Origin of the sequence: Neolewinella aurantiaca, assembly GCF_008014675.1 — a bacterium.
GTDB lineage: Bacteria > Bacteroidota > Bacteroidia > Chitinophagales > Saprospiraceae > Neolewinella > Neolewinella aurantiaca.
In genome coordinates, this window is record NZ_VOXD01000017.1 from 57,672 (window position 1) to 115,342 (window position 57,671).

Here is a 57,671-nt window from a genome sequence, read left to right on the forward strand (position 1 = left end):
ACCGCGGAGGCCTTTCTGGACCCCATTTCCGGCTCAGTGATCTATTTCCGGCTTACAGGAGCGGGGATCTTCAGCGGCGAAGCGCTCCTCGCCAGCGAACAGTACCGGATCGGGGGCGCTAAGTTGCTGAGGGGATTTGACGAACAATCTGTTTTTGCACGTGATTACGCCGTGCTCACTACCGAATTCCGGCTGTTGCTGGGGGGGAATGCTTTCCTGTACGGTTTCCTGGACGCCGCCCGCGTCAACCCCCGCGACAAAAGTCGCCCGGAACTCGACATCGACTATCCTATCGGTTTCGGGGCGGGTATCAACGTAGATACCAGAGCGGGAGTATTCGGATTAAGTCTTGCGTTAGGGAAGAGTAATGGTATTCCGCTGCAGCTCGATGCACCTAAGGTTCATCTGGGGTACGTGAGCGTCTTTTAGTGGCCTCTTGTGGCCTTTCGGGGCGCCCTTATACCGACAGTTTGTTATCTATGGTTTCCTGAGCGTTACTTCCCTGATTATCTGCTGCAGCAGTTGCCGACACACTGCGTACGGCAGCGGCCAACTCCGGCAACCAGTTCACGTCTTTCTCCAGCGCGTTGCCTACCACCACCATATCGGCTCCCGCGGTCAGCGATTCGGCGGCGCGGGCTGCGGTACGAATTCCTCCGCCAACAACGATGGGCAGGTCCACTTCACGCCGGACGGCCTTAATTACTTTCCCGGAAACGGGGTTAAGCGCTCCGCTGCCGGCGTCCATATAGATCATTTTCATCCCGAGCTGTTCTCCGGCCAGGGCCGTGGCTGCGGCAATCGGGGGTTTATCCGCCGGAATCGGCGTTGTGTTGCTCATGTAAGACACCGACGTTGGCCGGCCTCCATCAATGAGCATATATCCTGTAGCAATCGTTTCCAGGCCCATCCGCTTAACCTTTACGGCTACCTGAACGTGGCGCCCGATGAGCATGTCGGGGTTACGCCCTGAAATCAGGGACAGCAGGAACAGAGCATCAGCCTGTTCATCCAGCTGGTTTACGGATCCGGGAAAAAGGATGACCGGCGTAGACTTGGCGTTGTCTTTGAGAAGCTTCAGAAAATACTCTGCCTGCAATGCATTCACCAGGCTTCCTCCCCAAAGGAAAACATCGACTTCACCTTTGTTGGCGTGTGCGGCCAACTCTAACAGGTTTTCCCGACGGGCTTTATCCGGGTCAATTAGCACGGCCAGTAATTTCTTGCCGGCGGCCCGGGCTTCGGAGAGTAGGGAGTATACCATAAGTGGCGGGTAAAATCTGCTTTGGCGCAAGGTACGGACAAATTCGGGCATCGAATTGGCCTGAAACAACAAAGACTCCGTACCGGGTGGTACGAAGTCTCTGATGAATGTGCCCAGAACAGGAGTCGAACCTGCACGTCCGCAATGGACACCAGCCCCTCAAGCTGGCGTGTCTACCAATTCCACCATCTGGGCGGGGTATGAAGAGTGTTCCATGTTTACCTTTCGAAGCGAGCTTCTATTTGGGTGAAAAACATGAATCATTCTCCCGGAGCGAGCGCAAAAGTAATACGCCAAAACAATGTGAGCAAGTTTTCTGAAGAAAATAGTTCATTTTTTTATTTCATGCCGAAAACAAAAGCGGTTAGCTACGCATTTGATGTATGTACATCAAATATTAATTCATGCATTCTGTACTACATAAAGCGGGCAGCAGAGGCCTGGCCGACCATGGTTGGCTCACAAGTTATCATTCGTTCAGTTTTGCTCAATACTATAATCCTGAACGAATGCACTTTGGTGCACTCCGGGTACTGAACGATGATTTGGTAGCCCCCGGCCGTGGTTTCGGGAAACATCCACACGACAATATGGAGATCATCTCCATCCCGTTGTCCGGAGACCTGAGGCATGAAGACTCAATGGGTAATACGACGATCATCCGCGAGGGCGACGTGCAGGCGATGAGCGCAGGAACCGGAGTAGCGCACAGTGAGAAGAACGACTCCACCATTGCTCCCGTCGAGTTTCTGCAAATATGGGTCTTTCCCAAACAGCGCAACATTGCCCCGGCCTACAGTCAGATCACCCTTACTCCGGAAGACACTTCGGGCCAGCTTAGCCAGATCGTTTCACCCAGTGCGGATGAGGCCGGCGTGACCATAAATCAGGATGCCTGGTTTCACTTGGGCAACCTCTCTGCGGGAACAACACAGGACTACCACCTCAGGAAAGCTGGTAACGGTGTTTATGCCTTTCTGCTCGAAGGCGACGCTACCGTTGCCGGTCAGGAACTGAACAAGCGTGATGGCCTTGGCTTATGGGAAACCGACTCGGTTTCCATCGCCGCGACTACCGACGTAAGGATATTACTCATGGAAGTGCCTATGGAGATTCCTCGCTAAGAAACAAAACTGACTGCCATAAAGAACCGGCGCGAACGCAGGTGCTGTAACGGTTGCGACCAGCAAAGGCTTAAGGAAGGCTCTTGCCAGCCTGCTTATCCTTGCTCATTCAACCAACGCCCTGCACCTGCGGCCCCGCCCACCATAAACTTCCGGGTTTCACATCCGGATTCTACTCAACCCCAATCTCAACTTACAATGTCTAACCTCATCTCAGCGCTCGAATGGCGCTACGCCACCAAAAAATTCGACAGCAACCACCCCGCCTCGGATGCCGACATCGAATCGCTGAAAAAAGCGACCAACCTCAGTGCCAGTAGTTTTGGTCTTCAGCCGTACCGCATCGTTGTTGTTACTGATCCTGCCGTCAAACAGCAGTTACGGGCGGCAGCTTTCGATCAGGACCAGGTGACCTCTGCGAGCCACATTTTCGTGTTTGCCGCCAAGGAGGAAGTCAGCCCCGAGTACGTCAACGCGTTCATGCGTTTGACCGCCGACACCCGCGGTGTCCCTTTTGAAGCACTGAAGGGTTACGCCGATTACATCAACGGAAGCCTGGCCGGTAAAGACACCGCAGCCATCCTGGACTGGACCCGCCGGCAGAGCTACATCGCCCTCGGAACCCTCCTCGCCGCAGCCGGAGAACTTAAGCTGGACGCCTGCCCCATGGAAGGCTTTGACCCCGCACAATTCGACGAAATTCTCGGCCTGCCGCAGCAGGGCCTGAGGTCTGTGGTGATCGCCGCCGTCGGGCACCGCTCCGAAGCCGACGACACCCAACATCATGCAAAAGTGCGTTTCCCCGTAGAGGAGATGTTTATTTAGTCAGCACCCCGGCTGAACCCGCTTAGTGCTTCTTTTCCAGCCAGGAAGAGAAGTAGTAAGCGGGTTCTTTTATTTCATGTATTCCCAGGCCGTTTGGTACAGGCCGTTCTTTTCCACGTACTCCAGAAAGCCGGCGAAGAAAGGATCGTTACCGATGGTTGCGCTGTCGCCGATTACGACGAGGTATTTCTTTGCGCGGGTAATGGCTACGTTCATACGGCGGTAATCGGCCAGGAAACCGATTTCCTGGCGTTCATTCGAGCGAACCAGCGACAGATACACCACGTCCCGCTCCCGTCCCTGAAAGCCATCGACGGTATTGACCGTCAGGTTGAAATCATTCAGGCGTGGTTCTCCTTCGAAAAGATCCTCGGCCTGGACCACCTGCTGGCGGTAGGGAGTGATGACGGCGATGGTAGGTAAAACGTCTTCGGGCGGTACGGAGCTCCGCAGATCAAGGAGGTGCTCCAGCAGGATGTTAAGTTCCCCGTCGTTGTACCGGCTTTTGAAGCGGGGGTGCAGCTTTTCCTCGAAGCCCGTTCCGGCCGTATCGATGAAGACCAAAGACTCGGTTAGTGGAACGCCCGGGAGGCTGCGCTGGGCGACGAGGTCTGCGGCCTTCAGCCGGCCCTCGTAGAAATAGTCGTTGCTGTAGCCCATGATCGGTTCGTTCATGCGGTACTGCACCTCCAGCAGGTTGCCTTGCGCCGGCAGGAGTTTTCCTGGCAGGGGGGCTTTCATTTCGCTGACAGCGGGGTTTTCTTTTTGCAGGCATTTCTCGAGCAGGGTTTCTGAGAAACCCTTTTTTTCGGCAGCCCGGTTCTTGACCGTAGGCGGCAACTGGTAGGGATCTCCGGCGAGCACGACCCGGTTGGCCTTGAGAATAGGAATCCAGGTTGCTGGTTCCAGGGCCTGCGCCGCCTCGTCAATGATGCACGTTCTGAACTCGTGCTTGTTCAAAATATTGGCTGCAGCGCCGATCAGGGTACAAACAACAACCTGAGTGGTTTCCAACACGTGGTCCAGCGTGCGGTCTTCGAGCTGCCGGGCCCAGTTGGCAAGGCGGCCGGCGTCACGAAACCCCATTCCTTTTTCGCGTCCTTTTTTCTTACTCGCTTTTTTGCGGAGTTCTGCGGCTTCGCGGCGCAGTTTTTTCACCTGCGCCGTGTCGGGGTGATCAGCGATCTGGATATCGAGGGTATGGCGAAGTACTTCTTCCTCAACCCTGCTGATGTTACCGGTGCGAACTACGTCAAGCCCCATTTCTGCAAGACGCATCGTTACGAGGTCTGCAGCGGAGTTGGACGGCGTGCAGAATAGCACGCGTCCTTCGGTTTTGACGAGCTCCCCTACTGCGGCGACCAGGGTTGTCGTTTTTCCGGTTCCGGGAGGTCCGTGGATGAGGCTGAGGTGACTGGCGCCAAGGATAGCCTGTACGGCAGCCCGTTGGCTTTCGTTGAGGTGGCCAAGGTGATCGACCGCTGATGCAGGAACCGGGCGTTCTTCGCCAGCCCTGACGCCCATGATTACGTCGCGCACTTCTGCGATTCTGCCTCCTTCCACCGATTCGAGTACCTGGAGGGCGCGGTCCATCTCAACGTACGTCCGCTCGTCAAACATCAGGTCTACGCCAACACCGCCAGACTGGAGCCAGTCGGGGAGGTCTTCTCCGCCCAGCACGATCTTCATCCGGTTTTTCTTGATGTAGTGGATCACCCCGGCTCTTTGGGGCCCGTTAGCCATTGGCTGGGTGGTGAACAGGTTGACGGAAGTGCCCGACCTGAACTGGTGGGCTTCTTCGCCTTCGCGTACCACCGTTACGGTTGGCCGCCCGCCAATTCCGTAGCCGGTCTCGGTTACCTGCAGCGGGTACCAACTGTAGCCCTTAGCAACCCTTTTGACGAGGGGCATCGCCTGAATTACTTCAAGGTGCAGGCGTCGTTCTTCTTCACGTTCGAGTTGAACGAGTTGGCGTTGGTGGGTGAGGTAAGCTTTTTGTTGGTCGGTCAAGGGGGAGGAAGTTCTTGTTTCGGTCGGGAAGGTAACTATGTACGAGCTTTGCTGTTCAAATACCACTAAAACTTTCCTAATTACCGGTCCATGACGAGAACATTCGTACTCCTGTCCCTGATTTCAGTTGCCTTTACGGCTTGCGAGAAAGATCCACCTGCGCCCCTACCCCGCTTTGGAACGGCCAACGAGCCAATCACCTACACCGATTTTGAAGACATCGCCGGCCTGTTTACGCAGCAGTCTGACACCACCTACCTGATCAACTTCTGGGCTACCTGGTGCAAGCCGTGCCGGGAAGAACTCCCCCTCCTGAATCAGCTCGCCCGGGAGGAGCAAGACAAAAAGCTCAAGGTGGTGCTTGTCAGCCTCGATACCGAAGAAAATGCTATCGGTCGGATTCCGGCCTTCCTGCGGGAAACCGCTCCCGATCTTGCATCAATAATCCTAACCGACGAAGACCAGTCGTGGGGAAAAACCATCGACCGGGTGTGGAGTGGTTCTCTACCCACCACGATCATCTATCGGGCCGATCTCCGGTACGTTTACCGCCGGGGGTTCAATACTTACCCGGATGTAAGGAGGGCACTCGAGCCTTTGATCGGAAAATGACACCGGTCAACTGCCGCTTTTTTACATCTTCCCCACCTTTTCAGCTCTTGATCAAGAACCACTTACGGCTTTTGCGTATTTTAACCGTTGCAAACGGTAGACACATGAGGCATTTTTTATCACTTTTTATCATCCTTGGCCTTTCAATTTCTCTTCAGGCCGAATCTCTGCGCGGTTTCCTGCTGACAAAAGACAACTATCAGCTCACGGGATATTTCAACGTTCTGAGCTACAGCCCAACGGGGAACATGATCACCTTCACCAACGATTTCGGTGATGTGTATTCCATTCATCCAATGCTGGTAAAAGGCTTTGGTTTCAGCAAAGACGGCACCAGTTTTCGGTTCGTGAGTCGCTTTCACGAAGGACAGTGGTTCTTTTTGCACGAGGAAGTGACGGGCCGCGCGCTCTCGCTGTTCCGGCTCCCCGACGGCTCCAACAACTGGGTAGACGACAGCATGTTGCGGCTGTTCCAGACTCCTCCGCCTACTTATTACTTTTATTACGGTAACCGCAACCTTGTCGCAATTCCCCGCTCCGGTTTCAAACGCACCCTCAAAAAATTCTTCGAGCGGTCCAGTCCGGAACTGTCCGCAAAAATCGGAAAAAGAGGCTACCGGTACCGGAACCTCGCAGAAATAGTGGTCGAATTTAATGAGCTCAAAGGCCGTGCCCGCCGGCGTTTGTAAGCAGTTGTAAAACCAGCCTGATTCAGTAACAGTTATTTGCCTTCGGGGCGTCGTACGCGCTGTCTTTTGCGCATTTCAGCCTTACGTTCGTCTTTGATGGCGTTGAACTTTTCGCGCTGCTCATCGTCCAGCATATCAAAAATTTCACGTTCCCGGGCGGCACGCAGTTTTCCTCCTTCGGCGAGCACTTTTTCACGGTCTGTACCAGCGTTTCGGCGCAGGTCTTTGAGTTCTTTGTTGTACCGGCTATTTATTTCCCGGTAGGTTGCAGCCTGATCTTCAGAGAGGCCCAGTGCCTTAATTTCGGCATCAAGTTCGGCTTGCTTATTCCCGCGATTCTGGCGATTTTCGGCGGCAGACTCGGTGGTTTTGGCGACATTCTGTGCGGTACCGCAACCGGTACTAAGGAGGGCACAAGCGAACAAGGTTAGAAAGATAAATCGTTGCATAACAGTAGGTTTCCGACATCCGTTTTACGCGAATGTTCCATGATGAGACGGAACAAAGTTACGGAGGTCAACTGTTGGCAGCCTTATTTACCAATCATAAGTAATTCTTAACGTGAGATTCCGCCCGGTGGCATCGGTAAAATAGCGTTGCCGGTCGAGGTAATCGCGGTACCGGGTATTGAAGACATTCTGGGCGGCGGCGCGCAGGTTCAGGGTGCGGTTTCCGGGCAAGGTTATCTCCCTGCTTACACTTAGATCCAGGAGCGAGTACCCGTCTGGCGGAGCCAAAAAATCCTGGTCTTCATCGAGGCGAGTTTGGCGGGCGACGAACAGCGCGTTTGCTGAAACCGTCCAGTTTTCAACCGGGGTATGGCTGACACCAAGGCGCAGGTTATCGGCAGGCATATAGATCAGCGGCTTGTCTTCGGTGTGGTTTTGTCCACGTACGATCGCCAACCTTCCGTCCAGCTCCCACCTGGGGTGTGGTACGTAGAAAGTTCTCAGATTGGCTCCGTAGAGCAAGGCATTTCCACCCCGGTAAAGAAAGACCGGGAATGCCCCCCGGATGGTTAGCCTGAATTCTGATTGCGGCTCCAGAAAGATGTAATTCCTGATGGGCTGAACGAACAGCCCACCGTTGAGGGTAAGCCGGTCTCCGGCGTAGAGCACCCCGGCTTTGACTTTCAGAGACAACTCCGGCTCCAGCGCGGGGTCGCCCTCCTCGATTCCGCTGACGCCCTGATGCAGGCCATTGCTGTACAATTCATTGATCTGCGGCGCCCGCTCCCGCAGGGTAAACCCGGCCTGAATGCTGGTCTGGTCATTAAACTTCCGGCGCAACTCAAAACTGGCCCCTACCGTCGAAAAAGTGTGCTTGAAGCGCTCTATGCGCCGGGGCAGATCGCGGCTGATGGTGATTGCTTCGTAAAACTGATGGTCGAAACGCAGGCCCGCATGGTACTGAAAAAACTCACCTTCCTTATGGTAGGCCAGGTAGCCGGATGAACGGTTGGCGTTGTAATCAGGAATGAGCGGCAAGACGCCCGTTCCCGGCTGGTTATCGTTGAGGGTAAATTCGTACTGCAAATTAGCATCGAGGTGACGGTCCGGACCGAGTTCGTGGTGCCACACCGTCTCCAGCAGGTGATTTGTCTGCTGCAGACTCAGGGCCGGAGAGTCATTCAGTTCCCCCCTGCGGACGTCAAACTCCTTCCTGATGTCGAGCTGGCCGCCGTACCGGAAGGTAAAACGGTGATTCTCGTTGGGTCGGAACTCCGTTTCTATTTTAGCCAGGTGGTGGCTTACGACCTGCCTGGGAGAGGTAATCTGATAAGTAAAAGAATCTCTGGTGAAGAAGGGGACTTCGCGGTTTATAGCGAGCTCAAGATCCGTCAAATTGCCTACGTGGGCTCCCCTCAGTATTCCGATGGTGGTATTGAAAACGCTGTAATAGGCGCGGGTTGTCCACTTGGAGTTATGGAAATAAGCCAGTTGGAGAGCAGCGTTTGCCTCTCTGCGTCCGGTATTGGCGAGGAAGTAGTCTGGTGCTCTGTGATCTCCTGAATACTTCCCGCTCAGACTGAGGCGGTAGGCTAAGCGACCGCCTCCGTTGAGGCGCGCATTCAGGGTATGGCCGCGTCCGTTGGATTGGAATCCGTAGGCGATTTTTCCTCCTGCTGCTTCGTTCTCGCGCAGGGGAGCTGGTTCAATAAGTACAGTTGCCGCAACCGTTGGCCCCGCGTACTTCAGGGCTTCTACACCTTCGACGACCCTCACGTAGGCAGCCACCCAGGGGTCAATTTCGGGTGCATGGTCGTTGCCCCATTGCTGGCCACTCTGCGCGATACCATTGTTCTGGATGCTCAGCCTGTTGCCGAAAACACCATCGAAAACCGGCTTCGAAGCCGAAGTACCGGCCCTCAGGCTGGAGACACCGGTGATGCGCTCCAGCGCATCGGTCAACAGTTCGGGAGATCGCTCGTCGAACTCACGTGAATACCCAGTGTTGGCCGTCGCGGAAACGGTTACCGTTTCGGTATAATTGTCGTGATGGTGGAGGTAGACGGTGATCTGGGTGTCCTGGCGAAGGTTCAGCGTAAGGGTTTCACCGTCGCAGCCAACGTGGGTAAACGTAAATGTTTGTTTGCCTTCGCACAGGTCCGTAAAAACGAAACTTCCCGTGCTGTCGGCCTGGATGCCCCGCCCGGCCTCCTGCCCGTAGATGGTAGCATACCCGAGGGGTTCATCGTCGTGCTCAGACAGAAGGCGGCCGGAGAGGGTGATCGTACAATCCGGAGGAGCGTTACTCAGCGGAGGCGGGGTTGAAAACCCCGCGTTTAACGCGGCAGAAGGTAAATGCCCTACGTGCCGGTAATCGGTAGGAATTAATGGTACGAACTCTTGCCTCATGGCTTTGCCTTCCAAAGACGCCTCCCCTGCACCTGCGTCAGCGCCCCATAAAGAAGCATTTCCGGAGGTTTCGGAGTCTGATGCGTAAGCGGAATAAAAGTGGTGAAGATAGAGCTGCAAAAAAGCTGCGGTTTCGACGTCCCTACCCGGACGCGAAACCGCAGATACCCATTGGCTATACAGGGCAAAAATTAAAAACAAGGAAATTCGCATACTTAGTTTTACTGAATAGAAACGTCAAAGGTAACTTCGACATCGGTTTCACCACCGGCAGCATCAGGGTTGTCGATGGTTGCGGCACTGCCTTTAGCGGGCTCGTGGCGCAGGATGACCTGAACAGAACCGGTGGAAGCGTCTCCGGTTGAAACCGAAGTGAGCAGACCGATTGGATTTCCGTCGCTGTCCATGTCTTCGTAAGAGAGAGTAAGGTTCAGGCCAGAAGAAACGGGGTAGAACACCTGGTGCTCTTCGTCTTCCTCCATGATTTCGGGGTCAATTTCTTCGTCTTCGTTAGCGAAAGAAACTACTGCATCGTAGGTAGCATTCGCTGCCATGGTACCAGTGCTGGTGATTACGGGGGCGTTGCCACCGTCGCCGTCGGCATCGACAAAGGAGAACGCTACGGTCTCGTTGGCTGCATCAGTAGGTGTGAGGGTCCAGGTAACCCGGGTGATTACTTCTTCTTCGTTTTCGATGATCGGATCGTCGTCATCGCTACAGCCGTTGGCGAAGATGATGAGAACGAAGGCAAACAGTAGGTAATTAACTTTGTTAGTCATTTTGAATTCTTGGTTGGTGGAGTTGATTGGAACCCGGGGGTTACATAATTAAGTACAAAGCAACGGAGAATTTCTTACTATTGCAACACTGTCGCAACAAAAAATCATGAAACGTAGAAACACACCCTCAAAAACTGCAGTTTTGTCTGCGCTCGAACAAGCTGGCACTGCGCTTAGCCACGACAAAATTCTTGCATCAATTGGTGACTCCATCGACCGGGCTACCGTTTACCGCATTCTTAACCGCTTTTGCGACGACGGCATCACCCACCGCATCGTGGCCGACGACGGCAAGCAGTACTTCGCCCTCTGCGAAGGCTGCAGCCACGAGGCCCACGCCCACAACCATTTCCATTTTCGCTGTCTGGGTTGCGATTCAGTCGAGTGCCTCAGCTCGGAGGTAACGGTAGGATTACCCAAAGGCTACCGGGCGGAGAATTTCAACGGGGTGATTTCTGGCTTTTGTGCGGGGTGCGAGGCTTAAAGCGGGTTTGGTTTTAACGGTAACGGAACTAGTAAAGGCGTCTCAGTAGCTACAAACTGTAGCGGGTTCAAACCGCACCGGTTTTCACAACTCAGCCGCCCAGTAAGTTTGAGGCACGGGTTTCTCCTTCTCTAAAAAAAACGCACCACTAATCTGATGATTAATGGTGCGCCTCAATTGAATTTTTCAGTTCTCGGTTTAGCCTTTGCTATCCGTCAGTTTATAGATAGCGAAATTTGATTGCCATTCGAACAGTTCTTGTCTGCCGGGCGGTATCTTTCCGGTTTTGATCTCTTCTGCAACAGCCATTGCCTTATCCAGAATGTAGCTCCGGTACTCTTCATTCTTGCTTTCATCAAGTACATCAGCAGACGTCAGGTAAAACTCGGTGAGCAGGTGCAAATCGACCGGTTCGGAATAGGTCATCAGATACCCCAGGTATCTTGCAGCGACTTTCGCTTTGTCTTCAGAAGCATTCGTTTTGTTTAGAATAACCCTAGAACTATTTATGAGTTGCTCAAGGTCATACCTCATTGTGCCATCAAGTTGACCGTGGTCTGTAAGCGGAACAATCAGTTCATCGAAAGCTTTTATTGCTACCAAAAACTCGCTGTTCTGATGGTCGGCCCGAACTTTCAACGCAGCCGACATAGCAGGCGTTATAGGATCTGCGACAAGATCGACCGTTGAAGCAATAAACTTCTTCTCTAAGCTGGAATTCAGGTTTGCGGTGAGGAACATTTCAGCTTTTTGAGCAGCTAAGCCATAGTCGACGATGTCCTTTTGACAGCCTGATAAAACGAAGGCTGCGACGATACAAAATAATATGTTTTTCATTAGTGATATTAAGTTTTGGTTTATTTAATGCAGTGATTTGTCTCGCATCCCAGGTCGGCGGGATTCATACCTGACCATGTATCGTCAGTTGTACTTGAAGATGTCACTGTACTTCCATCCGAGTAAACATGCGTTGATTCATAATCAGTTATTAGACCGTTACAATCAACATTATAAGTTATTTCCCAACTGTCACACCCTGAAGAACAATCTCCTTTGCATGAGTAGTCATTTTTTGCCAAAAGCGGGACAGCAAAAAAACACTGAGAAGCAGAAAAACTTTTGGTACCATTAGAACTGGGTTTTGATTAAGAAATAGTTACAGAATAAGACATACCTCAACCAGAGTGGCTTAGGGCTTTGTCATTTGACATCACAGTTTTTTGGCTGTGCTATCATAACTTCTGATCTTAAGATACAGCTGATCAAACACATTCCTTCCTGAATTCCCCGAAATTCCCCGAAATTCCCCGAAATTCCCCGAAATTATTGAGTGGGCAGCAGGTATCCAAATGCAAATAGTCATTTACTAACCAATGTTACCACCCTCGTCCCTGACATTCCTCAGGGCTTCGCAAGCTGCCTCTACGACTCCTTCCGGGTAGCCCAAGCATTCGTATATTTTCTTTCGCAGGGCCGGAGAAAGCATACCTCTGGGGATTATAAGCCGATACTTACGTAATTTATTATAGAGGGTTTTTCGATCCCAACCGTACTCATGTACGATGTCTTTTTTGTACTTGTGTGCAGGCATAAGGCTTTGTCTTTTGGTGTAAACATCAAAGGGTAAAATCCTTTTAGCCCATAAATTATGCCGCGCCAACCATACGTACAGGATCAAAAAACGCTTTCCATGAGCACAAAACACAACTAAAAAACGCCAGCTACAATGCACAAACAACTAACAATCAATTTCTTACAACTTTCAAACCGGGCCGTTTTGTAAGCATGTTAAGAACATTCCACTAATCTCATTTGACGTTCCTTAACGCGCAAGTCCCTCCTACAACTCACTGGTAGAATGAAACTCAACCTCCGGGTGATTGTCCTTCGCCATCTGCAGGGTCCAGGCTGAATCAGCGAGATATACCAGGCGGCCTTCCTTATCGTGGCCGATGTGTTGGCGGCGGCGTTCCTCAAAAGCCTTTAGGGCGGCTTCATCCTCGCAGGTTACCCAAAGCGCTTTGTGCAGGTTGATGGGCTCGTACTGAACGGTAGCACCGTATTCATGCTCCAGACGGTATTGGATCACGTCGAACTGGAGTGCTCCGACGCAGCCGATGATCTGGGCGTTGTCTACCGTGCGGGTAAAGAGCTGGGCGACGCCTTCGTCCATCAACTGATCGATGCCTTTAGCCAATTGTTTAGACTTTAACGGGTCGCCGTTGTACACCCGGCGAAACTGCTCGGGGCTGAAACTCGGGATGCCTTTGAAGTGCAACTCTTCGCCTTCGGTGAGCGTATCGCCGATCTTGAAGTTACCGGAATCGTAAAGGCCCACTACGTCGCCCGCAAACGCTTCGTCTACAATTTCTTTTTTGGCGGCCATGAAGCTGGTTGGGTTGGCAAACTTCATCTTGCGCCCCTGGCGCACGTGCAGGTAGTTGGTGTTGCGTTCAAATGTACCGGAGCAAATCCGGAGGAAAGCGATCCGGTCACGGTGTCGCGGATCCATATTGGCGTGGATTTTGAAGACGAAGCCCGAAAACTTGTCTTCATTGGGCAATACCTGACGTTCTTCAGTTGGTCGGGGGCGCGGCTCAGGCGCGATCTGCACAAAGCAATCAAGCAATTCTTTCACGCCGAAGTTATTGACGGCGGAGCCGAAAAAGACCGGGCTGATTGTTTGGTCGAGGTATTCTTCCCGCTTGAACTCAGGATACACCTCGTTGATCATATCCACTTCTTCCCGCAGTTCGTTGGCGGCGTCTTCACCGACGAGTTTATCCAGTTCCGGGTCATCGAGATCATCGAATTCGATGGTTTCTTCGGGGCGCCCCTGTTTGTTGTCGGGCCGGAAAAGGACGAGGCGTTGCTCGAAGATATTGTACACTCCTTTGAAGCGTTCGCCCATACCGATTGGCCAGCTCAGGGGCGTGCAGGGCAATAAAAGCTTCTGTTCGACCTCATCGAGCAGGTCGAATGCTTCCTTACCAGGCCGGTCCATTTTATTGATAAAAACGATAACCGGAGTTTTTCGCATCCGGCAAACTTCAACAAGTTTTTCGGTTTGTTCCTCCACACCTTTAGCCACGTCAATCACCACGATAACGGAATCGACCGCAGTGAGGGTCCGGTAGGTATCTTCGGCAAAATCTTTGTGCCCCGGAGTATCCAGAATGTTGATTTTCTTCTCGGCGTAGTCGAAAGCCATCACGGAAGTAGCCACCGAGATTCCCCGCTGACGCTCGATCTCCATAAAATCGGAGGTGGTGCTTTTCTTGACTTTATTGCTCTTCACCGCGCCGGCTTCCTGAATTGCTCCACCAAAAAGCAGGAGTTTTTCGGTCAGGGTGGTCTTACCTGCATCCGGGTGAGCGACGATGCCGAACGTACGGCGGCGGGCTATTTCTTGTTTCTGATTACTCATAAGCGGATGCGAAGATAAGTTAAGTACTTAAGCAGTCGTATAATCAGGCACCCAAATAGTCTTCCGGCACGACATTTTTGGGCGCAGCCGCTGGTGCAATATCGGTTGAGAGGCAAAGCTCCGGCATATTTTCAGCGCAGCCAGGTCCAGAAACCGTTTGATCATATTTACGCACTCCTTATATTTGTACCGTACATATCAGCCGTCCTAGCTCAGTTGGTAGAGCAATTCATTCGTAATGAATAGGTCGTCGGTTCGAGTCCGATGGACGGCTCAGAAATAATAACCCCCACTCGACCGAAGTTGAGTGGGGGTTGTTTTTTGTCCTGACAAATCAGGACCAGGCAGTTCGCTTGTGCAGCTTAGCTTTTGCTCCAGGCAAACTTCTGGAACGGCTCATCCACCGGGGTTTCGGCGAGGTGGTTCACATAGTTGCTGATTACTTTCTGAGAGAGGCCCAGAATGATTTCCAGAAGCTGTCTCTCTTCGTAACCCACCGCGAAGAATGCTTCTTTTTCCGCTGGTGTCAGGTGGCCACGACTTCTGACAATCGCCAGGGTTGTGTCGTGCAGTACCTGCAGCTTCTCCGAAGGCAACGCCGTTCCGTTTCTTAAAGCTTCGGTAATTGCTCCGTCTACCTTCATCATGTGAGCGATGGCCGTGTGGGCCGGTACACAGTAATGACATTCGTGCTCTACATTGATTGTTTGCCACACCACGGTGAGTTCATCTTTATCGAAAGAGGAGTCCGCAAAGAGGCCATGCAGACTTTTGTACGCAGCGAGCAAGCCCGGCGCACCAGCCAGTACCGCGTGCAGGTTAGGAATGTAACCAAATGCCTTTTGTGAGGCTTCGAGTTGAGCTTTGCTTTCTTCCGGAGCAGTTGCGACGGTGTGAACGGTCAGATTATTCATTGTTCTAAGTTTTCAGATTTAAAAATCGGATCAAAAACTCTGGGCTTTTGGTCCTTTTTGTTTCTGAAGCAAAGGTCGGGGCAACGAAAAAGTCCGGAATGGAGAAAGAGGTCAACTATATGGAGACTTGGTTCAGGCGAGGTGATTTGAACGAAAAGTACTGGGAGGAACACCCTCGTGCTTCGTGAAAATACGGGTGAAGTACAGCGGGTCATTAAACCCTACCTCGTAGGCGATATCACTGACGGCCAGATCAGACACCATCAGCAGGCTTTTTGCCTTTTTCAATTTCTCCCCGTTGATGTAGCTAGCCGGGCTGTCGTTGAATTGCTTTTTGAATTCCCGCTTAAAAGAAGACAAGCTCATCCCGCTGAGCTTTGCCAGCTCTGCGGTCGTCAGGTTAGAGTACAGGTGGAGCCCCACCACTTCTTTGAGGCTGGAGGCCCGCGGAGAGTAAAGGTCTGAGATCAACTCCATAATGGACCCGATGTTTTTCGTCTGCATCAGCAGCAGAATCAGTTCCTTTATCTTCAACTCCAACAGGTCGTCGTTAACCAACGAAGGGTGTTGGAAGTAAAACTCCAAAGACTCAATGAACCTGGCAATGATCTCGTGGTCGGCAATATGCTTCGTAGGAGCGTTACCCTGGTGCCCTTTTATCAGCCCCGGTAATTCATGGATGTACAGTTTTTTGAGAATCTCGGGGTACAGGTGCACGGCGATAACTTCTACCTCCCGCTCATCGGTCCGTTTAACAATATCCATAAAGTAGGTATCACATTTAAGCAGTACAGCTTCCCTGCCTTCAACGAGTAGGTTGTCTTTCGAGGAGAGCAGCCTCACGCCTACTTCTTTCACGTACAGGAAACAACCTTCGTCCTGAAACACTCTTTCGTGTCTGTACGGAGGCTGAATCACCATCTTTTCAATCAAAACCCTGTCCTGGTATTTAAAACCCTGCTGCTTCGCACTCATTCGAAAAACTAACTTTTGCCTGTGATCTCACTTTAACAATTATTCATCCAGGGAGGTTACGGGTACATGCAAAAAACAGAAACTCCGGCCAATGACAAGGAGGACCAGGTCTGCCCTAATCCTCCTCATCTGTTGGAGCCCGCGCTGTCAAAGGCCTTTGCAAGGCCTCTCCGGTAAATTGTTATTTAGCGGAAGACAGACGAACGGCTCCGTTGGTTCTTACGTAGACAACGGTTTCCTGAGCCGAACCTACCGCAACATCATGAACAGACGCTCCCGTAGACGTGAAGTAACCGCCGATATCCAGGACACTCGCCTTGTCTTCGCCGGGTATTGTATAGTCTACCTCTCCTCCAATAACCACGGCATGGAAGACGGAGCCACTGGTTTCGACCTTACCGGTAAACCCGGCAGGTAATTTCAGGTACATACCGTACAGATCGTCGCCTTCGGGGTTCCCCCACAGGTAAGACCGCTTGAGGCCGTCGCCGGAGCCTTCCACATCCGCCCAAACAATGTTGGACTCATCGATATTCAGCGGCCGTTCTCCTTCGTCGAATGCTTCGTCGGTGGGCTTAACGAGGTAAGGACCGTGATCGATTTCGATGTATGCCATATTCTCAGCGGCGCTCGCCGCCGTAATGTGCGCCTCTCCAGCTGGTTGTGTCCAGAAAGAACCTGCAGGCATCCACATTTTGGCCGCGTCAGGATCATCGTTGTGGATCAAGCCTTTGATGACGGTGCCGCGGTAGGTAACGTTGTGAATGTGTGGCGGTGACGAGAAGCCTTCCTTGAACTTGACGAGAAAACCGGTCGCTACTTCAGCACTACGGTCTCCCCAGATGGTTCCGGCCTGCGGACTGGCGTCGCCACGAGCAGGGTTGAGTGGCGTCCACTCGATTTCGGAGCTAAGTTTTATCCGGTTTGTGGGCTCGACAACCTCTGCGGTGTCGCCTGCATTTGACTTAACTACAGCGTCCTCACAACCAGTAAGGAACGCTACAAACAGTATTAAAATAATTAGATGCTTCATTATTCTTTGATGTTTTTTTTGACATACTCCCCTCGGCCACAGCAACAGGTAACCGAGGGAAATACAGAATTAGTGTTTTATTAATTTCGTCAGTACGGGAAAGAGGCTATTCTTTTGGGCGCAAACCAGATTGTCGCTCCCCCCCTCCCAGCCTCCCCACATCGCTACGCTGGGGAGGAGCAATCGCGACAATTTGGTTTGCGCCTTAGTTGCCTTGGTCATCAAAGGTGAAATTTTGGCGAGGTGATATTATTATCTGGCGATCCGACAAGTTGAAGGCATAGCCGTAACTACGGCAGAACCTGGCGGCAAAGCCAAATGTCAAAAGCGGCCGCCAAAAATCACCTGGGGCGGCCGGGGCAACTATAAAATGTGTTCAGCAGCTGATCGGTCACCTGCATGAGTTCATCAATTGTATCCTGATCATATGCGTCCGGATGTGCACGACTGTAACTACCTCTGTCATTGTCGAAGTAGGCTCCGGTCTTGCTGAGATGCTTATTGTCAGTAACCAGGTCGATCAGAATGTCAGCTCCTTTATCTGCCGGCGCCCAGTGTTTTCCGTAGGCTTCTTTAACCATCTTCGTATTCAGCAGCGAGCCGGGGTTTACTGCGATGAAAACTATGTCGCCGTACTGAGCGGCCATGGCCGAGTTCCAGATGGTGAGCGCCAGCTTACTCTGCGCGTAAGCAGCCTGATCAGCAAGCGCAACGCTGCCCTGCAGGGCAGCTATCGAAACCGGCGACTGTGCCGCTGAACTCAGACTGATCACCCGCGGGGCATCCGCAGCTTTCAGGGCCGGCAAGAGTTTCCGGGTCAGCAGAACAGGAGCCAGAAAATTGACCGTGAAGCGGATGTCCAGTCCATTTTCATCACGTGGTGAATCCGCCAGAAGTACACCTGCGTTGTTTATCAGCGCATCGATCTTCGGGTGATCGGAGATTACGGCTTCAGCCATTTCTCCGACGGCTTTCAGGTCAGAGAGATCAGCTACGTAGCCACTGATGCTGCCTCCCGCAGATTCCTTGCTCACTTCAACTTTCACTGCATCCAGCTTCCGAGCATTACGTCCGTGAAGAATAATATTGAAACCTGCTGCAGCCAGTTTCTTAGCGGCCAGCAGGCCAATACCGTCTGTGCTTCCCGTAATAAAAATAGTCTTTATCATAGCTGTTGTTTTTTATCTGGCCAGGTGAAACTCAGGCAGTACATACTCCGCCAGTTTCGTCAGTGTGCGTTCAATACCGTTCGTTTCGAACCGCAAATTGATGGCCAGGTGATTCACTCCTGCTTCTTTCAGCAGTTGTAGAAACTCATTCAAAAAGTGGAGTCCCGTTCTGAAACCAAGTTGAATTGGCTGTGGCTTGAAGTCGGGATCAGGATGAAGGATAACGTACATTGCCTGCATAAAAGGCTTATCGTGCGTAGCGTACCGGCTCACCAGATCCCGCCATTCGGTAATGGTATTTTTCTGCATAGCAGGATCCCGCAGGTAGTACATCCAGCCGTCTCCGTTTTCGGCGTTCCAGGCAAGGTTCTGCCTGCTGTGTCCGGTAATAAGCATGGGTAATTTGTGTCCCGCTGCTTTAGGCAATACATCCACCCGTCCGTTAAGTGCGCCGAAGTTCCTGGTTTCCAGGGCAGGGAATTCTTCCTGTGCCGCACGTACGTACGCAAAGGCTTCCCGGAACAATTCACCCCGGTTTTCGAAGTTGATTCCCATTGCGGGGTATTCGTCCGGTCGGTCGCCGGAGGCGACCCCCAGAATCAGCCGCCCACCAGACAGCCGATCAACGGTAGAAGCCGCCTTGGCAACGTGTACCGGATGGTGCAACGGAAGTGCGATGCTGGATACGCCCAGCGCAATTTTATCCGTCTGCCCGGCCAGAAACCCCAGGTAGGTGAATGGATCGAATGTTTGCCCCACATCCCCGAATCCGGGAACGTTCAACGGAATATCTCTCGTCCAAACAGCCTTGAAGCCAAGATCTTCGACCAGTTTAACCCGCTCGAGATGATCGGTCATATCCGGGGCAGTACCCACGGCGTAATGCTCGATGGGAACCACAACGCCAAGGCTTAGCTCCCCCGGTACGAATACACTGTTGAATCCCTGGTTTATGCTTTCAAATGGTTTCATTACCGTAGAAAATTCAATTGCTTAATGGTCGGTTGCAGGATATCCTGCGTAATTACTCTGGTCGTTACTCCTGTAATCAGAAGAGGACAACCGTCTTCCCAATGGATTTACCTGACTCCTGAAGCCTGTGCGCTTCCCTCAGGTTTTCGGCAGAAAAGCCACGGATGATTTTCGTGGTGGTAGGCTTTAACACCCCCTCATCGAGCAAGTCTGCCACATGATTGAGAATTTCATGCTGACGGGTGATATCATCGGTACCGAACATTGAACGGGTGTACATAAACTCCCAGGAGAACGTGACGCTCTTCGCCTTCAGGCTGTTGAGGTTCAACGGAGTGCTGCTTTCGGTGATGGATACGATGTGCCCCTGCGGCTTGATGATTTCAGCCATCAACTCCCAGTATCCCTCCAGGTCAACAAAGTCGAGGATATAATCGACTTCGCTGTGGCCAATCTTCTCCAGCTCCTCTTTCAGGTTATGGTGATTCACCACAAAGTCGGCCCCCATCTGTTTACACCACTCCGAAGATGATTCGCGCGACGCTGTAGCGATTACCGTCAGGTTGCCGAGTTTTTTGGCCAACTGGGTTGCAATCGAGCCCACCCCTCCGGCTCCTGCCAGCACGAGCACTGTTTTGCCTTTATCCTTTACGGGATCTACTTTGATCCGGTCGAAGAGCGATTCGTAGGCAGTAAGAGCGGTAAGTGGTATTCCTGCAGACTGGGAAATATTCAGGTTTTTCGGCTTGCGCCCGACGATGCGTTCGTCCACCAGTTGGTATTCAGCGTTGCTTCCGCTGCGGGTAAGATCCCCTGCGTAGTAAACTGAATCACCAACCTCGAACAATGAAGTGTCTCCCCCAACAGCTTCCACAGTACCTACGGCATCCCATCCAATAATCTTTGGGGTGTCAAGAGCAGCATCTTTTGCCGCCGTTTGCCGAATTTTAAAATCTACAGGGTTGACCGAAACAGCCTGAACTTTCACCAGAATATCTTTTCCGGAAGGACGGGGAGTATCGGTTTCAAATTCGATAAAGCTTTCTTCTTCGGTAATTGGGAGTGAGCGTTTGAATCCTATTGCTTTCATGGTATTTCTTATTTTGTATTTTTCCTGCACGAGACGATTTCCGTACCCGGGCAAGACAAAGATGCAGGGACAAAGCGGCCACAGAACTGTATACAAAAAGGATATTAAGGTATATCCGAAGGTTTCCGGGCTAAAAAATCACCAAAAATCGTTTAAACAACCTAGATTAGAGTCTTATTAACATTCAAACCGAGCATAATGCGAGTCGTACAATCAGATAAACCTTTTGAAATACAAGTTCTCAAACTATCGAAATGGCAGGAGCGCCCCCTGCAGAACAACTTTTTCGAGGTAGTCTATATCGCTAGTGGCGAGGGGTCTCAGTGCATCAACTACAACTTGTACGATTATAAGGGAGGCAACATTTTCCTGCTCCCTCCGCTTCGCTGCCATTCTTTTACGATCGACTCTCCTACCGAGTTTGTTTTCCTGAAATTCACGAAGTCTTTCTTCGTCAGCAACGGAGATCACGGATCGGACCATGAGAAGTGGTTCAGAGAAGCCTCGTATATTCTTGCCAATTACCAGCAACAGCCGGGGGAAGTCATCAGCAACGAACACGATCGGAGAAACCTTATCGCGCTGATCGACATAATCCGGTACGAAGCGCAAAACCAAAAGGAAAACGCGACGGAATTGATAAAAAGCCTGATGGTGGGCATGCTGCACATACTCATTCGCAGCATCAAAAAAAACAGTATTGTGGAGTCCGAGCGGCTGAGTTCCGATAGTCGTCTGAACGAGATGACCGCTTACATTCAGGAAAACCTCGGGTCGGCAGACCGGTTGAAGCTGGAAAACCTGGCCAAACAGTTTCATCTGTCGGCCACCTATATCAGTGAGTTTTTCCGAAAAAACATGGGTGTTTCGTTGCGGGAGTATATTGCGCGCTCCAGGCTGAAACTGGTGGAAATTCGCCTTCTGTATTCGGATTACAAACTGGTGGAAATTGCCGAAGAACTCGGCTTTACGGATGCCAGCCATTTATCGCGCACCTTCAAAAAATATTCCGGCCAGACGATACGTGAGTTCAGGCGCAAAGGTGAGTACAACTTATTGAAGGTAGCAAAATGCGAAGTTGCCTAAGCTTCTCTGCGTACCGTTTCAGGCTTCAGGCCTGCCGTTTTCCATAGGTGTGCCATGCAGTGACTTCTTCCGGATAACGGGGCGGGGCCGCAGGGGCAGAGCGATGTTTGGAGGAGCAAAGAGAGAGAAAGAGGTCAATAACCGTATAAATCATTAGTCGATCCGTAATTAGCATAAAAGTGCCGGAGAGAGAAGCTTTCATCTTTGCAACATCAATTTACCGCAAAGAATAAATCATGGCACGCCTCAGCGACAGGACCGAAATTATGCTCAATCTGTTTGGTCCCCAAAGGAGGAAACCAGATTCAGATCACGCTATACCGGAAACGAACCATCCGGGAAGGCCCATCATCTATAGGGAGCAAACCAGATTGTCATGATTGCTCCTCCCCAGCGGCAGCGATGTGGGGAGGTTGGGAGGTCGTTGAGCAACAATCTGGTTTACGCCTCACCTGTACGGGTGGCACGGACGGCATTGGCCGCGTCGCCGTAGACATGCTTACTGAAAGTGGGCATATCTACGAGTAATTTCAGGCAACTGAATTAGCGACTTAAGCGATTTTGCCACCTTATGAAATCTTGCATCGTATGCGATTCAAAATAAAATCTATTCTCAAAAAGACTGCTTATGTTCTGTTTGGCAGCGTCCTTATCGTTGTTCTGATAGCTGCTTTGTTTATGAACCTCAGTCCACAATTTGGAGGGTCAATGTCTGAAGCTGAGAGACAGGACCTCGAAAAACTGGCTCACTTTGAATCCGGCCACTTCCTGAACGAGGAAGTAATCGATATGAGCATCGACTTTCAGAGCATGGTGAGGATTCTAAAAGAGATGGTTACTTCCAGTCCTAATACAGCTCCGGCTAAAAATGTAGATGTCAGGCCCTTTGCTGTTGAACAAATAGGCAAAGACCTCCATGGCAAAGCCAGGGTTACCTGGCTGGGCCATTCTTCGTTTTTGATCGAAATGGACGATCAGGTGATGCTGATTGATCCGATATTCGGCGACTACGCAGCACCCCACAGCTTATTGGGACAGAAACGTTTTAACGAAGAGATGCCGTTTGACGTAACTGATCTGGAAACCCTCGATGCCATCGTTATTTCCCATGACCACTATGATCATCTGGATTACGAGACGATAATTAAGGTAAAAGACAAAGTCAAAAGGGTAATTGCACCGCTAGGTGTTGGCAGACATTTCCGGGAGTGGGGCTTCGACGAGAGCACAATTAAGGAACTCGACTGGTGGGAAGAGACGCAACTCGGTCAACTCAAAATTTCTTTCACTCCCTCACGACACAGTTCAGGCCGGGGAATCTCCGATCAGAACACAACGCTTTGGGGATCATGGTGCTTTTTAGGAGAGAACCAAAAATTGTATTTCAGCGGGGATGGCGGCTACGGGAAGCACTTTCAGCAGATCGGCGAAAAATATGGCCCTTTCGATTTCGCAATGATTGAATGTGGTCAGTACGATGAAAAGTGGGCGGGTGTACACATGATACCCGAAGAGAGCGTACAGGCCGGTATTGACGTTGGTGCCTCCGTCATCATGCCTATTCACTGGGGAGCATTCAGGCTGGCCAACCATACCTGGACAAGCCCGGTAGAGCGGTTCGTAAACGAAGCAAAAAAACTGGAGGCGGAAATTTGTACTCCTGAAATCGGAGAAGCCGTCATCATCAAATCAGAGAACTACCCCCAATCTTCCTGGTGGGAAAATTACAATTAACAATCTATGAAAACTATCATCACAGGAGCAACAGGAATGGTTGGCAAAGGAGCTTTGCTGGAATGCATTGACGACTCAAGAGTAGAAGAGATCCTTCTAATTACCAGAAGCAGCGTAGGTGTCAGTCACCCTAAGGTAAAAGAGGTTCTCCACAAAGACTTTCGGGATTTTACTGGAATTGAATCTCAATTCCATGGATACGACGCTTGCTTTCACTGCATGGGCGTATCATCGGCGGGAATGAGTGAGGAGCAATACACTGAAATCACTTACACTATGACTGAAGCTCTCGTCGCTACTCTACACAGCATCAATTCCGGGATGGTATTCATTTACGTCTCCGGAGACGGAACCGACGAAACGGAAACGTCAAGCACGATGTGGGCACGCGTCAAGGGTAAAACCGAGAACATGGTGTTAGACAGAGGATTTAAGGACGCGTATGCGTTCCGTCCCGGTGCAATCCTGCCAGAACGCGGCATTGAATCGGGTACCAGGCTCTACAACGCCATATACTTCATCACCCGCCCGTTGTTCCCTCTGATGAAACACATAAAGTCGGTTACTACAACTTCCAAATTGGGCAAGGCGATGATCAACGTCTACCACTACCCTCAAACTTTGAAACGTCCCAGGGGTGGTGACATCAATGAGATCGCGGAGGCTGACGCACCCCAGTAAAGTTCTTAGTATTTATGCTGTGGCATATTGGTACTACCCTTCTTACGAAGCATAAACAGTACGACCACAAGAATGAGAATAACAGCCCCGATCCAAATGAAGGGCTGAGCGTACCACACCTCATTATCGGCGACATAGGTGGCGCCACGATTAGGGCTGTCAACGGGCTCCTGCCCCAGCAGGGCATTAGCTGAGAGGAATGCGGATAAGAGGAAAAAAGTGATTCGGTTGGTCATGATTTTTAGCTTTAGATGAACAAAGTCGTGCCCGGAACGAATACGGACACGACTTCAGTTAATATTTATTATGTGTGTCTAGATCTTCCGCGTTGAACCGGTAACAACACTTATTACCAGAAGAATAAGGAAGATAAAGAACAGAACTTTTGCGATTGAGGCCATTCCACCTGCTATACCACCAAAGCCGAGTACACCGGCGATAAGGGCAACAACGAAGAATATAATAGCGTAACGTAACATGCTGAAAAAATTTATGGTTAACTAATGCACAAGCACGTGTTTATCAAATGCTTACACCTCTAAAACGCAGCCATATTTTCTGGTGTTCGGAGTCTCATCAAAATTTTGTTTCAACGGCTCCGCATTTTCTTTCTTCTAATCCTACTCTGCGCACTCCGGCTTAGGTATAATTGGTTTTGCTCCGTTACTCTTGTTCCAACACCCCGGCGTGGCCAGTAAAGCGACAGCCAACACCCACCGTGTGCCTTCTGTTACGAGAATATGACAACCCCAAATGACAACCTCTATTTTCAAAACGTACAGAGCCCTTTAATTCGCGAATGGTTTGCCGAAACCCTCGCCCGGTATCCTGAACTGCACAACCGACCGATTTACCTCCGTAAACTTTCCATGAAGCGCAGTACCATGCGTGCGCAACCAATCATTAACTGGTCGTTTTTCCGGCGCGCCACGCGCCACTACCGGGTCGATTTCAGCGACCACCTCGACGTCACCAAGCATGTGATCGTACAAGACCTCCCCAAAGAGGTAGTTGTAGGTTGGTTCGCTCACGAACTCGGGCACATCATTGATTACCTCAACCGGCCGGTACTGGGTATGATCAGTTTCGGACTTGGTTACGCGCTTTGGTCGCGCTACATGCGCAAAGCCGAACGGATAGCAGATACCATTGCCGTAGAGCATGGTTTCGGAGACGAAGTCAGGGCGACCAAAGCCTATCTGCTTCAGCACGCTACCCTGCCTTTTAACTACAAGCGACGCCTGAACAAATATTACCTCTCGGCCGATGAGCTCGAAGGTCTTATCCTTGCCTGGGAGCAGGAGCAGAACATACCCGAAGTCGTAGACATCGAGGAGTGAACTCTCCCTTCATCCGGCTTCACGAAACAACCTTGCCTTACTGTACTACCAGACCTGGAAAACGCTGCCCAGTTTACCATCTGTGGATTTAACAAAATACATTCCCGGCGTCAACTCGGTCGTCGGCACGTGAACCGTGCGGCTGCTTGCCCGCAGCGCACCGACCACCCTGCCGTGAACATCGACAATTCTTAGCTCCCGACCCTGCGGGTCGGTTGGCAGTTCGAGGGTTATCTCCTGCCCGCGGCGGGCAGGGTTGGGGTAGGTTTTCACCGGAACGGTTACTTCCTCTTCGTTGTATACAGCCGTTAGATTGTCGGCAAAGATGGTTTCCGCGAAGCTGAAAGCGTCTCCCCCCAGCGCCCGACCGATGATCCGGCCGGGTACATCGTCTGCCGGAGGGTGAATACCTCCCCAGATGCGGGAAAGAGAGGTTTGGTCCGAAGCATCGCGGTAAGTAGCCCACTGAAGAACAACATCCACACTCGGGCCCCGCTCAAACACCAGAAAGGAGTCTTTAGGAGCTACAAACTCTCCCATTCCGCCCGGAAAAAAGGCTGAACCCGTAATTTCCTCCATAATGGTGGCAGCGGCGCTGCTGTAAGTCGAGTGGCCGGAGATGTAGCCGGCGAAGTTCGGCGTTACGAAATTGGGGCGCTGGTAGGGCATCCACAGGGCCGGGTTGATCCAGCCAACACCGGCTACGTCGGTTCGGGGATCATCGATGGCGTCGGGGCCAATCCAGGCCTTCACTTTGGTCAGGGCCAGGGTCGAGCTGTTTTGCAGCACGGCAGGATCATTGAGCCGCTCGATGTACCCCGGGTCATAACGCAGGCCGTAAAGTTGGTAGTTGGGGTCGCCGGGCTCCGAAGCCTGTCCGTTTTTAGCCATCCAGCGGATGGCGGTGATGGGGCGAGCGTAGTCGTATTTCCCCTTTATGCTCCAGGCAGCGATGGCTGCGTCGTGCATGGCTCCGCCCAGGGTCAGGTAGGCCTTCACGTCGTACTCCAGTTTACCCATCGGCTCGGTTCCTCCGAAGCTGTATTCGAATTCAGGATGGTCCATAACTTTGTTCAGGATCGAGAACCAGTGTCCGGGCGGAGTTTCGCTTGCCGGGCCGTCGGCCCAGAACTCAGCTAAAACCCTTGTGTAATCTCCACGAGGCACGATATTAGGGGCGTAAGGCTCTCCCGTAGCCGGATTCAAGGGGTGGCCATCGGCACCAAAGGTGCCGCCTTCGTGTAGGCGGTAGAACGCGTCGTAGTCTTCAAAGTCCGTCGGGTAATCACCCTGAAAGTTGCCCCGGGCACCGGGGCTGATATCCCACATCACGCCATCGGTAGGATCCAGGTGGCTGCTCCACTTCAGGACTAGCTCGAATCCCCAACGGTACATATCGAAGCTTTCCGGTTCGCCCGGGGTATACAGAGGCGGCGGTCCCGGATCGTAGTAGACCGGGTTGTTGCCCCGGATGGGGTTTTCGGGTGTAGGGTCTGTCCGTTGCTCTTCGGTAAGTGAAAAAGGAGTTACCTGCCCCCACTCTGCCCCGAGGAAAGGGAGCAATGCGTTACCTAACACCTGCCCGGACTGATCGATGATGGTGCCGGGAAACTGCAGCGTTTGCCAGTGATTAGGGTCTGAAACGCTGAAAATAGAGAAAACATTATTGAAATCCAGCGGGCGGTTTACCGGGTCGGGATACGTCCGGTTGGCATAGTTGAAGGCCTCGTTACTCCCATCCTGCAGTCCGAAAGCAATGATTTGCTCAGCAATGTAATTGCCCAGGTCTGCGGGGTTACCGTTCAGGTAGTCAGTCCCCGCGTACGTAGTGTCATAGCCCATCTCCAGCATGAGCGCGTTGAAGCGCGGCAGGGTTGTTTCGGCGTTCGGTGAAATGCTGTACCGGTGGTGCAATACGCGGTAAGCAGCGTAGCTGATGGCTTCGTTGCTCGCAGCGACGGGGTCGGCATAGTCATTGATCAGCCAGTGATCTACCGGCAGCGAATAGCCTGCCTGTACTGTGCCCATAAGTGCAGGAGAACCTTTCTTATTGACCAAAGCCCAGGCGTCGTACATCGCCGCCGAGGTGTGGTACAGGTTCCGGGCATGGACGACCGGGCGGGCGAAATCGTTGCGGATCGCTTCCAGCATTTCCTCGTTCCATTGCCGGGCCACAGAGTGCTCCTGGGCGCGAACGCAGGTGCAAAGGGAAAGGACAAAAAGCAAGCTTAATAAAAGCCGGTATTTTTCTGAGCTAAAGTTCATTACGCTGTAATTTGGGATTCTGGCCGCAAGATACGAAGGGAAACGAGATGTCGTGTCACGACATTTGGTCCGCCAGGCGGTCATTCTCATTGAAAATAGTAGCATTTAAGCCCCTCCTATACCCTGCAACAATGGTTTCATCCGTATTTCTCCCCCTCAAACCTCCCTTGCACCTGCGGCCCCGCCTGCCTTGCCTCCGTAAATAATGACGTAATCCCGGCATTCTCCGTCGGTTCAGCGGCCTATCTTTGCGCGTCCTTAAATCAACGTTTATGTCCGCTGCTTCTCTTCGCCAGATTTTCTCCGAACGCATTCTTGTACTAGACGGTGCCATGGGTTCCCTCATTCAGGGCTACGGGCTGAAAGAAGAAGATTACCGGACGGGGTACTTTGAAGATCACCCCAGTGACCTGAAGGGTAACCATGACCTGCTGGTTCTGACCCGCCCGGATGTGATCCGCGAAATCCATGAACTTTACCTGGAAGCCGGAGCCGATGTGATTGAGACCAATACGTTCTCCGGCACCACCATTGCCCAGGAAGACTACGGTACCGAGCACATCGTGTACGAGATGAACGTAGCCGCCGCGCGCGTTGCGCGCGAAGCTGCCGACAAATACACGGCCCGCAACCCGGCCAAGCCACGCTTCGTTGCCGGCGCCGTAGGACCAACCAACCGCACCCTTAGCATCAGCCCCGACGTGAACGACCCGGGCTACCGGGCCATCACCTTCACCCAACTGGCCGATGCGTATTACACCCAGATAAAAGGCCTTGCCGATGGTGGTTCTGACCTCATCCTGATCGAAACTATTTTCGATACCCTCAACGCCAAAGCCGCCCTCTTTGCCCTCAACCGCGTCCGGGAGGAACTGGACCGCGAGCTGCCCGTGATGATCTCGGGCACTATTACCGATGCCTCCGGCCGTACGCTATCCGGCCAGACCGTCGAAGCTTTCTACTACAGCATCGCGCATTCCAATCCACTCTGTGTTGGTCTCAACTGCGCCCTCGGGGCGCAGGAAATGCGGGTCCACCTCGCGGCACTCAGCAAAGTTGCCGAGTGCAACGTTCATGCTTACCCCAACGCCGGGCTCCCCAACGAAATGGGAGAATACGACCAGGACGCCGAAGAGATGCAGCAATACATCCGCGATTTCGCCGCCAGTGGCTTTGTGAATCTGATCGGAGGCTGCTGCGGAACGACACCAGATCACATCGGGGCCATGGCCAAAGCTATTGACGGAATGAAGCCCCGCGAAATTCCTACCCTACCGCCCTACTCTACCTATGCCGGGCTGGAACCTCTCGTGGTCAGACCCGAGACCAACTTCATCAACGTAGGGGAGCGGACCAACGTCACCGGTTCCCGGAAATTCAGCCGGCTCATCATGAACGGCAAGTACGACGAAGCCCTGGCCGTTGCCCTTCATCAGGTAGAAGGCGGCGCACAGGTGATCGATGTAAATATGGACGAGGGCCTGCTGGAATCAAAAGAAGCTATGGTAACCTTCCTGAACCTCGTAATGGCCGAGCCGGACATCGCCAAGCTCCCCATCATGATCGACTCCTCGAAGTGGGACGTCATCGAGGCTGGCCTGCAATGCGTACAGGGCAAGTGCATCGTCAACTCTATCTCGATGAAGGAAGGCGAGGAAGAATTTCTCCGCCAGGCAAAACTAGTAAAAGCTTACGGCGCCGCAGCCATCGTAATGGCCTTCGACGAAACAGGCCAGGCCGACACCGAAGACCGTAAAGTTGAAATATGCGCCCGGGCCTACAAGCTGCTGGTCGAGAAAGCTGACTTCAAACCACAGGACATCATCTTCGACCCCAACATTTTTGCCGTCGCCACCGGAATCGAAGAGCACAATAATTATGGCGTAGACTTCATCGAAGCGACGCGCAGAATCAAAGAACTTTGCCCCGGCGCCAAGATCAGCGGAGGAGTTTCAAACGTGAGTTTCTCCTTCCGGGGCAACAACGTCGTCCGCGAAGCGATGCACTCGGCTTTTCTGTACCATGCGATCAAAGCGGGTATGGATATGGGTATCGTCAACGCCGGCATGATCGAGGTCTATCAGGACATCCCCGAAGATCTTCTTGTTCACGTCGAAGACGTCATCCTGAACCGTCGACCGGATGCGACCGAGCGCCTGACCGAGCTCGCTGAAGGTCTCAAGAACGTTGGTGGCCGCTCGGTCGTAAAAGACCTCGCCTGGCGGGAATCCACCGTTGAGGAACGCCTTAAGCACAGCCTCGTACGCGGCATTACCGAATTTATTACCGAAGACACCGAGGAAGCCCGCCTTAAATACCCCCGCCCGCTGCACGTAATCGAAGGCCCGTTGATGGACGGCATGAATGTGGTTGGTGACCTCTTCGGGTCCGGAAAAATGTTCCTGCCTCAGGTAGTTAAATCCGCACGGGTAATGAAGGCCGCAGTAGCCTACCTGAATCCGTTTATTGAGGCGGAGAAGGCGGAAATATCAGCAAGGGAGGCCCTCGCTTCAACTTCCGACAACGGGGGTGCTCGCTCCGCTCGAAACCTCACCCCCGGCCCCTCTCCGAAGGAGAAGGGAGAATACGATGCTCGCTCCGCTCGTGAGCGGGTAGAGACGGTGGTTACTGACAATTACTGGCAGCTACCAGAAAAGACCGCAGGAAAGGTCTTGGAATACGCCCGGGCAATGAGAAAAACAGCTACTAAAGCCGAGCAAATTCTCTGGGATGCTCTTCGCGACCGCAAACAGGAAGAAAAATTTGTTCGTCAGAAGCCGATGGGGCTAAGCATTCCTGATTTTGTCTGCCTAAACAAACGCCTTATTATTGAGGTAGACGGAGGATACCACGACCGACCTGAAATGCTGCTGGCAGATGCTGAGCGCGATCAAAAATTTGCTGACGCCGGCTACCTCATCCTGCGTTTTAAGAACAGCGAAGTAGAGACCAATCTGGATGCAGTGTTGGACCAGATTAAAGCAGAACTTCTTGCTTTACCCGACCGTCCTTATCCCTACCCGACAGAAGCAATCTCGGTCCAAAATCCTGATCAAACTCCCCTCTCCCCCGGAGAGGGGCTGGGGGTGAGGTTACGAGCGGAGCGAGCATCCACGTCTCCCCTATCCCCCAAAGAAGAGTCTGATGTAAAGCTACAAGCGGAGCGAGTTACCTCACCCGCCCCCGAAGAGAGCATTGTAGCCTCCCGCCAGTACAAAGGCACCGTCCTCCTCGCCACCGTAAAAGGAGATGTTCACGACATCGGCAAAAACATCGTTGGCGTTGTTCTGGCCTGTAACAACTACGAGATCATCGACCTGGGGGTGATGGTCCCGGCCAATAAAATTCTGGACGAAGCCCAGCGGGTAAATGCCGACATCATCGGGCTGAGCGGTCTGATTACGCCTTCGCTCGACGAGATGGTCAACGTAGCCGCCGAAATGGAAAGGCGCGGCATGACGACGCCCCTCCTCATTGGCGGAGCCACGACCTCCAAGACACACACCGCGCTTAAGGTGGAACCCGCTTACACCAAAGGAGCCACCATCCATGTGCTCGATGCCAGCCGGGCGGTTACGGTGGCCGGCAGCTTGCTGGACGGCGAAGAAGAAGACCGTATCGCTTATAAAGAAAGCATTACCGCCGAGTATGAGCGCGTGCGGGTTCACCGGGCGAAACAGAAGTCAGAAAAAGCATTCCTGCCCATCGCCAAAGCACGGGAGAACGGCCTGCAACTAGACTGGGAAAACTACACGCCTCCCGTCCCCGGCTTTACCGGCACCAAGATCTTCGCTGACTATGACCTGGCGGAGCTGGTCGACTACATTGACTGGACGCCCTTCTTCAGCAGCTGGGCCCTGGCCGGGAAATTCCCGGACATCCTGACCGATCATATCGTCGGGGAGCAAGCAACCACCCTCTACCGGGAAGCCCGGGAGATGCTGGATCAGATCGTTGCGGAAAAGTGGATCAGCGCAAAAGGCGTAATTGGCTTCTGGCCAGCGTCTGCCGAGGTGGAAACCGACACTATCAACATCATGGCCTCTGCAACATCGCCGTTGTCTACCTTCCACATCCGCCAGCAGAGCAAGAAGGCGAAAGGGCGCCCGAACCAGTCCCTGACCGATTACATTGCACCTGCGTCCGCGCAAAAAGAGGATTACATCGGAGCCTTTGCGGTGACCGCAGGAATCGGTATCGAGCCCCACGTTAAGCGCTTCGAAGACGCCGGCGACGATTACTCGGCCATCATGCTGAAGGCCCTGGCCGACCGCCTGGCCGAAGCATTCGCTGAGCGAATGCACCAACGCGTACGTATGGAATACTGGGGCTACGCCCCCGATGAGTCGGTTTCTAACGACCAGCTCATTGCCGAGCAGTACCAGGGCATTCGCCCTGCCCCCGGCTACCCGGCCTGCCCCGAGCACACCGAAAAAGCCAAAATATGGGAGTTGCTGGACGCCGAGGCGGCCACGGGAATTAAGCTCACGGAAAGCATGGCGATGTACCCGGCCAGTTCGGTCTCAGGCTGGTACTTCTCCCACCCCGAAGCCAAGTACTTTACGGTACGCGGCATCAAACCCGATCAGGAAGCCGATTACGCAACGCGAAAAGGCTGGAGCGAAGAAGAACGGGAACGCTGGCTGGCGGCTGTTAGGAGCTAGGAGTTAGAAACTAGAGGAACTAGGAGCTAGCATAACACTAACTCCTAGTTTCTGATTCCTGATTCCTAGTTTCTAGCTCCTAATTTCTAACTCCTAACTCCTCCCCAATTCTTCCGCCCGCGCCAATGCCGCCTTGGCTCCGTTCTTGATGTCTTCAAAAACTGAGGTTGCCCGGAATGTATTCATGGCTGCTTCGGTGGTTCCGCCCTTACTGCTTACCCTGCTGATCCATTCGGCACAAGTGAGGTCGTTTTTCATTTGCAGTTCAACGGCTCCGCGAAAAGTCTGAGCGACGAGTAGTTCAGCCTGGCTTTCGTCGAAGCCCATTTCGCGGGCAGCCTCGATCATAGCTTCCATGAAATAGAGGACATAAGCCGGGCCGCTTCCTGAAATAGCAGTAGTGGCATCGATGGCGTGCTCGTTGTCTACATAGATGGCTTTACCCGTCGTATTAAGAAGATTTTGAACAAGTACCAGTTCTATTCTCGTTACAGCGTCGGACGCCGTATAGCTGGTCATTCCCAGACCAATCTGCGCAGGCAGATTTGGCATGGCCCGGATGACCTTGTCTACGCCCAGTCCTTTCTGGATAGACTCGATCGTTACGCCGGCCATGATAGACAGGTAAACCTGCTGAGGGTCCGTATTGGGCCGCAGCTTCGCAAAAAGCGTGGCACTGTCCTGAGGTTTTACCGCCAGAATAATGAGGTCGGCAACATCCAGGCATTTAGAAGCATCGGTAAAAACGACACCGATATTCTCGTCTTTCAGTTTTTCCGCTTGCTCGGGGCTGCGCTCCAGCACCATCAGGTCATTAGGTTGAACGAGGTGAGCACGCAGCAGGCTCCGGGCGTAGGTTTTACCCATATTGCCGCCGCCGATTATTAATATTTTCATGAATTGAGGGGTTTATCCAGAAAACGAAGGTAAGTTGATTGGTAGCGGGTTACCTGTTCTATTCAGCGCCTAATTCCGATGTTCAGCAACTTACTACCCACAAGGAGGGTTAATGACAAAAGGTTTTTTCGGGCGCGCACGCAGGTGCAAAGTGAGTTGTGGCAACGCTTTCTGAGCGACTATCGGCCTCCGACTGCTTGACTATCTGACTACTTGACTACCTTTGCCTTTCCCCAAAAGATTAAACTTCAACATGGCCAAATACGAAGCTGATAACTTTATCGAAGAATTCATCGTCGAAGACCTCGAAAATGGTAAACACGGCGGCAGAATCCACACCCGCTTCCCGCCTGAGCCCAACGGCTATTTGCATATTGGCCACGCCAAGGCAATTGTGATCAATTTCGAGATCGGCAAGAAATTCGGAGGCAGCACTAACCTGAGGATGGACGACACCAACCCGTCTACCGAAGAAACCCACTTTGTGAACTCTATTGCCAACGACATCAAGTGGCTCGGTTACGAATGGGAAGGAGATATCCTTTATGCTTCCGATTATTTTGGAGACCTCTACCAATTTGCCCTGAAACTTATCGATAAAGGCCTCGCTTACGTAGACGACTCTACCGCCGAAGAAATTGCCGAACAGAAAGGAGACATCGATCGACCAGGGACCAACTCCCCTTTCCGTGACCGCACTCCGGCTGAAAACCGCGACCTTTTTGAACGGATGAAGGCGGGTGAATTTGCCGACGGAAGTAAGGTGCTCCGTGCAAAGATCGACATGGCTCACCCGAACCTGCTGCTACGCGACCCCGTACTGTACCGTATTAAGAAAGAAACACATCACCGGACCGGAGATGAATGGTGCATCTACCCTCTGTACGACTTCGCTCATGGTCAGTCCGATTCACTGGAGAAAATCACTCACTCGCTTTGCAGTCTGGAGTTTCGGCACCACCGTGACCTTTACAACTGGTTGATCGAAGCGCTGGAAATCTTCCCCAGCCGTCAGATTGAGTTCGCCCGGATGAACGTAGACTACCTCATCACCAGTAAACGTCGCTTGAAAAAGCTGGTCGAAGAAGGTGTTGTGAGCGGTTGGGACGACCCCCGAATGGGAACACTCGCCGGGATGCGCCGCAAAGGATATCCCGCTCAGGCTATCCGTAATTTCTGCATCCGTACCGGAGTAACCAAACGCGACAACCAGCAAGAATTCGACTTTCTGGAACATTGCGTTCGTGAAGTACTCAACGATACCGCTGATCGTTACATGGCCGTTCTGGATCCCGTGAAGCTCGTCATCTCCAACTACCCGGAAACGGGAGAACTCCTTCCCCTCGACAACAACCCGGGAGACGAAACCAGTGGCAGCCGCGAAGTACCCTTCAGCCGTGAGTTGTGGGTAGAGCGCGAAGACTACCGCAAGGAACCACAAAACCGGAAGTACTTCCGGATGGCACCCGAAAAAGACGTTCGCCTCAAAGGAGCTTATATCCTCCATATTGACGGACACGAAGAGGATGCCGACGGCAACGTAACGCAGATCAATGCAACCTACTACCCCGACAGCCGCTCCGGTTCGGACACCTCTGGCGTAAAAGCCAAAGGAACCCTTCATTGGGTAGATGCCGCAACGGCCATCGACATCGAGGTTCGTGATTATGCTAAGCTCTTTACCGACGCCACGCCGATGGACCATGAGGACAAAGACTTCATGGACTTCATCAACCCCGACAGCCTCAAGGTTATTTCGGCCAAGGGAGAACCAGCGCTGACCAACGCGAAACCCGGCGACACCTTCCAGTTTCTCCGTAAGGGTTACTACACTGCAGACGAAGATTCCACCGAAGACAAGATGGTCTTCAACCTAACCTGTGGGTTGAAGTCATCGTGGAAAGGCTAAAAAACTCTTTAGCGCAGGCGCAGTGTTCCCCAAAAACAGACACTGCACCTGCGTAAGCGCCCGGACACTTTGTGTACGATTTAAACCTGCTTGCCACGCAATTTTGCCGGTTGCCTGCAGCTTTCCGTGTGAAAGCCGGATCATCCATTTTGCTTATTTTGTGAAATGGATCTTTATCTTTTTAGTTTTCGGCGATTTTTTGCGCTGGTTCCTCTCCTTTGTATCAGCTCATTCTTCCTTACTGCTCAGCCCATTCCGCGCGAACAGGTGCTCAAAAATCAGTTGGCTACAGCAACGCCTCAGGACAGCTCTACCCTCCTGGTTGGGATCATCAGAAGTTCCCGGGACCTCAGCATGGATTCAGTACGTGTGTACGGGCGAATGCTGATAGACTTTCACCGCCGCCACCGGGATACCACCGGCATCAACATGGGTTACTACCTTACCACCATGATGCTGCAGCAGCGCGGGTACTATCAGGAATCTCTCGACCTCCTGGATGAAGTATGGCCTGTTTTTGAAGCTCCTCCCTTTGACTCTCTCGGGCCGCTATACGGCGCAATGCGCCACCGTCGTGGAGAAGCACTTGCGATGCTGGGTCAAACGGATGCTGCGCTAAAGGATTATTACACCGCCCTGTACCAGTGGCGCAAACAAGATCACCCATTCAAGGCGGGCCTATACCAGAGTGTAGGCAGAATTCACGCAAGCAAAGGAACGTACGATTCGGCAATCCATTACTACCAGCTAAAGGTAGATATCGACCTTCGGCAAAAGCAGGAGTATTCAGCAGCCTCCGGAATGGCCGATATAGCGGATGTGTACCGGACTACCGGTCGCTACGCCGAAGCTCTGGAACTGCAACAACGCGCGCTGAAACTTCAGTATCAGAGCGATGACCCCCTGGCATACATCTACGGCCTGGAGAACATGTGTACGCTACGTTCGGAAATGAATGGCGATTCCGTTCGCTACTACTGTCAGGCAGCAATAAAAGAAGCTGAAACCTATAATACTTACACAACGATAGATAGAGCCGCCACTGCTCTGGCGGATTATTATGTAAGTCGGGGTGGTCAACAAGACAGCATCGGTTATTACTTCAAGAAAGCTTTCTCAGCCGGCAAACAGTTACCGATCGACCTGAATTTCATAAACAAGTCCACCCGGTACGGTAGCTACCTCCTGCAAACCGGAAACCCGGCAGCGGCACACGATATTCTTCATACCACCTTACTCAGCCACCGCGAAAACCCCCAATTGGAATTCCCGAATCAGGGCCAACTCTACCTGGCGCTCGCCCGGTCGGAAGTAGCTACCTCCCGGAATGATTCCGCAGCCGTTCACCTGGCTAAAGGCCTGGCTTTACTCGAAGCGGACTACGAGCGTAAAAGCCAGCTCAGTGTAGCTGAAGCAACCGCCAGTTACCAGGTAGAGGAGGCTCAGTACGCTACCCAGCAGGAAAGGTTCGACCGGGTGCTTGCCGAACGGAAAAACGAAGAACAACAACGAATGATCCTGCTCGGTGGCGGCGGTGGCCTGTTATTGTTGCTTCTGGGAGGAGGCTTTTATCTCCGCCTGAGTCGCGACCGAAAGATGATTGCCCGAAAAAACGAGCAACTGGCCATTGCCCTGAACGAACGTGGAATACTGCTCAAAGAGATCCATCATCGAGTGAAGAACAATCTCCAGATCATCAGTGGCCTGCTCTATAAGCAGGCGCGAATTTCCGTCTCGGAAGATGTACGGGCGACCCTTCAGGGAGGCCAGGACCGGATACACGCTATGGCGTTGGTCCACCAAAGCCTGTACCAACGCGAGGAGCTTACCTACATCAATGCCCGCGACTTTGTCGCGGAACTTACAGGGCAACTAAAAATCAGCCAGGCCAGTACCAGCCAGAAGGTCGTAATGAAAGTTGATGTTGCTGATGAGGAACTGAATATGGACCAGGCCATTCCGATCGGTCTGATCCTCAATGAACTGGTGACCAACGCATATAAGTATGCGTTTAAGCCCAACAAGAGAGATGCGGAATTGAGCATCGAATTTCAGCGGGTCGACATGGGAAAAAACTATGAGCTAAGGGTCGCAGACAACGGGAGTGGCTTGCCGGAAGGTTACGAGCTTCGCAGCCAGAAAGGCCTTGGGCTGAATCTGGTTCGCGGCCTTGCCCGTCAACTGGGAGGTACATGGAGAATCACTAATCTGAAAACCGGTGGAACAGCAGCTACCGTGCGTTTTTCTACAGTTCGTCCCAACATTTAAACCATTCGTCCCAGCGGCCGCACAACATTGAGCTTTAAGGCATTGACCGTCGCTACCTTCCCACTCAAGGAAGACTTTTAGTTATGAGCCAACTTAACTCCCCCCTGCAAATCCTCGTCGTCGAAGATGAATTTGTAACCCTGGACACCCTTTGTGATGCCCTGAATGATATGGGGTACGAAGTTGCCGGCGATGCGATGACCATTGAGGAAGCCAAAGAGGTGTTGGCCAGGCAGGAAGTAGACCTGGCTATTCTTGACATCAACGTCCGCGGTAAAAACAAAGGCATCGAGCTCGGGCATTATATAAACAAGCACTTCGGGATTCCTTTTGTTTACCTGACCGCTTACAGCGACCCCGCAACCATTGCTTCAGCTACAGATTCTGCTCCTTACGGTTACCTGATCAAGCCTTTTAGCCCTGCTGAAATCCATGCTTCGATAAAAGTAGCCATCAACCGGTACCAGGCATCAGCGAAAACAAAAGAGAACTATATCTACCTGAAAGACCAGGGGACCTTCTTCCGTTTGCGGGTCGAGGACATCCATTACGTGGAGGCTTTTCGCAATTATGTTGAAGTGAACACCAACGAGGGAAAAAGAGTGATACGGGGAACGCTAAAGGAAATAACCGAGAAACTTCCCTCCCGCACTTTCTTTCAGCCACACCGGTCTTTTCTCGTCAACGCAGAATGGGTAAGCAGCTACAAAGGAGGATTTCTGACCGTACGAGGTGCATCGGTTCCCGTAAGCCGCTCCGGGCACAAAGTGGTTATGCAGGTGTTTTCCCGGCGTTGATGTTATTCGTCCCACCCAACCTTCGCTTGGTCCCTCCCACCGGTCAAAACCCCAAAAAAGGGCGTTAATCTTCTAAATTTGTCGACATAACATATTCCCTTTGTTTGACTGTTATTATTTAAACAACACTTTGAACAATACATTTTTTCAACAACACTTTATCCTGAGCGTGTTTCTGTAATCCCAATTACCTTAGTTTGAGCTGACTCTTATTTTCACTTGAATTTTTGGAGCTGCCTTTCTCTTTGATAGGGAAAGGCGGTTCCTTTTTACTACTGTTTCAGGGCGGCGGAGCGCAGGTGCAAGGCTCCGGACAAGAGGCACAGACACCTCCCACCAGTACAACAAGGTTCTGGAACAACGATCAGCATTCAGCCTGCCGGTCCCGACAAACTGAATGCTGAATACTGTTTACGATAAAACGATTATGCTACGATCTACCTGTTGGAGCCGTCCCACATGAAGCTTCCACAATCGACCAGCAGGATGGTAAAGTCCATGCGCGCCACGTCAGGGCCACACGGTCCTTCGGGGTCATCACTGATGAAGCGGAAAGAAACCTGACCGGCTTCGCGGTCCAGCGGTCCTGGGATATACTCGGTCGCGCCCGGCACCCGATTTCCGGTAGTGAAGGTTCCGTCACCCGATGTTTGGAACTCACCCGTCAGGTCAGCGGGGCTGATCGAAAGGGCAGCCTGCAGATCAAATCCGGTAATACAGGTAGTTGCTCCGGTCAGTTCCACCGTTGGGGCCTGATCTACGGTAACCGTCAGCGTTGTTTCAGCCGTACACTCACCGTTGAGGGTAAACTGAACGGTGTATACCTGATCGGCCTGCAGATCGGAGATAGTCGGTTCGAAACTCGTTGGATCGTCCAGTCCAATGGAAGGGAGGATCAGGATTTCGAGATCTTCCTGTAATGCTGGCGGAATATTGAAATCAATTTCCTGAGCGCCTTCATTACAAACGGTAGCTTCGTAAGGGCCAAAACTGAATTCCTCTACTGTTTCTACAGGAATATCAATATCAATCGGGCAGGCACCAAAGTTTCCACTCACCTTAAGGGTTGAGCTCAACACACCATCAGCTAAGGTGAAGGATACTGTTCCATCCATATTGTCAACTACCATACCGTCCGTAGCTGGGATAAAGTTGTAATTCAGGTCGGCACAGATGCCTTCCAGCATGCCGGTCTCCCCGGGACAGAGCGCAATAGATTCGCCCAGATCACTCACGAAGTCTGGCAGAATATCCTCTACTGACAGTACGCTTTCACCGCAGGCACAGCCCGCCGCCTGGAGGCGGATCAGAACCGGGCAAACGTCGGCCTGGTCAATGCCACTAAAGGCCCCGCTGATCATTGACGTTTCGCCGGCGGCTACCGTTACGTTGGCCATATTGGCGCTGCCCAGCATCATATCGATGGCCGGATCAACTTCGCCGTTACCGTCTACATCACTGAAGAGGTCTACCGTAACCGGACCACTAAAGTCCTGGCTCAGTGCTGCCACCCCAAAGGTATAATTGATGTCAAAAGTACCCATCGTCGCTCCACAACTGGCGGTCACCTCAGATTCACCACTGATGGTGACGGCTGGAACTACGGTTGCGTTGACAACCGGCCCTTCATTGATTATGCTTTCCACCATACAGAACTCACCGGTAGCCTGGCAAAGCAGTTCTAAGGTTTGCTTAAAGGCGATACCGATAGGGTAATCACCACACTCCAGGTCATCGATGACGACATTGACTGAGAGGCAGAAAGTCCCCCCCACTCCTACGCTTGGCGGCGCGTTAAAGCTGTACATGGTCACACCTCCGCCTAGTGGAGTAGCTGTGATACTATCAGCAGTAATGACATAATCTGCAGGAACTAATACCTCTACATTGTTCTCGTTCAAACTGAATCCACTCGGCAAAGTGAGCATTACGGTAGTTCCACCGGCTGGTGCCTTACCGAGGTTGAGGGCTGTGATGACAATATCCGTGCCGTCTGCACCGCAGCTTACTTCGACATTGTCGGGCAGGTCAAGCTCGAACGATGGGCTTGGTGCGCCAGGGTCACTCACCCGGATGGCAGCGGAAGCCGTTAAATCAGAGCCGAATGGCTCGTTACATTCATTGTTTGCATTAATGGCCGAAGCAATGGAAGAACCGTCAATGAAGTCGCAGGTAGTAGAAGCATTGAAGCTTATCGTGACAATGTCCCTCGGCTCCACGACCATATTGGTCAGGAAAGCGTTGATTTCCGCCTGATCGAAGACGTAAGCCTCGCCATAGACATTATTACTGCCGGGCTGGGCGGCAGGATCAGTCAGGCCAGCCGTCCCCCCCCCCACTAAGGTGATCATAAAGCTACCGGGCGTAAACTCGAAGCCGGAGGGTAGGAAGAGCAATGGCATGAAGTCCTGCAGGTCTCCATTACCCGTATTGCGGTAGGTGACGCTGTAGGTCTGCTCAGTACATAAGCCCGATTGCATAGGCGTATTGAAGGATGTCTCTAGATCAGCATTACCTGCGCGGTATTCGTAGCAGACTCGCAGATCGCCACAATCGAGCATGAACTCAGCCAGTGCAGCAATTTGATTTTCCACCGGCACCTGGCTATCCGCACAGCCCAAAGCCGCATTGAGACAAACAAAGCCCTCGTCGCAAAAGATCAGGTCGGTTTCTATTGTCAGGCTGAAACATTCGTCTATCGCCAGGCCAGCGGGGATTTCTACAGCGTAGAAGGTAGAAGTATCCGTAATCAGCGCCGTATTAAAGACTGTTGCACCTCCACTGATACTGACCAGACTGACACTGTTGGCTACTTCGATAGACAAAGCCCCCGCGGCTAAAGCCTCTCCTGCTTGCGGGCAGAGCATGAAGTCGTTTGTTTCTGTACCCGCACCGTCCGTGAGGTCAGCGTTGGCAATTGTCGTGGTGCCGCTTAGCTCGGCAGGCAGGCCATTTGGAACAACCGGGACAAGCGGGTTGTTGATTTGTCGCTCCAGACTAACGGGATCAGTAGTGCTTCCTACAACCCCCCCCAGGCGTTCAAAAGGCAAATAAGCGTCGGAGCTAGTCCCTTCAGGAAGTGGAATAGGTACGACAGTCTGGCCTTCATTACCCCGGATCATACCATCCCAGAAGTTGTTATTAATAACGTAACCGCGCATTTCCAGATCAGGCAGATGCAGATTTGCCGCATCAAAATCCATGGTCAGTCCGGTGGTCGGAAGCGCACCACAGACCCGGGTCAGCGGGATGCGGAACACTAGTGAATCATCTGCTCCTCCCTGGAAGCCAAGCAGGGGGAAAGTTCCCCCGACGGTGGTGATATCGTCGATCCCCTGAGAGTAGTAGCCTGCGTAACCGTCGGGGCGTACGCCGTCGAGGAATTCTGCATCCCGGAAGTACAGCGTTCCAAAGACTCCATCAGGAATTACCGAGGTCGTTCCTAGTATCGTCGCAGTATCTAATCCACTTGTAGAATCCGGTTCGACGGGCATTGGGGCCAGGCCTCCGGTTTCTACGGTAGCTCCTCCATCGTAGTAGTACGGGAAGGGGATATCTACGCCAAACTGCTCGATACCGGCAACGAGCCGGTATTCGTTGGTAAACCAGGTATCCGGAATATTACCGGCCTCAAACCTGACGACCAATTCCGCTTCGCAATCATCCGTGTATTCTATGCGAGATTCAGCTACAACCTCAGGGCTTTGGTAGAAAGCGCGGGTAGCATTGGATATACATGCTCCTGCACTAATATTTAAGGAGTTGTTTGCAGTCGGATCACCAATAAATTGGAACGCCGTTACGCTACCATCAAAAAATATACTGTTCGTTACCCCGTCCCAGCCCGGGTTATCAACCAAAGGAACAGTTATTTCTATTTCAATCGTGTCCCCAAGTTGCAATGATCCTCCGATGGCATCAAAGAAAGTGCCTACCCCGTTGACACCAGTGCTTAATTGATTTGACAACTGAATACTGAGGTATCTTCCATCGATACCGTCGGAAGAGGAGTTTTGCAGACCAAAAGTGTAGCCTCCGTCGGGAAAGGCTGGCTGACCTCCCTCTCCGCTGAAGAAGGTAAAGTCAGAATTAACACTATTCGAGCCACCCACACCGACGGTCAGCCCGGTATTGTTCAAAATATCCGTTCCTCCGTTTCCGCTGAAAGCTGCAGCAATATCAATTGTCTCGTTCGTACTGGGGCGGATGAGCTGAAACGTTTCCACCTGGGCCAGATAGATGTCCAACATGGCCGGCATTTGGGCAGGAGAATTGTTGCCGGCATCAGACCGCATGAACATCTGAAAGTAGAGGATGTCATCTGCCTCATTCCAGTCGGGTAAACGGTTTCGGTCGATAACTACTTTCTGTCGGACCCTGATGATGTCTCCGGAGACGTATCGTAGCGAGTCATCTCTGCTGACCGTACTGAAATCTACCTCGTCGGTTCTCGTATTGTCCGCAAAACCACGGCTTACCCGTTCTGTTTCATGAAAAACAGAGTAGGTACAGTCGCAATCCAGGCTATCCGGATCAATAATGAGCGTCGTTGAGGAACAGGTTCGTACGGGTGCACAGTCACAACCGGAAGCACATTCCGTGGTCAGATATGCGTCCATAAAAATGAGTTGGGGCGGAGAACATTCCGCCGTGTCACTGGCCATGTCGAAGTTAAAACTGAAGGGGGTGTTAGCAGTGACACTTCCGCCTTCAATAGTAACCGTCGTCATGCCGTCCTCTGAATTGTCGACTGTTACCATACCCGAGGGAGCTCCATCAAACAGTACGTTTTCGTAAGTAAAGTCATTGGTCAGGAATTCACTTCCAGACACCTTGAGCGTCAAAGTTGCGGTACCGACATTTGTAGGACACTGAAACAAATCAGCATCACTCAAAAGGTACTCAAAGTTGAGGTTTTGCCGTCCTTCGACCAAAGTTGGCGTAAGCCCGGTAGTGCCAAAATCGTAGCCCGAAAACGTTGCCCCCCCGTAGTTAAAGGTTCCTGCATTACTGAAAGAAGAGGATGAGGCTGCGGTGAACTCAGTAGCCTCATTAAAAGGAACTACTGTCGAAACTGCTCCGGAGTTACAGGCCCGGCGACCTCTGATACCGATTTCGTTGAACTGACAATCAACCGGTCCGCTGCCACCTGCATTAGGCGCAGTATTACAACCTCCAAGTTCTTCATCAGAGCAGGAAACGGGGAAGATAAAACGGAAGCGAATGGAATTATTTCCGGCTAGGTCGTCGAAATTGCCGTCTCCGTCCAAGTCAATCAGGCCGGCAGCACTCAGATCTACGGCATTTCTCCGCAAGTCCACCCGCACGGTTCCGGCCCGGTTTGCCGTTGGATTATCATCGCTGTCCAGTTCGTCGGTTTGCCGGGTAGTGACCAGGCTTTCGTCTACCGTACCGAGAACAGTACTACCGTCATCCGAAATGAGTTGCACCTCACTGATACTCAAGCCCGGTATTTTACACCGGCGGACATCAAAAAAGACATCCGTCATCTGGTCATCCAGTTCATCCATTCCTCCTGTGCCTATGACGATATCAAAAGAATAAGGATCACCAGCGCATACATCAGGCTGTTGTTCGTTGAGGAATTCGGCAGTGAAGCGGGGGCGTTGGGGAAAATTGGTCACCAAAGTCGAAGCTCGTTCATCCAGCGGACCGGAGCATACTTCCCCTTCGCAAGCATCAATGACTGTATAATTAGGAAAGTAATCAATATTCGGAATACATGCACCGTAGGTATAGCAAATCTCTACGGATGTGGTTTCGTTGAAATCAAGCAGCCCATCAGCCGTGGCATTCGTCACGGTCAGTTCCAGTGCACCGGTTGCCGGATCAATTGTGTAGGTTGTTGGATCAGCCGGAACCCCTTCCACATTTACCATGGAGATAGTGATACCTTCTTCAAAGCCATAGTTGCCGGCCGTGAAAATGTAGCCGGAAGCAGAAGCGTCAATTGTGGCCTGAGAAATATCAATCGTCTGGCAGGCGTCCTCGTTAAATCGTCCCAAGTTGGTACTGGCGGGAACATTTGTGATGACGACCTGTGGAATCAAAACATTACCACCATAATCTTCCAGCGTAACGGAGCCCGTACAGGCTACTCCATCGGCATTGGTGTAAGAGAAGTTGAAGGTTACATCCGGGTTGTTGATAGAGAAGTCAACACCACACTCTGCGCGTACACCGAGATAAACGATTACTCCTCCCGTTGCTTCACTCACCTGGTCCAGCAGGAAAGAAGGAGATTCGGGGTTCTCAGTACTGATGGTGTCTAACTGTGCTCCGGAATTTGAAAGCGTATTGTCAACGTAAGCAAAGCCACCGTACTCGATGCCATCCTCAAAAATTACATCCAGCCGGATGTCCTGCAACGGTGAAACTGACTTCGTGAAAAGCATAATTGGAATGGTGTCTCCGGCACCGCAGACCTCCAGTGCATCGGGCTGAGCGTAACACTCAATGTTGCGCAAATCCTGTACCCGAAGTTGAAAGGGGTCCGGTGAAAGCAGTGCAGGTGCAGGCAACGCAACGAAACGATGCTTGCGGTATACTTCCTGTAACGCCGTTTGCTCGGACAGTAAAAACTCCGGTACTGCTTTTGAGTAGCCAGTAAAGGCACTCCCTGTAATATTTTCTGCTTTCAACGGATTTCCAAAGGCAGAAAGCAAAAGCAGCAAAAACAACATGGAAGGCTTGCACCAATCTTCCATCCGTACGGACAGAGAGGTGCCAGAGCTAATTTGACAACACATTTTAGGATCGTTTAATTTTCATGAATAGACCATGTTGCTACGCTTTCAAGCTAGAACACATAACAACCTTGACATTCACCTACAAAAAGAGATGTTAAAACATTGAACACAACTACAAATCTAAACACTTGTTGTTACATTCATGCGACATTCGGCACATAATATGGGTTTCAAGTCAGATTTTCTTTTTTTGAAGCCCTTATCTGGTCGAGCTAAGCCCCTTTTAGCTACTTGTGTTCCTGTTGTTCGAAAATGCTCCGGGAAAATTGGCTCCCCGAAAAGTACGTATACCTAAGTCAGAGTGGTTTGGGTATAGGTCAAGAAGCTCTTTCCAAACATTCACTTTTCTGGCGCGATCGCAGGTGCAGGATTGTGAACCAAGGAGCAGAGTAGCTCCCCTTTCCGCCAGGCCTCCTTTTAGCATGTAAATTGCTCATTAGCCCGACTTTGTTCTCCCCCGGACAACGATGAGCTCCTCATCAGGTGCTTTACGTTACAGGTACTGTTTAAGTTCTCGGTGTGTATCAAGGCCTCACCTTTTCTCTCTAAACTTCTATTGCACCTGCGGCCGCGCCCGTACCCTTGCTGCTTCAGGTCAACAGAGCTCCCTCAGACTCTCAGCATCGCGCCCTTTCGGGATAAGGTCCGAATAAAATTCGTAAATCCATCCCGTCTGTTGCCATGCGGATCACCTCTTCGGTAAGGATCCGCATGGCAGAAAACAAAGATGAACCCCATTAATTCCCTCCGTCCCAGGGGAATGATCCACAATCGACCAGTAGCACGATTATCTGTAATTCGTCTACTCCGATTGCGCATGCACTTGGTCCTACGATCAGAGACGGATCGTCGGTGCGCAGCGTGAGGGTAAAGGAGAGATTCTCGAGGTCTTCCGGACCTGGCGTGTAGGTGGTTGAAGATGGGAAATCACCAGTAGACGGATCAGCATCGGCGTCGGTATCGTTAAAAGTCCCGTCGCCGTCGGTCTGCCAGTAACCACCCAATTCTGAAGGATTTATCGAGGCATCCAAACTGGCTAGCATGAGGCTTGCCGTTTTACAGATGGCGGTTTCCATAACGGCAATCTCAGCCTGAAAATCGATTACACTGATCGGGAATTCGGCCTCCGTACTACATTCTCCGTCGTTGAAGCTGGCGGTAATCGTGTAGGTAAGGGGAGCAGCCGGGTTTTCGATTTCCGGCGTCGGGCTGGTAGGGTCGCTCAGGTAAGTTGTTGGCGACCAACTGATGTCTGCTCCATCCTCCCACTCGGTGGGCAACATCATGTCCAGCTGAGTAACCCCGTCAAGACACACTGCGGTACTGGCGTAAGGCCCGATCTCCAGATCGGGGAGTTGGTAGATGTTCAGGTTGGAAGCTATGGGGCAGCTTCCTGCTCCTCCGGTAACTCCCAGAATTACGGGTTCAGTCTCTCCGAAGCCGTCATTGATCGCAATAGTGGCTGTATTACCAGACATTGTGATGGTTCCTCCGGCAACGGGAGACAGTGCGAGTTCGAAATCGCTGCAAACGTCCAGTACCAGTTCATCACCAGGGCAGAGGTATACCGGCCCGTCCAACTCTACGACGAATGTTGGTTCAGGGTTTTGGATGGGCAGGGTTTCGCGATCACACCCACAGCCGCTTCCGTAATCCACCACTAGTATCGCCGGACAGGAAATTTCGTTTGCCGCGCTCAACGTGCCACTCAGCGTAGCCATCTCGTCGGTCGTAACAACTAGTGCCTGCATGTCGGTATCCAGGAGTGGGTCGTAGTCGTCGAGTTGTCCGTTGTCATCGATATCCCGGTAGAGTGAGATGGTTGCCGTGGTATTGAGGTCATCACCGAAGTTGGCTACCTCAATATTGTAGTCGTACGTAACGTTATCGGGATCACTATCACAAGCAACCGAAGCCTCCAGTTCAACCGTTTCAAGGGGAGGGACAATGTTGATGTACAATTCATTGTTCAGGGAGTTGTTGACGTTGATGTCACAATCAGGTCCCGTGGAACAGGGGACATCCATGACAACGCTGCTGATATCAGTACCGATTTCAAGTTCTCCACAGGTAGCATCGGAGCTTACATCCACAAGCATATAAACTTCCAGGAACTGCCCTATACCGATTCCGTCAGGTATATCGAAGCAGACCTGAGTTTCGGTACCTTCGGTCGTTGAGGTCAGATTTGCGGGTACAAATCCTGTAGGCGCTACAAAGTTGAGCGTACCGGAATACGTGAGGTCCTCCGGGAGTGTGATACACATAGTTGCGTTCTCGGTCTCCCCGGCTCCTTGCAGGGCCAGAGCCGTAAAGGCCAGCGTATCGGCCGTCACTCCACAGTTTACGTCAACCGGATCTGCAACCACGAGGAAGCGGGGGAAATTGACAGGATTGGCCTCAGGTACGATGTATGTTTCGGAGTAGTCGAGGGCGCGCACGTCCTGTCCACACCCATCATAAGAAATGGTACGGGAGAACGCACGTCTTCCGGATACGAAGTCTTCACAATTCGTGACTACGGTAACACGGACAGCAAGTTCATTCCCGTCATTAGGTGCCGAAATTCCGGGAAGTCCAGCTGTATCAATCTGGACGACGAAATCTCCAACATCGTCGAAACGATGGTAAGTTCCGAATGGGTTATCCGGTGGAGTCGTGATGGTTTCCCAGGTTAAATTGTCAAAGTCATCCGCTCCGGGGTAAGCATATTCCCAGCTACCCGCAACTGGCGTAACGCCAGGAGGGAAAAGTACCTCGAGGCTGGGGTTGAAGAGGATTCCATTCCGTACGTTTTTAATCCGGGTGTAGTAAATGATTTCATCACAAAGCGTCGCGACTTCAGGTACAACCTCCATTTCAAGCTGAATGTCTGAGGCGTCACCGACGTACTCATAACAGATGCTGGTGCTCCGACAAGCGCCGGCCCCACCACTGATGATAGCTGAGACTTCAGCGTCTACACATCCGCCAGCAGTTGCCGAAAGACAAACCCTTGGTACAGGTACAGATAGTGGGTCCAGCAATTGGGAAGGACACAACAGAAGTTCGGTAAAAATATCGATAGGGATATCCGTTCCGGGAGCCATTGAATTGGTGACTAATACTGAATAGATGGTACTGTCTGTCGTAATGGCAACGGGAGTAGCGGTCAGGCTCGCGCCTGAGTTCACGTCGACAACGTCAATCAGTTCTACCGTAGAAGGCACGGAGATAGCAACGACTACATCCGGTAAGGGAGTGGCTCCGCCACCGGCCATAAGCGTGAATCGGTTGACTTCGTTTCCTGCCGGTTCATCCCCTAGCAGAGACATAGAGATTGAGCTGGTGAGGCTGGGCAGCGTTACTATGGTTCCTGAAGACAGGTAGTCGATGCCATTACGGGCGGGAAACCGGTGAACGTTCGCAGTATCACGGCTGCCGAAGTCAAAGTAGGCGCCACTGCAGGGCACTCCATCGTTCCAGTAGTACGCAGCGTTGGCGTTGTTGTTGTTATTACAGAGAAACGGACCACTTGGGTTGTTGTACTCGGGTAGCGTCAGGTAAGAAGCATAATAGAGCAACTCAAGGCCGGAATCGTCTACGTCATCCGAACAGACCTGTGATATGGGAATACGGAAAATAAGAGAATCAACCTGATCCAGTCCGACCGACAGGGGTCTGAAAGTGCCACCTATTCTGGTGAAGTCATTGTCTCCCTGATCAATACTCAAATTTGGATCAATACCATCTACTTGCCGGTAGCCTCCGGCTGTTCCGTCCTGCTCTTCTGCATCCGAAAAATAGAGTTGGCTATTAGATTGCCCGGGGCTGTAATAGGTTACTCCTCCAGCAGTAAATTCGGTCATTCCATTCAGAGTGGAATCCGGTTCGACGGGAAAGGTGGCTCCGGTAATATCTTCCCATTCAGCTCCTCCTGCGTAGACGAAGGGAGGTGGCACAGTGGAAGCCAGGTTCTCCAGGCCAATTATTGGTCGAAATTCGTTCGCAAACCAGCCAGGGGGAGGGTTAGGGATTTTAAATACGTGTTCGATTACGGCACCACATGGCTCGTAGGTGATTTGTGAATTCCCCACAATTTCAGGCTCCCAAAAGCTGTAGAGAGCATTGCTTTGACAGTTGTCAGAAATACGTGTATTGGGGGTTGTGATATTTTGGCGGCTAAAAGCGGTTCCAACCGGAATAATTGAAGGCTGCAGCTCTGTTCCCGCCGTGGGATCAAAGCCCGGATTAGCGATAACCGGCACCTCCCATACAACGGTGACCACATCTCCGTCCTCAAATCCTCCGATCATATCTCTGAGAGGGTTTAAACAGTCATCGTTACTAGCCCCACTTCCCCGGTAAGCATTATTATTATCAGTAAAATCAACAATCAAATAGTTACCATCCCTCCGGTCATCGCCATGATTTGCATTAACCCAAAACCAGGAATCCTGGCCAGGAGGAGTTGGTAATCCCGGGTGGATAGCAACAGTATCACTAGGAGAATTAGCCCAAATGTACAGCCCCGCATTCGTGCCATTATTGTCTCCCTCATCGTTACAAACTAAGGTTGACACATCCCAGTTTTGACCAGTACCCGGCCGGTCTACGGTAATGGTTTGCACCCTTGCGAGTTGTCCATTCCAGAGAGAGCGCACACGATTCATATTATTGACTCCTCCTGTAGTTTCGTGCCTCACATCAAAACGCAAAATTGAGTTAGCAATATTTAAAGGAACAGCATTGAGGACTTCGTACTCTGCTCTGACCACCATGGTATCTCCGGGCAAAAACCGCAACATATCGTTTGGCGAAATGGTGGCGGGGTCAACCTTTGTGTCTAAGCTTTTGTCCGTGTAGCCCAATGACGCACGACTAAGGTTCACCTCTCCCATTATATCACAAGTACAACCAACGTCCTGCGGGTCAACGAACATAACGACCTCCCCACATGCTTTTGGCAGTTGACAATCACAGCCTGCGGGGCATTGCTCTATGATACTCGCTGCACCGCCAAAGTAAATTGGAGGCCTACAATAAGAAGTATCCAGCGTAGAGACCCAGCGCATCGTTATGTCTGTGTTTGGTAGCGGGTTTGGAATCTCTACCCGAAGGTACCGGGTAGAAAGAGCCGGATCATCTACAACGGTAATATTTCCGGCGGCAATCGGTGTAAACACCATAGTGTTGGTGTCTCCGATTTCAATATTGTCGAACTCCATGTCAAAGGCAATCCGCTCCTCTGAACTTACTGCAAATTGAAAAATGTGGGTTCCTCCACATGTCGCAAAGTTGGTTGGCATGAAATTGTAGGTAAACTCCATGTCTACCGAACTGGGCGTATCATCCACACCTCCGATATATCCAATTTGGCCGAAGTTGTAGCCGTTAGTCAGATTAGGCAGGGTTCCTTCTGCAGCATCGCGGTAAAAGGTAAACCCGGCAGTGCTCTCGTACCCTACTACTGGTGAGTTGGTGATATTAGCAGACTGAGCAAAAGAAGTACCACAGTAACGCTCCCCTTCGATACGAACAGAAGATATCTGACAACTGGAAGCCACACAGCCCTGTAAAACATCAGGACACTGAACTGCTAACAACACCTCAATATTGATACTCTGGTCTCCGGGCAGGTCATCGTAGAACAGATCACCGTCAACATCATCGATGCCGCCAGCGCCGTCAGGGTCTGCGGTAAGGCCGGTAAAATCAATACTTATCTGGTTTCCGGTAGAGTAACCAATTGCACTGCTCGGCAACGAGTTTCCGTTCACAAGAATGTCCTGTACGATGAGGAAGTTTGAATCACAACTGTTAAGCTTCAATACAATGTTTTCGTACAATCCCCGTTCCGGGTCGTTGTTGTTTGATTGGAACTGAATCTGTAGTCTTGCATCCTGGCCACACACCTCAGCCCCGTCCAAAAGTGTAACGTTAGCCGTGGCGGTGACTCCAAAGTTAGGGTTGAACTCCATAGTTCCGTCTACCCGGTCCCCTACTCCGGTACATACAACGCCCTGGCAAACCTGGTCGACGCCGTAGATAAGGTTGGGCAAGGCCTCGTTCGTACAGGTAGGAATAGTGTAGCAAATCTCTACGGTCAACGTTTCGTCCTCATCGAAGAAATCATCGGCAGGGCCGGGGTTGCCGTTTGCCATGAAGAAACTGTTGCTGATGTTAGCCGCCAGGCGCGAGGTGCCCGCGTCGTAATCGTAATCGGTCAGCGGCATACTGTTGACGGTGATGCCGGCAACGCTCAGTATGGATAAGTCCAAACTGTCAACCGTAAAGCGGAGACTGTCCATTTTGGCGTTAATACCGTCCTGTGAAATATTGAGCGTATGACAACGCTCCTGATCAAGATTGGTAAAATTGAGTTCAGCCGGCTGATTGTTGATATTAACAATTGGGGCCAGCGCAGCCGATTTGAAAATCTCGCGGGAAAAGCTGTACTCATCACTACAGCGACTGGTGACCGAAGTATTTGGGTCAGTGTAGTTGTAGTTGAATTCGGTGAGCATGCTGTAATCTCCGGCAAGGGAAGTACAGTTGGTGCTTATGCCCATGTACACCAGTACCGGATCATCCTGCGTAAGGGTCGGGATGTTGAAACGGGGAGCCAGTGGGTTACCCGCACTGGTTAGTACAACGGAGCCACTGACATCAGAGGTTACAAAGCCGCCGTACTCAAGACCTCCGCCTAATCTTGCAACGATGCCTACGTCGGTCAGCGGTACATCAGAGGTGGTATACACCAGAAACGCAAGTGTATCAGATCCTACACACAACTGAAGTTCGTTGAGTGTGGGGTAACCGATTACGTCGTTGAGCGGAACGGCTCTCACTGAGACATCGCTTCCGCCGTTCACAACGCTGGTTGTTGGTGGAATGAGGGATTGTTTACCCACGGCCTTCGCCCGGGGAGCGGCGCTCAGGGAAAAGGCAGATAACATGGCTAAGTCGCGCGGCTCACTTTCCGAACCGCTTTCTTCGGCCAGGTAGGTATCCAGAGAGACCAAAGGCCGAGTGAAGAACACCATAGGAGCCTCGCCTCCCTGTTCGGATATTCTGTGAAGGTACTGCGAACGCTGTTCCGGAGTTGCCGTACCATATTGTTCGTGATAAAAGTTGGCGAGCAAGCTTTTGGGGCTAACGCGCTCGGCGCTTAGGTTACCAAGAGATAATAGAAAAAGGCCGAAGAGGAAGGCAAAAATAATTGCTCTTTTCTCCCCTGCATGAGACACCCCAGAGGGAGTCCGTCCAAACAAACACATATTACGGTCTTTTAAATCACGAGAAAAGCCGTACAACCTACTGATTATATACCAATTATGTCATTCATTTCAGCTGCCAGGCAACACAAAGATAGTTTTTACATAGCATGTAGTCTACATTTTCCGCCAGACAACCACAAAGTGAAAATCCCGGCCACCAATTTTGGCAGCCGGGATTAATGATCTTACCCTGAATGAGGCACTTCGTCGTTTAGGCGGAGCAGGAGATGCAATCCGGATCGTCCAGACTACAAGACTTCCCGACGTTCTCTACGTCAGCGGCACTCAGTTCGTCGAAACCGTTTGCACTGGCGGCGGCCTTTGCTCCAGCAGCCTTTACCTGCGGGATTTCAGCAACGGTAGTCGCAGCAGTACTTTGCTCCTTCTCCCCCTGCACTGCACCTGCGTCTGCGCCCTTATGAACTTTAGCTTTTACTTCGCCACTTCCCTCTTCGCTCTGCTTGCCCAGTTTGGATTTGTCGACCGTGAACTGAATAGCATCCCGCGCAGCTTTCGTACGGAGGTAGTACATGCCTGTTTTCAGGCCCTTACTCCAGGCGTAGAAGTGCATGCTCGAGAGCTTACCGAAGTTCACGTTCTCGACAAACAGGTTCATACTCTGGCTCTGACAGATGAATGCGCCCCGGTCAGCGGCCATATCGATGACGACCTTCTGGCTGATCTCCCATACCGTTTTGTAGAGGTCGCGCAGGTGCTGTGGAACATCATCGAAGTCTGCGATCGAGCCATTGCTGGCCATCAGGCGGTTCCGCATTCCGTTGTCCCAGAGGCCAAGGCCGATAAGGTCGTGCAGCAGGTGCTTGTTGACCACCACGAATTCTCCGGAGAGGGTACGGCGGGTGTACATGTTTGAGCTGTACGCCTCGAAACACTCGTTGTTACCGAGTATCTGGCTGGTAGAAGCCGTCGGCATCGGAGCGATGAGCAGTGAGTTGCGCATGCCGTATTTGGCAAGGTCCTCTTTGAGGCCCGCCCAGTCCCAGCGGTCTGAAGGGGTGACTCCCCAAAGGTCGTACTGCAGTTCTCCCTTACTGGCCGGCGAGCCGGGGTAGCTTTCGTAGTGGCCGTACTCTTTGGCCAGCGCGATGGATTCGGTACAGGCAGCGAAGTACATTGCTTCGAAGATGTCTTTGTTCATCTGGCGCGCTTCTTCCGAGTCGAACGGCATCCGCATCATAATGAAAGCATCCGCAAGGCCCTGAACACCAAGACCAATCGGGCGGTGCTTCATGTTGGAGTTGCGTGCCTCCTCAATCGGGTAGTAGTTCTGATCGATAACTTTGTTGAGGTTACGGGTAACTACGCGGGTTACTTCAACCAGACGATCGAAATCATACGTTTTGTCCTCTTTTACGTACTTGGGCAGCGCGAGACTGGCCAGGTTACACACGGCCACCTCATCGGGGCTGGTGTACTCCATGATCTCGGTACACAGGTTGGAACTGCGGATGGTACCGAGGTTCTGCTGGTTCGACTTCTTATTGGCTGCATCTTTGTACAGGATGTAGGGCGTTCCGGTTTCGATCTGGCTGTCCAGAATAGCAAACCACAGGTCCTGTGCTTTAACCTGCTTGCGGGCTTTTCCTTCTTCTTCGTACTGGTGGTAAAGTGCTTCGAATTCACCTCCGTAAGCATCAAACAGACCGGGCGCTTCGTTGGGGTCAAAGAGGCTCCACATAGCGTCGTCCTTCACGCGCTGCATGAACAGGTCGTTCATCCACAGTGCGTAGAAAAGGTCACGGGCACGCATCTCTTCCTTACCGTGGTTTTTCTTGAGGTCCAGGAAATCGAAGATGTCGGCGTGCCAGGGTTCCAGATACACAGCGAATGCACCTTTACGCTTTCCGCCGCCCTGATCGACGTAGCGGGCTGTGTCGTTGAACACCTTCAGCATCGGCACGATACCGTTAGACGTTCCGCCCGTTCCTTTGATGTAAGACCCGGTGGCACGAACGTTGTGGATGCTGAGGCCGATGCCTCCGGCAGCCTGGCTGATGCGGGCACAACGGCGAAGTGTTTCAAAAATACCCTCGATGCTATCGTCCGTCATACTGAGCAGGAAGCAAGAGCTCATCTGAGGCTTGGGCGTCCCCGAATTAAACAGCGTAGGCGTAGCGTGAATGAACCACTTTTCACTCATCAACTGGTAAGTCTGGATGGCAGACTCGATGTCCTCCTGATGAATGCCTACCGAAACGCGCATCAGCATCTGCTGAGGGCGCTCCACCACTGCACCGTCCATACGCATGAGGTAACTGCGCTCCAGGGTCTTATATCCGAAGTAGTCGAACTCGAAGTCGCGGTCGTAGATGATTGCAGCATCCAGCCGGGCCTTATTCTTGCGGATCACCTGCATGGTTTCCTCTCCGATCAGGCCGGCGGCATCGCCGGTCTTTGGGTCGACGTAGTTATAGAGTGCCTCCATAGTGTTGGAGAAACTCTTGTCGGTTTCTTTGTGCAGGTTAGAGATTGCGATCCGGGCAGCAAGCTGGGCGTAATCCGGGTGAACGGTACTCATGCTGGCCGCGGTTTCTGCGGCGAGGTTGTCGAGTTCTACGGTGGTAACACCATCGTACAGGCCCTGAATGACCTTTTTGGTTACGTTGATGTGATCAACGAAGTTCTCGTCGAGCCCGTAACACAGTTTCTTGATGCGGGCGGTAATTTTATCGAAGGAGACGTTTTCCGGCCGTCCGGAACGTTTGATGACTTTCATGGTGAGGTGATGTATTAGATAGGCGGCTTATGGGCGGGGCCGCGGGTACATTGAAGGGTTGAGGGAGCAAGGTTTGAACGGGTCGATGCGCTCTCAGATCGCAAGCGGTCCCTGCGCCCGGAGAACAAAAGGACCGTTTGCGCTCGGAGAGCGCGGTAACCTGCTAGAAGTCTTCGTCGAGCGAGAACGTCTGTTTGTCACGGTCGGAAGTAACACCAGCTTTCTGGTACTCGCCCACCCGCTTTTCGAAGAAGTTGGTTTTGCCCTGCAGGTTGATCATATCCATCCAGGGGAAGGGGTTTTCTACGTTCCAGACCTTTTCCTCGCCCAGCTCAGACAGGAGACGGTCAGCGACGAATTCGATGTACTGGCACATCATGTCGGAGTTCATACCGATGAGGTTCACAGGCAATGAGTCAGACACGAACTCTTTTTCGATGGCAACGGCGTCTTTGATGATGCCGGTTACTACACCAGGAGCCAGTTTATTGACGATGTGGTTGTTGTAAAGCAGACAGGCGAAGTCGCAGTGCATGCCCTCATCACGGCTGATCAGTTCGTTACTGAACGTAAGCCCTGGCATCAGGCCCCGCTTTTTCAGCCAGAAGATGGAACAGAAAGAACCGGAGAAGAAGATTCCTTCTACCGCCGCGAAGGCAATGATCCGTTCTGCAAAGGTGCCATTGTCGATCCAGCGCAATGCCCATTCAGCCTTCTTGGTCACGCAAGGCATCGTTTCGATAGCGTTGAAGAGGTAGTCCTTCTCTTTAGGATCACTGATGTAAGTGTCAATTAGAAGGGAGTAGGTTTCCGAATGGATGTTCTCCATCATGATCTGGAAACCGTAGAAGAATTTAGCTTCTGTGTACTGAACCTCGGCAACGAAATTTTCGGCCAGGTTTTCGTTTACGATACCATCACTGGCCGCGAAAAACGCAAGTACGTGCTTGATGAAGTGGCGTTCGTTGTCGTTAAGCTTGTTGTTCCAGTCATTTAGATCCGCCGAAAGGTCAATTTCCTCGGCTGTCCAAAAACAAGCCTCATTGTCTTTGTAGTATTTCCAAATATCGTCGTGCTCAATAGGGAAGAGTACGAATCGGCCTTCATTTTCGGCAAGGATTGGTTCTAGTTTAGCATTCATAAGTAAGAGAAGAAGTAAAGTAAATAATCGAATTAGGGAATAAAGGGCTTGTGAATTGGTAACAGTAAGCTGGTCCTCATGGCCGTCGGCGCCTCGCTTACTTCAATACCGGAGGCCGGAAAGAAGTAAGAAAATCAGTAAACCGAGGTCGTGAGAAAGAAAGTATGGTTGTAGAGGCCTGCACTTTTAAGCAGTCGCCAACCAAGGGACACCCAATTTCAGTAGAGGGAATAAATGTCGCCTTAGCCTAAGTGGTATCAGTAAGTTGAAAGCACAAAGAAAAAATAATTTGTTGTTTTCCTTCGTGCGGCTGCTAAGGTAAACCAAATATTAAGAGGTTTTCACTCAAGTTTTCCACACACTGTGGATAAACAAGCACTTTCTGCTGAAAACCAACCAATTAACAATTAATCCTAATTTATCCACAATGTGGATAACCCAAAAAGACATGTGGAAAAAGTGACTATTCATGTGGAAAACAAAGGCGTCCACATCACCAATAGAGAACATTGAGCTTTTCCGTACGTGTTTCCACCTGATTACAGGCTGGTTATAAAACATCTTTTACAGCTATTGGTACAGTCGTGCCGTGAGCTACGGGCGGCCTGTAATTTTACGTTCAGCGGATAATTTCCCGGTCACTGACATAGCAATATCTGAACCTGAGATAAAAAAGCAGCCCCTGTTGCAAATGCGACAGGGGCTGCTTCAAGTTGGAGTTGGTTACTCCGGTCGGATCAGTTCCGGATTATACCAGTGTAACGTGCTTGAAGCTCGTAGCCTTGAGTCCTTTATCAGAACTGTCGAGGTACTGGGCAACGGTCTTCTTATTGTCCTTTACGAACATCTGGTTAACCAGGGTATTCTCCTTGAAGAACTTGTTGAGCTTACCCATAGCGATCTTTTCGATCATTGCTTCGGGCTTGCCTTCCTGACGAGCAAGGTCTTTACCGATTTCGATCTCGGTTTCGATAACCTTAGCGTCAACACCGTCTTTATCGAGAGCAACCGGCTTCATCGCAGCAACCTGCATAGCTACGTCGCGGCCTGCATCGTAAGCAGCGTCGCTGTTCTGGCTGAGACCAACGAGAACACCGGCGCGGTTACCAGAGTGGATGTACTCAGCAACGAGAGGAGCCTCAATCTGCTCGTAAGCAGTAATGTTGATCTTTTCGTTGATCTTACCTACCATCTCAGTTACTTTGTCCTGGATAGAAAGGTCACCTTCCATTGGCAGTGCCATCAGAGCGTTCAGATCAGCTGGCTTGTTGGCCAGAGCAATGTCAGCAACTTTGTGAGCGAACGCAACGAAGTCATCGTTCTTAGAAACGAAGTCGGTCTCAGAGCTTAGGCGGATGATGATGCCATAGTTCTTAGCGTCATTGATCTTAGCGATCACTGCGCCTTCATTGGCATCACGGTCTCCACGCTTAGCAGCAACCTTCTCACCGCGCTTGCGGAGGACCTCGATGGCTTTGTCGAAATCACCGTCGGCTTCGGCCAGGGCTTTCTTACAATCCATCATTCCGGAACCGGTCATGTCCCGTAGTTTCTTTACGTCTTGGGCGGAAATTGCCATAGCGTTTTTATTTTATTGTTTTCTTTTTGATTTTGGGTGGTGGGCCTGGGATTTGTCTCTTCGCCCGTTCAGAGAGCGTAGTGGGTAGCATGTAGTTGGTAGTGCTCCGTGGGTTAGCTTTCCTACGCTTGTTCACCTTAAATAAACAAGCGCAGTGAAACATAACAACGGCAGCACTACCTACTACCCACTACTTTTCTATCTACTCCTCAGTGGCAGGAGCAGTAGCTTCAGCAGCCGGAGTTGCCGCTTCTGCTTTAGCTTCAGATTTACCTTCAGCCTTAGCGTCCTTTTCCTCACCGCGCTCGGCCAGGCCTTG

38 protein-coding genes and 2 tRNA genes (2 of these 40 cut by a window edge) are annotated in these 57,671 nt (G+C 51.8%); 16 read left to right on the forward strand and 24 right to left on the reverse strand.

The genetic code is table 11. The features are described 5' to 3' along the window. Window positions 1-429, forward strand: partial view of a ShlB/FhaC/HecB family hemolysin secretion/activation protein gene (locus tag FUA23_RS12130; RefSeq protein WP_147931014.1) — the 3' portion only. Its footprint begins 1,314 nt before the window's first position; only the last 429 of its 1,743 coding nucleotides appear in the window; the start codon falls outside the window, past its left edge; the stop codon is at window positions 427-429. 28 nt (window positions 430-457) lie between these two features. On the opposite strand, the gene FUA23_RS12135 is transcribed toward FUA23_RS12130, so the two are convergent. Together FUA23_RS12135 and FUA23_RS12140 are read right to left on the reverse strand one after the other, a co-directional pair. Then, window positions 458-1,264, reverse strand: coding sequence for a geranylgeranylglyceryl/heptaprenylglyceryl phosphate synthase (locus tag FUA23_RS12135; protein WP_147931015.1), 807 nt, complete (start codon window positions 1,262-1,264; stop codon window positions 458-460). Window positions 1,265-1,374: 110 nt separating this feature from the next. Further along, window positions 1,375-1,459: transfer RNA gene (locus FUA23_RS12140), tRNA-Leu, on the reverse strand. 209 nt (window positions 1,460-1,668) lie between these two features. On the opposite strand from FUA23_RS12140, the gene FUA23_RS12145 reads away from it, so the two are divergent. Both FUA23_RS12145 and FUA23_RS12150 read left to right on the forward strand, forming a co-directional pair. After that, on the forward strand, window positions 1,669-2,388 hold the full coding sequence (locus FUA23_RS12145; protein WP_147931016.1) for a pirin family protein: 720 nt from the start codon (window positions 1,669-1,671) through the stop codon (window positions 2,386-2,388). A gap of 198 nt (window positions 2,389-2,586) precedes the next feature. Beyond that, the gene (locus FUA23_RS12150) at window positions 2,587-3,213 is read left to right on the forward strand and encodes an NAD(P)H-dependent oxidoreductase (RefSeq protein ID WP_147931017.1); all 627 of its coding nucleotides are present in this window, start codon (window positions 2,587-2,589) and stop codon (window positions 3,211-3,213) included. 69 nt (window positions 3,214-3,282) lie between these two features. Here the strand turns inward: FUA23_RS12150 and FUA23_RS12155 are convergent, their stop codons facing one another. After that, complete coding sequence (locus tag FUA23_RS12155; RefSeq protein WP_147931018.1) at window positions 3,283-5,223, reverse strand: AAA domain-containing protein; 1,941 nt, start codon at window positions 5,221-5,223, stop codon at window positions 3,283-3,285. 90 nt (window positions 5,224-5,313) lie between these two features. Here FUA23_RS12155 and FUA23_RS12160 point away from each other — a divergent pair, with 90 nt between their 5' ends. Both FUA23_RS12160 and FUA23_RS12165 read left to right on the forward strand, forming a co-directional pair. Then, window positions 5,314-5,835, forward strand: coding sequence for a TlpA family protein disulfide reductase (locus FUA23_RS12160; RefSeq protein WP_147931019.1), 522 nt, complete (start codon window positions 5,314-5,316; stop codon window positions 5,833-5,835). 104 nt (window positions 5,836-5,939) lie between these two features. Beyond that, complete coding sequence (locus FUA23_RS12165; protein ID WP_147931020.1) at window positions 5,940-6,524, forward strand: hypothetical protein; 585 nt, start codon at window positions 5,940-5,942, stop codon at window positions 6,522-6,524. 32 nt (window positions 6,525-6,556) lie between these two features. On the opposite strand, the gene FUA23_RS12170 is transcribed toward FUA23_RS12165, so the two are convergent. The 3 genes from FUA23_RS12170 to FUA23_RS12180 form a co-directional block, all read right to left on the reverse strand. Then, window positions 6,557-6,973, reverse strand: a complete 417-nt coding sequence (locus tag FUA23_RS12170; RefSeq protein ID WP_147931021.1) for a hypothetical protein — start codon at window positions 6,971-6,973, stop codon at window positions 6,557-6,559. A gap of 87 nt (window positions 6,974-7,060) precedes the next feature. Next, window positions 7,061-9,502 carry a TonB-dependent receptor gene (locus FUA23_RS12175; RefSeq protein WP_187270996.1) on the reverse strand — a complete coding sequence of 814 codons (2,442 nt, stop codon included), beginning with the start codon at window positions 9,500-9,502 and terminating at the stop codon, window positions 7,061-7,063. Between the two features lie 101 nt (window positions 9,503-9,603). Further along, the gene (locus FUA23_RS12180; RefSeq protein ID WP_147931023.1) at window positions 9,604-10,161 is read right to left on the reverse strand and encodes a type 1 periplasmic binding fold superfamily protein; all 558 of its coding nucleotides are present in this window, start codon (window positions 10,159-10,161) and stop codon (window positions 9,604-9,606) included. Window positions 10,162-10,267: 106 nt separating this feature from the next. Between FUA23_RS12180 and FUA23_RS12185 the strand changes: the two genes are divergently transcribed. After that, window positions 10,268-10,645, forward strand: a complete 378-nt coding sequence (locus tag FUA23_RS12185; RefSeq protein ID WP_147931024.1) for a Fur family transcriptional regulator — start codon at window positions 10,268-10,270, stop codon at window positions 10,643-10,645. Between the two features lie 198 nt (window positions 10,646-10,843). Here FUA23_RS12185 and FUA23_RS12190 read toward each other — a convergent pair whose 3' ends face one another. Beyond that, complete coding sequence (locus FUA23_RS12190; RefSeq protein WP_147931025.1) at window positions 10,844-11,482, reverse strand: lipoprotein; 639 nt, start codon at window positions 11,480-11,482, stop codon at window positions 10,844-10,846. Window positions 11,483-12,485: 1,003 nt separating this feature from the next. Next, window positions 12,486-14,072, reverse strand: coding sequence for a peptide chain release factor 3 (locus FUA23_RS12195; RefSeq protein ID WP_147931026.1), 1,587 nt, complete (start codon window positions 14,070-14,072; stop codon window positions 12,486-12,488). Between the two features lie 201 nt (window positions 14,073-14,273). Between FUA23_RS12195 and FUA23_RS12200 the strand changes: the two genes are divergently transcribed. Further along, window positions 14,274-14,346 (forward strand) — tRNA-Thr (locus FUA23_RS12200). Between the two features lie 88 nt (window positions 14,347-14,434). Here the strand turns inward: FUA23_RS12200 and FUA23_RS12205 are convergent. The 6 genes from FUA23_RS12205 to FUA23_RS12230 all read right to left on the reverse strand — a co-directional run bounded on the left by FUA23_RS12205 (window position 14,435) and on the right by FUA23_RS12230 (window position 20,225). Continuing rightward, a complete protein-coding gene (locus FUA23_RS12205) occupies window positions 14,435-14,986 on the reverse strand; it encodes a carboxymuconolactone decarboxylase family protein (RefSeq protein WP_147931027.1) in 552 nt (183 codons plus the stop codon). A 132-nt stretch (window positions 14,987-15,118) separates the two neighbouring features. Then, window positions 15,119-15,961, reverse strand: a complete 843-nt coding sequence (locus FUA23_RS12210) for a helix-turn-helix transcriptional regulator (RefSeq protein ID WP_147931028.1) — start codon at window positions 15,959-15,961, stop codon at window positions 15,119-15,121. A gap of 181 nt (window positions 15,962-16,142) precedes the next feature. Next, window positions 16,143-16,994 (reverse strand): DUF4437 domain-containing protein, encoded by an 852-nt coding sequence (locus FUA23_RS12215; protein WP_147931029.1) that lies wholly within the window; start codon window positions 16,992-16,994, stop codon window positions 16,143-16,145. 341 nt (window positions 16,995-17,335) lie between these two features. Beyond that, window positions 17,336-18,163 carry an SDR family NAD(P)-dependent oxidoreductase gene (locus FUA23_RS12220; RefSeq protein WP_147931030.1) on the reverse strand — a complete coding sequence of 276 codons (828 nt, stop codon included), beginning with the start codon at window positions 18,161-18,163 and terminating at the stop codon, window positions 17,336-17,338. Window positions 18,164-18,175: 12 nt separating this feature from the next. After that, window positions 18,176-19,135, reverse strand: a complete 960-nt coding sequence (locus FUA23_RS12225; RefSeq protein WP_147931031.1) for an LLM class oxidoreductase — start codon at window positions 19,133-19,135, stop codon at window positions 18,176-18,178. A gap of 76 nt (window positions 19,136-19,211) precedes the next feature. Beyond that, window positions 19,212-20,225: a zinc-binding alcohol dehydrogenase family protein gene (locus FUA23_RS12230; protein ID WP_147931032.1), complete on the reverse strand. Its 1,014-nt coding sequence runs from the start codon at window positions 20,223-20,225 to the stop codon at window positions 19,212-19,214. Window positions 20,226-20,423: 198 nt separating this feature from the next. Here FUA23_RS12230 and FUA23_RS12235 point away from each other — a divergent pair, with 198 nt between their 5' ends. The 4 genes from FUA23_RS12235 (at window position 20,424) to FUA23_RS12250 (ending at window position 23,726) form a co-directional block, all read left to right on the forward strand. Further along, on the forward strand, window positions 20,424-21,311 hold the full coding sequence (locus tag FUA23_RS12235; RefSeq protein WP_147931033.1) for an AraC family transcriptional regulator: 888 nt from the start codon (window positions 20,424-20,426) through the stop codon (window positions 21,309-21,311). A 279-nt stretch (window positions 21,312-21,590) separates the two neighbouring features. Further along, on the forward strand, window positions 21,591-21,839 hold the full coding sequence (locus FUA23_RS12240; protein ID WP_147931034.1) for a hypothetical protein: 249 nt from the start codon (window positions 21,591-21,593) through the stop codon (window positions 21,837-21,839). A gap of 60 nt (window positions 21,840-21,899) precedes the next feature. Then, window positions 21,900-23,045 (forward strand): MBL fold metallo-hydrolase, encoded by a 1,146-nt coding sequence (locus FUA23_RS12245; protein WP_147931035.1) that lies wholly within the window; start codon window positions 21,900-21,902, stop codon window positions 23,043-23,045. A gap of 6 nt (window positions 23,046-23,051) precedes the next feature. After that, window positions 23,052-23,726, forward strand: coding sequence for an NAD-dependent epimerase/dehydratase family protein (locus FUA23_RS12250; protein ID WP_147931036.1), 675 nt, complete (start codon window positions 23,052-23,054; stop codon window positions 23,724-23,726). A 5-nt stretch (window positions 23,727-23,731) separates the two neighbouring features. Here the strand turns inward: FUA23_RS12250 and FUA23_RS12255 are convergent, their stop codons facing one another. After that, the gene (locus FUA23_RS12255; RefSeq protein ID WP_147931037.1) at window positions 23,732-23,962 is read right to left on the reverse strand and encodes a hypothetical protein; all 231 of its coding nucleotides are present in this window, start codon (window positions 23,960-23,962) and stop codon (window positions 23,732-23,734) included. Window positions 23,963-24,040: 78 nt separating this feature from the next. Next, the gene (locus FUA23_RS12260) at window positions 24,041-24,205 is read right to left on the reverse strand and encodes a DUF1328 domain-containing protein (RefSeq protein WP_147931038.1); all 165 of its coding nucleotides are present in this window, start codon (window positions 24,203-24,205) and stop codon (window positions 24,041-24,043) included. A gap of 261 nt (window positions 24,206-24,466) precedes the next feature. On the opposite strand from FUA23_RS12260, the gene FUA23_RS12265 reads away from it, so the two are divergent. Further along, window positions 24,467-25,066, forward strand: coding sequence for a hypothetical protein (locus tag FUA23_RS12265; protein ID WP_147931039.1), 600 nt, complete (start codon window positions 24,467-24,469; stop codon window positions 25,064-25,066). A gap of 45 nt (window positions 25,067-25,111) precedes the next feature. On the opposite strand, the gene FUA23_RS12270 is transcribed toward FUA23_RS12265, so the two are convergent. Further along, the gene (locus FUA23_RS12270) at window positions 25,112-27,331 is read right to left on the reverse strand and encodes a DUF6851 domain-containing protein (protein ID WP_187270998.1); all 2,220 of its coding nucleotides are present in this window, start codon (window positions 27,329-27,331) and stop codon (window positions 25,112-25,114) included. 272 nt (window positions 27,332-27,603) lie between these two features. Between FUA23_RS12270 and metH the strand changes: the two genes are divergently transcribed. Continuing rightward, window positions 27,604-31,995 carry a methionine synthase gene (gene metH / locus FUA23_RS12275; protein WP_147931041.1) on the forward strand — a complete coding sequence of 1,464 codons (4,392 nt, stop codon included), beginning with the start codon at window positions 27,604-27,606 and terminating at the stop codon, window positions 31,993-31,995. 93 nt (window positions 31,996-32,088) lie between these two features. Here metH and proC read toward each other — a convergent pair whose 3' ends face one another. Continuing rightward, entirely contained in the window at window positions 32,089-32,892 is an 804-nt protein-coding gene (gene proC, locus FUA23_RS12280; protein ID WP_147931042.1) for a pyrroline-5-carboxylate reductase, read from the reverse strand. Window positions 32,893-33,145: 253 nt separating this feature from the next. Here proC and FUA23_RS12285 point away from each other — a divergent pair, with 253 nt between their 5' ends. From FUA23_RS12285 to FUA23_RS12295, 3 genes are all read left to right on the forward strand, one after another. Next, window positions 33,146-34,801 (forward strand): glutamine--tRNA ligase/YqeY domain fusion protein, encoded by a 1,656-nt coding sequence (locus tag FUA23_RS12285; RefSeq protein WP_147931043.1) that lies wholly within the window; start codon window positions 33,146-33,148, stop codon window positions 34,799-34,801. A 165-nt stretch (window positions 34,802-34,966) separates the two neighbouring features. After that, window positions 34,967-37,069, forward strand: a complete 2,103-nt coding sequence (locus FUA23_RS12290) for a histidine kinase dimerization/phosphoacceptor domain -containing protein (RefSeq protein ID WP_147931044.1) — start codon at window positions 34,967-34,969, stop codon at window positions 37,067-37,069. An 83-nt stretch (window positions 37,070-37,152) separates the two neighbouring features. Beyond that, window positions 37,153-37,866: a LytR/AlgR family response regulator transcription factor gene (locus FUA23_RS12295; RefSeq protein WP_147931045.1), complete on the forward strand. Its 714-nt coding sequence runs from the start codon at window positions 37,153-37,155 to the stop codon at window positions 37,864-37,866. A 437-nt stretch (window positions 37,867-38,303) separates the two neighbouring features. Here FUA23_RS12295 and FUA23_RS12300 read toward each other — a convergent pair whose 3' ends face one another. From FUA23_RS12300 to rpsB, 6 genes are all read right to left on the reverse strand, one after another. Then, a complete protein-coding gene (locus FUA23_RS12300; RefSeq protein WP_147931046.1) occupies window positions 38,304-44,636 on the reverse strand; it encodes a hypothetical protein in 6,333 nt (2,110 codons plus the stop codon). A 737-nt stretch (window positions 44,637-45,373) separates the two neighbouring features. Then, window positions 45,374-51,895, reverse strand: a complete 6,522-nt coding sequence (locus FUA23_RS12305) for a hypothetical protein (RefSeq protein WP_147931047.1) — start codon at window positions 51,893-51,895, stop codon at window positions 45,374-45,376. Between the two features lie 211 nt (window positions 51,896-52,106). Continuing rightward, on the reverse strand, window positions 52,107-54,632 hold the full coding sequence (locus tag FUA23_RS12310) for a ribonucleoside-diphosphate reductase subunit alpha (protein WP_147931048.1): 2,526 nt from the start codon (window positions 54,630-54,632) through the stop codon (window positions 52,107-52,109). A 163-nt stretch (window positions 54,633-54,795) separates the two neighbouring features. Continuing rightward, window positions 54,796-55,773 (reverse strand): ribonucleotide-diphosphate reductase subunit beta, encoded by a 978-nt coding sequence (locus FUA23_RS12315; RefSeq protein WP_147931049.1) that lies wholly within the window; start codon window positions 55,771-55,773, stop codon window positions 54,796-54,798. 748 nt (window positions 55,774-56,521) lie between these two features. Beyond that, entirely contained in the window at window positions 56,522-57,352 is an 831-nt protein-coding gene (gene tsf, locus FUA23_RS12320) for a translation elongation factor Ts (RefSeq protein WP_147931050.1), read from the reverse strand. Between the two features lie 202 nt (window positions 57,353-57,554). After that, window positions 57,555-57,671, reverse strand: partial view of a 30S ribosomal protein S2 gene (gene rpsB / locus FUA23_RS12325; protein ID WP_147931051.1) — the 3' end only. It continues 669 nt past the right edge of the window; only the last 117 of its 786 coding nucleotides appear in the window; its start codon lies beyond the right edge, outside the window — the gene reads right to left on this strand; its stop codon occupies window positions 57,555-57,557.

What these genes read in the sequence shown, in the direction of transcription:
- FUA23_RS12215 (WP_147931029.1), bottom strand. Translation starts at nt 16,994, where the DNA reads ATGAAGCATCTAATTATTTTAATACTGTTTGTAGCGTTCCTTACTGGT.
- FUA23_RS12255 (WP_147931037.1), bottom strand. Translation starts at nt 23,962, where the DNA reads ATGACCAACCGAATCACTTTTTTCCTCTTATCCGCATTCCTCTCAGCT.
- FUA23_RS12265 (WP_147931039.1), top strand. Translation starts at nt 24,467, where the DNA reads ATGACAACCCCAAATGACAACCTCTATTTTCAAAACGTACAGAGCCCT.
- metH (WP_147931041.1), top strand. Translation starts at nt 27,604, where the DNA reads ATGTCCGCTGCTTCTCTTCGCCAGATTTTCTCCGAACGCATTCTTGTA.
- FUA23_RS12210 (WP_147931028.1), bottom strand. Translation starts at nt 15,961, where the DNA reads ATGAGTGCGAAGCAGCAGGGTTTTAAATACCAGGACAGGGTTTTGATT.
- FUA23_RS12270 (WP_187270998.1), bottom strand. Translation starts at nt 27,331, where the DNA reads ATGAACTTTAGCTCAGAAAAATACCGGCTTTTATTAAGCTTGCTTTTT.
- FUA23_RS12135 (WP_147931015.1), bottom strand. Translation starts at nt 1,264, where the DNA reads ATGGTATACTCCCTACTCTCCGAAGCCCGGGCCGCCGGCAAGAAATTA.
- proC (WP_147931042.1), bottom strand. Translation starts at nt 32,892, where the DNA reads ATGAAAATATTAATAATCGGCGGCGGCAATATGGGTAAAACCTACGCC.
- tsf (WP_147931050.1), bottom strand. Translation starts at nt 57,352, where the DNA reads ATGGCAATTTCCGCCCAAGACGTAAAGAAACTACGGGACATGACCGGT.
- FUA23_RS12310 (WP_147931048.1), bottom strand. Translation starts at nt 54,632, where the DNA reads ATGAAAGTCATCAAACGTTCCGGACGGCCGGAAAACGTCTCCTTCGAT.
- FUA23_RS12235 (WP_147931033.1), top strand. Translation starts at nt 20,424, where the DNA reads ATGCGAGTCGTACAATCAGATAAACCTTTTGAAATACAAGTTCTCAAA.
- FUA23_RS12290 (WP_147931044.1), top strand. Translation starts at nt 34,967, where the DNA reads ATGGATCTTTATCTTTTTAGTTTTCGGCGATTTTTTGCGCTGGTTCCT.
- FUA23_RS12170 (WP_147931021.1), bottom strand. Translation starts at nt 6,973, where the DNA reads ATGCAACGATTTATCTTTCTAACCTTGTTCGCTTGTGCCCTCCTTAGT.
- FUA23_RS12260 (WP_147931038.1), bottom strand. Translation starts at nt 24,205, where the DNA reads ATGTTACGTTACGCTATTATATTCTTCGTTGTTGCCCTTATCGCCGGT.
- FUA23_RS12195 (WP_147931026.1), bottom strand. Translation starts at nt 14,072, where the DNA reads ATGAGTAATCAGAAACAAGAAATAGCCCGCCGCCGTACGTTCGGCATC.
- FUA23_RS12295 (WP_147931045.1), top strand. Translation starts at nt 37,153, where the DNA reads ATGAGCCAACTTAACTCCCCCCTGCAAATCCTCGTCGTCGAAGATGAA.
- FUA23_RS12305 (WP_147931047.1), bottom strand. Translation starts at nt 51,895, where the DNA reads ATGTGTTTGTTTGGACGGACTCCCTCTGGGGTGTCTCATGCAGGGGAG.
- FUA23_RS12165 (WP_147931020.1), top strand. Translation starts at nt 5,940, where the DNA reads ATGAGGCATTTTTTATCACTTTTTATCATCCTTGGCCTTTCAATTTCT.
- FUA23_RS12300 (WP_147931046.1), bottom strand. Translation starts at nt 44,636, where the DNA reads ATGTGTTGTCAAATTAGCTCTGGCACCTCTCTGTCCGTACGGATGGAA.
- FUA23_RS12315 (WP_147931049.1), bottom strand. Translation starts at nt 55,773, where the DNA reads ATGAATGCTAAACTAGAACCAATCCTTGCCGAAAATGAAGGCCGATTC.
- FUA23_RS12205 (WP_147931027.1), bottom strand. Translation starts at nt 14,986, where the DNA reads ATGAATAATCTGACCGTTCACACCGTCGCAACTGCTCCGGAAGAAAGC.
- FUA23_RS12190 (WP_147931025.1), bottom strand. Translation starts at nt 11,482, where the DNA reads ATGAAAAACATATTATTTTGTATCGTCGCAGCCTTCGTTTTATCAGGC.
- FUA23_RS12225 (WP_147931031.1), bottom strand. Translation starts at nt 19,135, where the DNA reads ATGAAACCATTTGAAAGCATAAACCAGGGATTCAACAGTGTATTCGTA.
- FUA23_RS12145 (WP_147931016.1), top strand. Translation starts at nt 1,669, where the DNA reads ATGCATTCTGTACTACATAAAGCGGGCAGCAGAGGCCTGGCCGACCAT.
- FUA23_RS12230 (WP_147931032.1), bottom strand. Translation starts at nt 20,225, where the DNA reads ATGAAAGCAATAGGATTCAAACGCTCACTCCCAATTACCGAAGAAGAA.
- FUA23_RS12245 (WP_147931035.1), top strand. Translation starts at nt 21,900, where the DNA reads ATGCGATTCAAAATAAAATCTATTCTCAAAAAGACTGCTTATGTTCTG.
- FUA23_RS12220 (WP_147931030.1), bottom strand. Translation starts at nt 18,163, where the DNA reads ATGATAAAGACTATTTTTATTACGGGAAGCACAGACGGTATTGGCCTG.
- FUA23_RS12180 (WP_147931023.1), bottom strand. Translation starts at nt 10,161, where the DNA reads ATGACTAACAAAGTTAATTACCTACTGTTTGCCTTCGTTCTCATCATC.
- FUA23_RS12160 (WP_147931019.1), top strand. Translation starts at nt 5,314, where the DNA reads ATGACGAGAACATTCGTACTCCTGTCCCTGATTTCAGTTGCCTTTACG.
- FUA23_RS12285 (WP_147931043.1), top strand. Translation starts at nt 33,146, where the DNA reads ATGGCCAAATACGAAGCTGATAACTTTATCGAAGAATTCATCGTCGAA.
- FUA23_RS12150 (WP_147931017.1), top strand. Translation starts at nt 2,587, where the DNA reads ATGTCTAACCTCATCTCAGCGCTCGAATGGCGCTACGCCACCAAAAAA.
- FUA23_RS12250 (WP_147931036.1), top strand. Translation starts at nt 23,052, where the DNA reads ATGAAAACTATCATCACAGGAGCAACAGGAATGGTTGGCAAAGGAGCT.
- FUA23_RS12185 (WP_147931024.1), top strand. Translation starts at nt 10,268, where the DNA reads ATGAAACGTAGAAACACACCCTCAAAAACTGCAGTTTTGTCTGCGCTC.